The organism is Micromonospora sp. NPDC023644 (assembly GCF_040640115.1).
In the GTDB taxonomy this organism is placed as follows: Bacteria; Actinomycetota; Actinomycetes; order Mycobacteriales; family Micromonosporaceae; genus Micromonospora.
On sequence record NZ_JBFABA010000003.1, the window covers coordinates 1 to 54,774 of the forward strand.

The 54,774-nt window shown below is 73.9% G+C and carries 59 protein-coding genes (1 of these 59 only partly in view); 31 read left to right on the forward strand and 28 right to left on the reverse strand.

Annotated features, from left to right (window positions below; genetic code table 11):
* Nucleotides 1-5 precede the first annotated feature (5 nt).
* Both AB0G08_RS02950 and pheA read left to right on the forward strand, forming a co-directional pair.
* Nucleotides 6-488 (forward strand): hypothetical protein, encoded by a 483-nt coding sequence (locus AB0G08_RS02950; protein WP_358082892.1) that lies wholly within the window; start codon nt 6-8, stop codon nt 486-488.
* A gap of 9 nt (nt 489-497) precedes the next feature.
* On the forward strand, nt 498-1,451 hold the full coding sequence (gene pheA, locus AB0G08_RS02955; protein ID WP_358082253.1) for a prephenate dehydratase: 954 nt from the start codon (nt 498-500) through the stop codon (nt 1,449-1,451).
* Nucleotides 1,452-1,638: 187 nt separating this feature from the next.
* Here the strand turns inward: pheA and AB0G08_RS02960 are convergent, their stop codons facing one another.
* The 3 genes from AB0G08_RS02960 to AB0G08_RS02970 all read right to left on the reverse strand — a co-directional run bounded on the left by AB0G08_RS02960 (nt 1,639) and on the right by AB0G08_RS02970 (nt 3,465).
* On the reverse strand, nt 1,639-2,361 hold the full coding sequence (locus AB0G08_RS02960; RefSeq protein ID WP_089002863.1) for an AIM24 family protein: 723 nt from the start codon (nt 2,359-2,361) through the stop codon (nt 1,639-1,641).
* A gap of 206 nt (nt 2,362-2,567) precedes the next feature.
* Entirely contained in the window at nt 2,568-2,912 is a 345-nt protein-coding gene (locus AB0G08_RS02965) for a metallopeptidase family protein (protein ID WP_192581591.1), read from the reverse strand.
* A 121-nt stretch (nt 2,913-3,033) separates the two neighbouring features.
* The gene (locus tag AB0G08_RS02970) at nt 3,034-3,465 is read right to left on the reverse strand and encodes an OsmC family protein (RefSeq protein WP_357877449.1); all 432 of its coding nucleotides are present in this window, start codon (nt 3,463-3,465) and stop codon (nt 3,034-3,036) included.
* A 112-nt stretch (nt 3,466-3,577) separates the two neighbouring features.
* Here AB0G08_RS02970 and AB0G08_RS02975 point away from each other — a divergent pair, with 112 nt between their 5' ends.
* A complete protein-coding gene (locus AB0G08_RS02975) occupies nt 3,578-4,309 on the forward strand; it encodes a hypothetical protein (RefSeq protein WP_358082256.1) in 732 nt (243 codons plus the stop codon).
* Between the two features lie 99 nt (nt 4,310-4,408).
* Here the strand turns inward: AB0G08_RS02975 and AB0G08_RS02980 are convergent, their stop codons facing one another.
* On the reverse strand, nt 4,409-4,930 hold the full coding sequence (locus AB0G08_RS02980) for a GNAT family N-acetyltransferase (RefSeq protein ID WP_358082259.1): 522 nt from the start codon (nt 4,928-4,930) through the stop codon (nt 4,409-4,411).
* Nucleotides 4,931-5,124: 194 nt separating this feature from the next.
* On the opposite strand from AB0G08_RS02980, the gene AB0G08_RS02985 reads away from it, so the two are divergent.
* Together AB0G08_RS02985 and AB0G08_RS02990 are read left to right on the forward strand one after the other, a co-directional pair.
* Complete coding sequence (locus tag AB0G08_RS02985) at nt 5,125-5,946, forward strand: HAD family hydrolase (RefSeq protein ID WP_358082262.1); 822 nt, start codon at nt 5,125-5,127, stop codon at nt 5,944-5,946.
* Nucleotides 5,946-6,758 (forward strand): HAD family hydrolase, encoded by an 813-nt coding sequence (locus tag AB0G08_RS02990; RefSeq protein ID WP_358082265.1) that lies wholly within the window; start codon nt 5,946-5,948, stop codon nt 6,756-6,758. Before AB0G08_RS02985 ends, AB0G08_RS02990 begins: the two co-directional genes overlap by 1 nt.
* A gap of 33 nt (nt 6,759-6,791) precedes the next feature.
* On the opposite strand, the gene AB0G08_RS02995 is transcribed toward AB0G08_RS02990, so the two are convergent.
* Complete coding sequence (locus tag AB0G08_RS02995) at nt 6,792-7,400, reverse strand: bacterial proteasome activator family protein (RefSeq protein ID WP_357877434.1); 609 nt, start codon at nt 7,398-7,400, stop codon at nt 6,792-6,794.
* A gap of 83 nt (nt 7,401-7,483) precedes the next feature.
* On the opposite strand from AB0G08_RS02995, the gene AB0G08_RS03000 reads away from it, so the two are divergent.
* Together AB0G08_RS03000 and AB0G08_RS03005 are read left to right on the forward strand one after the other, a co-directional pair.
* Nucleotides 7,484-8,281, forward strand: a complete 798-nt coding sequence (locus tag AB0G08_RS03000) for a prolyl oligopeptidase family serine peptidase (RefSeq protein ID WP_358082268.1) — start codon at nt 7,484-7,486, stop codon at nt 8,279-8,281.
* Nucleotides 8,282-8,360: 79 nt separating this feature from the next.
* Nucleotides 8,361-9,557, forward strand: coding sequence for an ABC transporter substrate-binding protein (locus tag AB0G08_RS03005; RefSeq protein WP_358082271.1), 1,197 nt, complete (start codon nt 8,361-8,363; stop codon nt 9,555-9,557).
* 67 nt (nt 9,558-9,624) lie between these two features.
* Here AB0G08_RS03005 and ddaH read toward each other — a convergent pair whose 3' ends face one another.
* Complete coding sequence (ddaH, locus tag AB0G08_RS03010; protein ID WP_358082274.1) at nt 9,625-10,458, reverse strand: dimethylargininase; 834 nt, start codon at nt 10,456-10,458, stop codon at nt 9,625-9,627.
* A gap of 59 nt (nt 10,459-10,517) precedes the next feature.
* Here ddaH and AB0G08_RS03015 point away from each other — a divergent pair, with 59 nt between their 5' ends.
* Nucleotides 10,518-10,976: an Lrp/AsnC family transcriptional regulator gene (locus tag AB0G08_RS03015; protein WP_358082277.1), complete on the forward strand. Its 459-nt coding sequence runs from the start codon at nt 10,518-10,520 to the stop codon at nt 10,974-10,976.
* Nucleotides 10,977-11,061: 85 nt separating this feature from the next.
* Nucleotides 11,062-12,966 (forward strand): beta-propeller domain-containing protein, encoded by a 1,905-nt coding sequence (locus AB0G08_RS03020; RefSeq protein WP_358082280.1) that lies wholly within the window; start codon nt 11,062-11,064, stop codon nt 12,964-12,966.
* 73 nt (nt 12,967-13,039) lie between these two features.
* Here AB0G08_RS03020 and AB0G08_RS03025 read toward each other — a convergent pair whose 3' ends face one another.
* The 3 genes from AB0G08_RS03025 to AB0G08_RS03035 form a co-directional block, all read right to left on the reverse strand.
* Nucleotides 13,040-14,146, reverse strand: a complete 1,107-nt coding sequence (locus AB0G08_RS03025; RefSeq protein WP_358082282.1) for a hypothetical protein — start codon at nt 14,144-14,146, stop codon at nt 13,040-13,042.
* An 80-nt stretch (nt 14,147-14,226) separates the two neighbouring features.
* Entirely contained in the window at nt 14,227-14,493 is a 267-nt protein-coding gene (locus AB0G08_RS03030) for a DUF6457 domain-containing protein (protein ID WP_358082285.1), read from the reverse strand.
* Entirely contained in the window at nt 14,490-15,164 is a 675-nt protein-coding gene (locus tag AB0G08_RS03035; RefSeq protein WP_358082288.1) for an NTP transferase domain-containing protein, read from the reverse strand. Before AB0G08_RS03035 ends, AB0G08_RS03030 begins: the two co-directional genes overlap by 4 nt.
* Before the next feature lie 50 nt (nt 15,165-15,214).
* Here AB0G08_RS03035 and fdhD point away from each other — a divergent pair, with 50 nt between their 5' ends.
* Entirely contained in the window at nt 15,215-16,069 is an 855-nt protein-coding gene (gene fdhD / locus AB0G08_RS03040) for a formate dehydrogenase accessory sulfurtransferase FdhD (RefSeq protein ID WP_358082291.1), read from the forward strand.
* Nucleotides 16,070-16,077: 8 nt separating this feature from the next.
* On the opposite strand, the gene AB0G08_RS03045 is transcribed toward fdhD, so the two are convergent.
* From AB0G08_RS03045 to AB0G08_RS03055, 3 genes are all read right to left on the reverse strand, one after another.
* A complete protein-coding gene (locus AB0G08_RS03045; protein ID WP_358082294.1) occupies nt 16,078-16,773 on the reverse strand; it encodes a GAP family protein in 696 nt (231 codons plus the stop codon).
* A gap of 156 nt (nt 16,774-16,929) precedes the next feature.
* Nucleotides 16,930-17,175 (reverse strand): flavin reductase, encoded by a 246-nt coding sequence (locus AB0G08_RS03050; protein ID WP_358082297.1) that lies wholly within the window; start codon nt 17,173-17,175, stop codon nt 16,930-16,932.
* A complete protein-coding gene (locus tag AB0G08_RS03055; protein ID WP_358082300.1) occupies nt 17,172-17,477 on the reverse strand; it encodes a hypothetical protein in 306 nt (101 codons plus the stop codon). The genes AB0G08_RS03050 and AB0G08_RS03055 overlap by 4 nt, the downstream gene beginning before the upstream one ends.
* Before the next feature lie 210 nt (nt 17,478-17,687).
* Between AB0G08_RS03055 and AB0G08_RS03060 the strand changes: the two genes are divergently transcribed.
* Nucleotides 17,688-18,431: a helix-turn-helix transcriptional regulator gene (locus tag AB0G08_RS03060; protein ID WP_358082302.1), complete on the forward strand. Its 744-nt coding sequence runs from the start codon at nt 17,688-17,690 to the stop codon at nt 18,429-18,431.
* On the forward strand, nt 18,419-18,613 hold the full coding sequence (locus AB0G08_RS03065) for a DUF397 domain-containing protein (RefSeq protein ID WP_358082304.1): 195 nt from the start codon (nt 18,419-18,421) through the stop codon (nt 18,611-18,613). Before AB0G08_RS03060 ends, AB0G08_RS03065 begins: the two co-directional genes overlap by 13 nt.
* Nucleotides 18,614-18,664: 51 nt before the next feature.
* Here the strand turns inward: AB0G08_RS03065 and AB0G08_RS03070 are convergent, their stop codons facing one another.
* Nucleotides 18,665-19,318, reverse strand: coding sequence for a class I SAM-dependent methyltransferase (locus AB0G08_RS03070; RefSeq protein ID WP_358082308.1), 654 nt, complete (start codon nt 19,316-19,318; stop codon nt 18,665-18,667).
* A 72-nt stretch (nt 19,319-19,390) separates the two neighbouring features.
* Nucleotides 19,391-19,897 (reverse strand): VOC family protein, encoded by a 507-nt coding sequence (locus AB0G08_RS03075; RefSeq protein WP_358082311.1) that lies wholly within the window; start codon nt 19,895-19,897, stop codon nt 19,391-19,393.
* Between the two features lie 25 nt (nt 19,898-19,922).
* Here AB0G08_RS03075 and AB0G08_RS03080 point away from each other — a divergent pair, with 25 nt between their 5' ends.
* Nucleotides 19,923-20,765, forward strand: coding sequence for a helix-turn-helix domain-containing protein (locus AB0G08_RS03080; RefSeq protein ID WP_358082314.1), 843 nt, complete (start codon nt 19,923-19,925; stop codon nt 20,763-20,765).
* Nucleotides 20,766-20,875: 110 nt separating this feature from the next.
* Here the strand turns inward: AB0G08_RS03080 and AB0G08_RS03085 are convergent, their stop codons facing one another.
* Nucleotides 20,876-21,241, reverse strand: a complete 366-nt coding sequence (locus tag AB0G08_RS03085; protein ID WP_358082316.1) for a helix-turn-helix domain-containing protein — start codon at nt 21,239-21,241, stop codon at nt 20,876-20,878.
* 74 nt (nt 21,242-21,315) lie between these two features.
* Between AB0G08_RS03085 and AB0G08_RS03090 the strand changes: the two genes are divergently transcribed.
* Entirely contained in the window at nt 21,316-21,996 is a 681-nt protein-coding gene (locus AB0G08_RS03090) for an NAD(P)-binding domain-containing protein (RefSeq protein WP_358082319.1), read from the forward strand.
* Between the two features lie 33 nt (nt 21,997-22,029).
* Here the strand turns inward: AB0G08_RS03090 and AB0G08_RS03095 are convergent, their stop codons facing one another.
* The gene (locus AB0G08_RS03095; RefSeq protein ID WP_358082322.1) at nt 22,030-22,644 is read right to left on the reverse strand and encodes an HD domain-containing protein; all 615 of its coding nucleotides are present in this window, start codon (nt 22,642-22,644) and stop codon (nt 22,030-22,032) included.
* Nucleotides 22,645-22,759: 115 nt separating this feature from the next.
* Entirely contained in the window at nt 22,760-23,800 is a 1,041-nt protein-coding gene (locus tag AB0G08_RS03100; protein ID WP_358082325.1) for a DUF4192 domain-containing protein, read from the reverse strand.
* Nucleotides 23,801-24,098: 298 nt separating this feature from the next.
* Here AB0G08_RS03100 and AB0G08_RS03105 point away from each other — a divergent pair, with 298 nt between their 5' ends.
* The 5 genes from AB0G08_RS03105 to AB0G08_RS03125 all read left to right on the forward strand — a co-directional run bounded on the left by AB0G08_RS03105 (nt 24,099) and on the right by AB0G08_RS03125 (nt 30,917).
* Nucleotides 24,099-25,013, forward strand: a complete 915-nt coding sequence (locus AB0G08_RS03105) for a fructosamine kinase family protein (protein ID WP_358082328.1) — start codon at nt 24,099-24,101, stop codon at nt 25,011-25,013.
* A complete protein-coding gene (gene moaA / locus AB0G08_RS03110; RefSeq protein ID WP_358082331.1) occupies nt 25,010-26,023 on the forward strand; it encodes a GTP 3',8-cyclase MoaA in 1,014 nt (337 codons plus the stop codon). The genes AB0G08_RS03105 and moaA overlap by 4 nt, the downstream gene beginning before the upstream one ends.
* 101 nt (nt 26,024-26,124) lie before the next feature.
* A complete protein-coding gene (locus AB0G08_RS03115; protein ID WP_358082895.1) occupies nt 26,125-26,364 on the forward strand; it encodes a MoaD/ThiS family protein in 240 nt (79 codons plus the stop codon).
* A 13-nt stretch (nt 26,365-26,377) separates the two neighbouring features.
* Entirely contained in the window at nt 26,378-27,622 is a 1,245-nt protein-coding gene (locus AB0G08_RS03120; protein WP_358082334.1) for a metallophosphoesterase, read from the forward strand.
* A gap of 100 nt (nt 27,623-27,722) precedes the next feature.
* Nucleotides 27,723-30,917, forward strand: a complete 3,195-nt coding sequence (locus AB0G08_RS03125) for a UvrD-helicase domain-containing protein (protein WP_358082337.1) — start codon at nt 27,723-27,725, stop codon at nt 30,915-30,917.
* A gap of 20 nt (nt 30,918-30,937) precedes the next feature.
* Here AB0G08_RS03125 and AB0G08_RS03130 read toward each other — a convergent pair whose 3' ends face one another.
* Entirely contained in the window at nt 30,938-31,570 is a 633-nt protein-coding gene (locus AB0G08_RS03130) for a prepilin peptidase (protein WP_358082340.1), read from the reverse strand.
* Between the two features lie 492 nt (nt 31,571-32,062).
* On the opposite strand from AB0G08_RS03130, the gene AB0G08_RS03135 reads away from it, so the two are divergent.
* The 3 genes from AB0G08_RS03135 to AB0G08_RS03145 all read left to right on the forward strand — a co-directional run bounded on the left by AB0G08_RS03135 (nt 32,063) and on the right by AB0G08_RS03145 (nt 34,925).
* Nucleotides 32,063-32,587, forward strand: coding sequence for a hypothetical protein (locus AB0G08_RS03135; protein WP_358082898.1), 525 nt, complete (start codon nt 32,063-32,065; stop codon nt 32,585-32,587).
* 527 nt (nt 32,588-33,114) lie between these two features.
* Nucleotides 33,115-33,543 (forward strand): PT domain-containing protein, encoded by a 429-nt coding sequence (locus AB0G08_RS03140; RefSeq protein WP_358082901.1) that lies wholly within the window; start codon nt 33,115-33,117, stop codon nt 33,541-33,543.
* A gap of 140 nt (nt 33,544-33,683) precedes the next feature.
* Nucleotides 33,684-34,925: an ATP-binding protein gene (locus AB0G08_RS03145; protein ID WP_358082343.1), complete on the forward strand. Its 1,242-nt coding sequence runs from the start codon at nt 33,684-33,686 to the stop codon at nt 34,923-34,925.
* 69 nt (nt 34,926-34,994) lie between these two features.
* Here the strand turns inward: AB0G08_RS03145 and AB0G08_RS03150 are convergent, their stop codons facing one another.
* The gene (locus tag AB0G08_RS03150) at nt 34,995-35,549 is read right to left on the reverse strand and encodes an N-acetyltransferase (protein ID WP_358082346.1); all 555 of its coding nucleotides are present in this window, start codon (nt 35,547-35,549) and stop codon (nt 34,995-34,997) included.
* Between the two features lie 125 nt (nt 35,550-35,674).
* Between AB0G08_RS03150 and AB0G08_RS03155 the strand changes: the two genes are divergently transcribed.
* Together AB0G08_RS03155 and AB0G08_RS03160 are read left to right on the forward strand one after the other, a co-directional pair.
* Nucleotides 35,675-36,220, forward strand: a complete 546-nt coding sequence (locus AB0G08_RS03155; protein ID WP_357878063.1) for a DoxX family protein — start codon at nt 35,675-35,677, stop codon at nt 36,218-36,220.
* 215 nt (nt 36,221-36,435) lie between these two features.
* The gene (locus AB0G08_RS03160; protein ID WP_358082349.1) at nt 36,436-37,878 is read left to right on the forward strand and encodes a glycosyltransferase 87 family protein; all 1,443 of its coding nucleotides are present in this window, start codon (nt 36,436-36,438) and stop codon (nt 37,876-37,878) included.
* Nucleotides 37,879-37,894: 16 nt separating this feature from the next.
* Here the strand turns inward: AB0G08_RS03160 and AB0G08_RS03165 are convergent, their stop codons facing one another.
* Genes AB0G08_RS03165 through moaC form a run of 4 tightly spaced genes read right to left on the reverse strand, consistent with a single transcriptional unit; the run spans nt 37,895 to nt 40,575 of the window.
* Nucleotides 37,895-38,323: a molybdenum cofactor biosynthesis protein MoaE gene (locus AB0G08_RS03165; protein ID WP_358082352.1), complete on the reverse strand. Its 429-nt coding sequence runs from the start codon at nt 38,321-38,323 to the stop codon at nt 37,895-37,897.
* The gene (locus AB0G08_RS03170; protein WP_358082355.1) at nt 38,323-39,579 is read right to left on the reverse strand and encodes a molybdopterin molybdotransferase MoeA; all 1,257 of its coding nucleotides are present in this window, start codon (nt 39,577-39,579) and stop codon (nt 38,323-38,325) included. The genes AB0G08_RS03165 and AB0G08_RS03170 overlap by 1 nt, the downstream gene beginning before the upstream one ends.
* Nucleotides 39,580-39,616: 37 nt before the next feature.
* Complete coding sequence (locus AB0G08_RS03175) at nt 39,617-40,087, reverse strand: MogA/MoaB family molybdenum cofactor biosynthesis protein (RefSeq protein ID WP_334607889.1); 471 nt, start codon at nt 40,085-40,087, stop codon at nt 39,617-39,619.
* A complete protein-coding gene (gene moaC, locus AB0G08_RS03180; RefSeq protein ID WP_358082359.1) occupies nt 40,084-40,575 on the reverse strand; it encodes a cyclic pyranopterin monophosphate synthase MoaC in 492 nt (163 codons plus the stop codon). The genes AB0G08_RS03175 and moaC overlap by 4 nt, the downstream gene beginning before the upstream one ends.
* A gap of 1,034 nt (nt 40,576-41,609) precedes the next feature.
* Between moaC and AB0G08_RS03185 the strand changes: the two genes are divergently transcribed.
* The 5 genes from AB0G08_RS03185 (at nt 41,610) to AB0G08_RS03205 (ending at nt 47,248) form a co-directional block, all read left to right on the forward strand.
* Nucleotides 41,610-44,018: a bifunctional diguanylate cyclase/phosphodiesterase gene (locus AB0G08_RS03185; RefSeq protein ID WP_358082904.1), complete on the forward strand. Its 2,409-nt coding sequence runs from the start codon at nt 41,610-41,612 to the stop codon at nt 44,016-44,018.
* Between the two features lie 35 nt (nt 44,019-44,053).
* Nucleotides 44,054-45,358, forward strand: coding sequence for a glycosyltransferase 87 family protein (locus AB0G08_RS03190; protein WP_358082362.1), 1,305 nt, complete (start codon nt 44,054-44,056; stop codon nt 45,356-45,358).
* 9 nt (nt 45,359-45,367) lie between these two features.
* The gene (locus tag AB0G08_RS03195) at nt 45,368-46,000 is read left to right on the forward strand and encodes a phosphoribosyltransferase family protein (RefSeq protein ID WP_358082365.1); all 633 of its coding nucleotides are present in this window, start codon (nt 45,368-45,370) and stop codon (nt 45,998-46,000) included.
* A gap of 22 nt (nt 46,001-46,022) precedes the next feature.
* Nucleotides 46,023-46,445 carry a zf-TFIIB domain-containing protein gene (locus AB0G08_RS03200; RefSeq protein WP_358082368.1) on the forward strand — a complete coding sequence of 141 codons (423 nt, stop codon included), beginning with the start codon at nt 46,023-46,025 and terminating at the stop codon, nt 46,443-46,445.
* A gap of 116 nt (nt 46,446-46,561) precedes the next feature.
* Entirely contained in the window at nt 46,562-47,248 is a 687-nt protein-coding gene (locus tag AB0G08_RS03205; RefSeq protein WP_358082371.1) for a maleylpyruvate isomerase N-terminal domain-containing protein, read from the forward strand.
* 15 nt (nt 47,249-47,263) lie between these two features.
* Here the strand turns inward: AB0G08_RS03205 and dnaB are convergent, their stop codons facing one another.
* Nucleotides 47,264-50,191, reverse strand: a complete 2,928-nt coding sequence (gene dnaB, locus AB0G08_RS03210) for a replicative DNA helicase (protein WP_358082906.1) — start codon at nt 50,189-50,191, stop codon at nt 47,264-47,266.
* A gap of 378 nt (nt 50,192-50,569) precedes the next feature.
* Between dnaB and AB0G08_RS03215 the strand changes: the two genes are divergently transcribed.
* Nucleotides 50,570-52,063: a hypothetical protein gene (locus AB0G08_RS03215; protein ID WP_358082374.1), complete on the forward strand. Its 1,494-nt coding sequence runs from the start codon at nt 50,570-50,572 to the stop codon at nt 52,061-52,063.
* A gap of 105 nt (nt 52,064-52,168) precedes the next feature.
* Here the strand turns inward: AB0G08_RS03215 and rplI are convergent, their stop codons facing one another.
* From rplI to rpsF, 4 genes are all read right to left on the reverse strand, one after another.
* Nucleotides 52,169-52,615 (reverse strand): 50S ribosomal protein L9, encoded by a 447-nt coding sequence (rplI, locus tag AB0G08_RS03220; protein ID WP_358082377.1) that lies wholly within the window; start codon nt 52,613-52,615, stop codon nt 52,169-52,171.
* Nucleotides 52,616-52,629: 14 nt separating this feature from the next.
* Nucleotides 52,630-52,869: a 30S ribosomal protein S18 gene (gene rpsR / locus AB0G08_RS03225; protein ID WP_007073789.1), complete on the reverse strand. Its 240-nt coding sequence runs from the start codon at nt 52,867-52,869 to the stop codon at nt 52,630-52,632.
* Between the two features lie 41 nt (nt 52,870-52,910).
* Nucleotides 52,911-53,447, reverse strand: coding sequence for a single-stranded DNA-binding protein (locus AB0G08_RS03230; protein WP_172896610.1), 537 nt, complete (start codon nt 53,445-53,447; stop codon nt 52,911-52,913).
* Nucleotides 53,448-53,527: 80 nt separating this feature from the next.
* On the reverse strand, nt 53,528-53,818 hold the full coding sequence (rpsF, locus tag AB0G08_RS03235; RefSeq protein WP_121397433.1) for a 30S ribosomal protein S6: 291 nt from the start codon (nt 53,816-53,818) through the stop codon (nt 53,528-53,530).
* A 636-nt stretch (nt 53,819-54,454) separates the two neighbouring features.
* Between rpsF and AB0G08_RS03240 the strand changes: the two genes are divergently transcribed.
* Nucleotides 54,455-54,774, forward strand: partial view of a deoxyribonuclease IV gene (locus tag AB0G08_RS03240; protein WP_358082380.1) — the 5' end (the start) only. It continues 472 nt past the right edge of the window; the window shows 320 of its 792 coding nt (coding positions 1-320); its start codon is at nt 54,455-54,457; the stop codon falls past the right edge of the window.

The following is a 54,774-nucleotide window of genomic DNA, read 5'->3' on the forward strand; positions in this document are numbered from 1 at the left end:
CCGCGCTGCCCCTGGCCGGCTGCGGCACCCCGCCGGAGCTGCGCCGTCCCGCCCCGACCGCCGCCCCGACCCGCACCGCCGTCCCCGTCACGCCCAGCGCCACGCCGACGCCCCCGCCCGCCACCGGCCTGCCCGGCGGCGGGGCGGTCACCCCCACGGTCGACCCCGGCCTGGTCGCGGTCCCCTGCCCGGACGGCCCCTCCGGGGCACGGATCGTCGACCTGGTGCGGGGCCGGGGTGGCGTACTGCCGAACGGCGTCCGGGTCCGGGTGCGGACCGGGCCGCTCTGCGCCGGTGAGTGGCACTACACCGTGCTCGACGTGACCGGGCACGAGACACTCCAGGTGGTCACGCAGGGGCGGCCGGGCGCCCCGCGGCTGGTCACCGCCGGCACCGACGTCTGCACCGCCGAGGTCCGCGCCGCCGGGCCACCCGGCATCCGGACGCGCGTCTGCGACGCCGGGTCGCTCGGCGTACCGGGTGCGTAGGCTGTCGCCATGCCGGGAACACCGCCGACGCGCTTCGTCTACCTCGGGCCGGAGGGCACCTTCGCCGAACAGGCGTTGAACAGCATCCCCGCCGCCGAGCGGGGCAGCCGCACGCCGGCCCGCAGCGTGCCGGAGGCGCTGGAGAGCGTACGAACCGGGGAGGCGGACGCGGCCCTGGTGCCGCTGGAGAACTCGATCGGCGGCGCGGTCGGGGTGACCCTGGACGAACTCGCCGAGGGCGCCCCCCTCGTGATCACCCGCGAGGTGATCCTGCCGGTCGAGTTCGTGCTCGCCGCGCGGCCCGGCACGACGCTCCCGCACGTGGGCAGCGTCGCCGCCCACCCGCAGGCGTCCACCCAGTGCCGGGGCTGGCTACGCACGCACCTGCCCGACGCGGTCGTGGTCGACGTGCTCTCCAACGGCGCGGCCGCCGCCGGAGCCGCCGCCGGCGAGTACGACGCGGCGATCTGCGCCCCGATCGGCGCCGGCCGGCACCGGCTCGACGTGCTCGCCGACAAGATCGCCGACCACCCGGACGCGGTGACCCGCTTCGCGCTGGTGTCCCGCCCCGGGCCGCCCCCGCCGCCGACCGGCGACGACGTGACGTCCCTGGCGGTCTACATCGCGCACGACCGGGTGGGCGCGCTGCTGTCGGTGCTCATGGAGCTGGCCGTCCGGGGGGTCAACATGACCCGGATCGAGTCCCGCCCGACCGGGGAGGCGCTCGGCCGGTACGTCTTCTTCCTCGACTGCACGGGGCACGTGGCGGACGTGCGGCTCAGCGAGGCCTTGCAGGGGCTGCGCCGGGTCTGCGCCGACGTGCGCTTCCTGGGCTCGTACCCCCGGCACCGGTTCCCCGGGTCGGGCGACCGCCCGATCCCGGCCCCCGCCGGCCTCTCGGACGCCGACTACGCCGACGCCGCCGCCTGGCTGGCCCGCCTCCGCGCCGGCGACCTCAGCTGACGCCCGGCCCCGCACCGCCCCCGAAGCTGACACCGGCCCGCACCGGCACCGCCTGTGCGGCCGACACCGGCCCCGCACCGCCTGTGCGGCCGACGGCGGCCCCGGAACGGCACCGCCCCCGACCGGCACCGGATCCGGCGGGGCCGGTCGGCGCGGGGCGGGGGCGGGGCGGGGTGACGCGGTGCCTCTAGCTGAGCAGGCCGCCGAGGAGGCCGCCCTGCTGCTCCTGGGAGCCGCTGCCCATGATGGGCGGCTCCTCGGAGGGCTGGACGACGACGAAGCCCTGGCCGGCGAAGCTCATCGTGAACGACTCGCCGGTGCGGCGGCCAAGCAGCGTGCCGAGGCCGAGCTGCTCGGCGCGGTGGTAGCCGGTCTGGAGGTTGGCCGACCAGCAGACCGCCGCCTGCGGGTCGACGTAGGTGGGGGCGTCGACGTTGAGCACCACCGGGGTGCCCTTGGTGGTGATGGCGATCCGGCCGTGGCCGCTGAAGACGCAGTTGAACAGGCCGGACGACGACGCCATGCCGGCCCCGCCGACCATCCGGATGTCGTACTGGAGGGTGGAGTCGAAGGCCAGCACGCTGGAGCCGTTGATGGAGAGCGCGTCGCCGGGCTCCAGGTCGATGACGTGCACGTCCTTGGCGAAGTCGGCGAGGAAGACGTCACCCCGGCCGGAGACCTTCATCAGCGGGACGCCCTCGCCGGTCAGCTTCTGCTTGAGGAACTTGCCGAGCCCGCCGGAGCCGAGGGCCTGGAACTGCACCTGCCCCTGGTAGGCGACCATCGACCCGACCCGGGCCATCGCCTCGCCGTTCAGTTCGATCTTCAACATCTTGGAGTTCTGCAGCCGCATGCCGGGCTGCGCGGACTCCTTCTCAAGGTTCTCCGCCGAGAACAGCTCGCTGCGCATGGAAGTGCCTCCTGAGTTCGTGGTGCCTGGACCGACGGTAGGCGACCGTGGCAACCGTCGACCACCGGCCGTCCGGCCCGCGGCGACCACCGGCCGTCGCCGCTCCGGCGCCCGCCGGTCGTCGCCGCTTCGGGGTGCCCACCGGTCGCCGGCCCGCCGCGCCCGCCCGGACCGGCGCCCCGCCCACCCGGCGGTGGCGCCGATCCCTAGCCCCAGCCCAGCTCGTGCAGGCGGGCGTCGTCGATGCCGAAGTGGTGGGCGATCTCGTGCACCACCGTGACCGCGACCTCGTCGACGACGTCCTCGTCGTCGTCGCAGATGCGCAGGATGGGGTTGCGGTAGATCAGGATGCGGTCCGGCAGCACGCCGGCGTAGTCCCAGCCCCGGTCGGTGAGGGCGTGGCCCTCGTAGAGGCCGAGCAGGTCCTCGCCCGGGGGCGGGTCGTCCTCGACCAGGATCACGACGTTGCTCATCAGCGCGAGGAGTTCCTCGGGCACCTCGTCGAGCGCGTCGCCGACCAGCTCCTCGAAGCGCTCGCGACTCATCTCCACCGGCACCCGGCCCATTCTGCCCGACGACACGGCCCGCCCGCGCCGGTCGGAACTGGCGGACCGCCACGGGGAGCGGGCGCGGCTCCCCGTGGCGGTCGACGCCGACGGCGCAACGGTCAGGTCAGGAGGCGAGGCGGGCGGTCAGGCTGATCTGGGCGCCCGGGGCGAGCAGGCGGGAGATCGGGCAGTTCTCCTTGGCGGTCTCCGCGAGCTTGGTGAACTGCGCCTCGTCGATGCCCGGCACCTGGCCGACGGTGTCCAGCTCGATGCGGGTCACCGTCATCCCGGCGTCGGTCTTGTCGAGGTGGACCTTGGCGGTGGTCTCCACGGAGGTGGGCGGCGAGCCCGCCTCGGCGAGCGCCTTGGAGAACGCCATCGAGAAGCAGCCGGCGTGGGCCGCCCCGATCAGCTCCTCGGGGTTGGTGCCCTCACCCTCCTCGAACCGGGACTTGAAGGAGTAGTTCCCCTGCATCCCGCCCTTGCCGGTGCGGATCGTGCCGGACCCCTCGGTGAGGTTGCCCTGCCACTGTGCGGAAGCGGTACGGATAGGCATGCACCCGACGCTAGTCGAACAGGCACCGGCCGGCGACCGTTCACGCTCCGGGTCGCCGGGTGCGTACTGTGTCATGATTCGGGGCAGGCCCGCGAACGCGGAAGGGTGGCCGATGTCCCAGGATTCCCCCATTCCCCGGCAGGAACACCGGTCCGACGGTGCGGCCGTCCTGGAGTGGGGCACGGAGCCGGTTGGGCCGGGCCGGTTCGGCCGTACGTTCTCCGGTCTGGGCCGGGATCGTCGCCTCCCCGTGCTGCTCGCGGCGCTCGGCGCGGTGGCCGCCCTCGCCTCGATGCTCGGCGAGTGGCAGGTGATGACCATCCCCAACGCCGGCCCGCAGGGCAACACGCCGCTACGGGTGCCGGGCGGGGTGTCCGACATCGGCGGGTTCGGGGTGGGCTACCTGGTCGGGCTGTTCGCCCTGGTCTGCGCGGTGGTGCTCGCGCTGCGCGGCTCCCTCGCGGTGCGCCCCAACGCCCGGCTCGCCGGGCTGGCCCTGGCCGTGGCGCTGCTCGGACTGCTGGTCGCGACCGCCACCTCGCTGGACGAGGCCGGCCAGCGGGTCTTCTTCTACTCCACGGACGACGGGTTCCGGGTCGAGTACGGCCGCGGCCTGGTGACGGCGTTCCTGGCCTGCGCCCTCTTCGCGGCGGCGTTGAAGCTGGCCCCGACCGACGCGGTCCCGCCCGCCGAGCAGGCGGACGACGGGGGCGAGGCGGAGCCGGTGGGCCAGCGCCGCCGCAGCCGCAGGGCCCGGGACGTGGCGGACGACGGGCTGCCCGCGCCGGCCGACCTCACCGTCGGGCCGGCCATCCCCTTCGCCCGCCCCGAGCCCCGGGACTGACCCGGTCGGCCACCGCGCCCCGCGCTGGTGGCCGCCGGCCCGCGCGGTGACCCGGCCCGCGCCGCAGCCCGAACGGCCCCGCCGGTCCGCCCGCACCCCTCAGGGGGCCACCCAGCGGACCTCGCCGTCCACCCGCTCGTCGGTGGCCCGCAGGCCGAGCCGCTCGGCCACTTGGGCGGACGCCCGGTGATCCGGATGCACGTGCGCGACCAGCGACCCGACACCGTGCTCCGCCAGCCAGCCGACCAGGCCGACGGCGGCCTCACCCGCGTAGCCGCGGCCCTGGTGCGGCGCCAGGACGACCCAGGCCAGCTCGGCGACCGGCCGGTCGCCGTCGAGCCGCACGGTGGCCTGGACGGTGCCGATCGCGTCGCCGGTGTCCCGGTGCCGGACGACCCAGTTGAGCCAGCCCTCCCGGCCGTCCGGGGACCGCCCGGCCACCTGCCGGCCGTAACGCTCCCGAAGTTGCTCGGTGGTGGCCGGACCGCCCCCGATGTACTCGTACAGGGCCGGGTCGTCCAGGAGGGGGGCGAGTTCCTCGGCGTGGTCGACCCGGAGGGGCTCCAGCAGCAGCCGCTCGGTGTCGATGGTCTCCGCCACCGGCCAGTCCCGCTCTCCCACCCGCCCACCGTACGGCTGGGTGGGCGGTCCCGGGCGGGAACACCGGCGGGCCGTCGACCGTTGGCCCGGCATTCGCCGGAACGCCATGGTCGGGGCCCGTTCCGCGAGGTACGTTTGCTGCCCGCCGTCACTCAGGGTCGAGGCACCGAGGACCGAGACGGCTGGCAGCGACGGCGGCGGGCGAAGGAGGAACGATGACCCGCCCGGGCCTGCCCAAGCTGATCGCCACGGATCTCGACGGGACGCTCGTCCGTAGCGACGAGACCGTCTCCGCGTACACCCATGCGGTGCTCGACCGGGTGCGGGCCGCCGGGATCCCGGTGGTCGGCGCGACCGGTCGCGGGCCCCGGCTCGCCGAACTGACCCGCAACGACATCCGCGCCGCGGACTTCCTGGTGATGGCCGGCGGCGGCCGGGTGGTCGACCAGAGCGACCCGTCCGGGCCGGTGGTGCTGCGCGACGAGCGCCTTCCCGCCGAGGTGCTGGCCACGCTGCTGGCCGACCTGGAGGCGGCCGTCGGGCCGCTGACCGTGATGGTCGAGGCGTCGGACGAGCACGACGCCCCGCTCTGGGGCGACTACCACCCGAGCTGGCCCTACCAGGACGCGTTCGAGACGCGCAGCCGCACCGAGTGCCTCTCCTGCGACGTGATCAAGGCGTTCGTCCGGACCGCCGACCACCACGTCGACGAACTGCTCGCGGTCGCCCGGCAGATCGTCCCGCCGGAGGTCGCCACGCTCACCCAGGCCGGGCTGGGCTTCGTCGAGATCTGCCCGCCCGGGGTGGACAAGTCCACCGGGCTGACCGTGGTGGCGCAGCGCCTCGGCGTCGACCCGGCCGAGGTGCTGGTCTTCGGCGACATGCCCAACGACCTGCCGATGTTCGAGTGGGCCGGCTGGGCGCGGGTCGCGGTCTCCAACGCCCACCCGACGGTCCGCGCCCTCGCGGACGAGGTGACCCTGCGCAACGACGACGACGGGGTGGCGGTGTACCTCGATCGGCTACTGTCCCGCTGATGGGAGGGGCACCACGGCTGATCGCCACCGACATCGACGGCACCCTGCTCCGGGACGACCGCACGCTCAGCCCGCACACCGCCGAGGTGCTGGCCCGGCTCTCCGCGCGGGACACGCCGGTCGTGCTGGTCACCGGCCGTCCGATCCGCTGGCTGAAGATGGTGTACGAGCAGCTCGCCGAGCCGCTGCCGGCCATCTGCGCCAACGGCGCGGTGGTCTACGACCCGGTCACCGACGAGGTGCTGCGGGCCGACCCGCTCGCCCCGCAACTGCTCGCCGAGGTGGCCCGGCGACTGCGCGCCGAGGTGCCCGAGGTCAGCTTCGCGGTGGAGATCGTCGACAGCCGGCAGATGCGGCACGAGGCGCACTACCCGCTGCGCTGGGACGCCGACCACGACGCGATCCGGGCGGTCGAGACCGCCGAGGAGCTGCTGGCGGCGCCGGCGGTGAAGCTGCTGGCCCGGTCCGCCGAGCATGATCCCGACGCGTTCGTCGCGCTGGTGGCGGCGGCCCTGGAGGGGCTGGCGGAGGCGACGCACTCGTCGTACTCGGGGCTGGTGGAGATCTCCGCCGCCGGCGTGACCAAGGCGGCCGGGCTGGCGTGGTACTGCGCGCGGCTGGGCATCGACGCCCGGGACGTGCTCGCCTTCGGCGACATGCCCAACGACGTGCCGATGCTGACCTGGGCCGGCCGGGGGGTGGCGGTGGCGAACGCGCACCCCGCCGTCCTGGAGATCGCCGACGAGGTCACGGCGGCGAACTCGGCGGACGGCGTGGCGGCGTACCTGGAGAAGGTCTTCGGGGTGGGGTGAGCGGCCGGCCGGCGGCCCCGGCCGGCCGCGCGGTCAGAGGTACTGGCCGGTGCTGTGCCCCTCGCCGCCCTGCGGCGGCTGGCCCATCCCCGGCATGCCCGGCAGCATGCCGCCGCCCGGGCCGCTCGGCAGCGCCTGCCGGCCGGAGCGCATCTGCTCCAGCTGCACGCGGGCGGCCATCTGCTGCGCGACCAGGGCCGCCTGGATGCCGTGGAACAGGCCCTCCAGCCAGCCGACGAGCTGGGCGTGCGCGATGCGCAGCTCGCCCTCGCTGGGCGCCTTCTCCTCGGTGAAGGGCAGCGAGATGCGCTCCAGTTCCTCGCGCAGCTCGGGGGCGAGCCCCTCCTTCAGCTCGACGATCGACCGCTCGTGGATCTCCCGCATCCGGTGCCGGCTGGCGTCGTCGAGCGGGGCGGCCTTGACCTCCTCCAGCAGCTGCTTGATCATGCTGCCGATCCGCATCACCTTGGCCGGCTGCTCGACCAGTCGGGTCGGGTCCTCGCCGTGTGCCTCGTCGGTCTGCACGGTGCCGACAGGCCGCCCGTCCGGGCCGACCACCACCACCGTTCCGGAATGACCGGTGCCATCCTGGCCCGGCTCGTCGTTCTGTCCAGCGGAGTGCGCTTCGGTCATGGGAACCATCTTTACCCAGCCGCGAGCGCCCATGCGCCCGGGGACCGATCCCCGGCCTCGGTTCCGCGCGTGATCCGCGCTACGGTCGCGCCATGCCCGCCGACCCCCGCGACGTGCTCAGCCGGCCCACTCCGCCCCCCGACGTCACCGTCTCCTACGGCGACCACCCGGACCAGGTCGCCGACCTGCGCGTCCCCGCCGGCCCGGGCCCGGCCCGGCCGCTGGTCGTGGTGGTGCACGGCGGCTTCTGGCGGGCCGAGTACGACCGCCGGCACACCGACCCGCTGGCCGTCGGGCTGGCCGCGCTGGGCCATCCGGTGGCCCAGGTGGAGTACCGCCGGACGGGGCAGCCGGGTGGCGGCTGGCCGGGGACGCTGACCGACGTGCTGACCGGCGTGACGGAGCTGCCCCGACTCGCGGCCGAGGCGCTGCCCGGGCGGGTCGCCGCCGGGCCGCCGCTCCTGGTGGGCCACTCCGCGGGGGGACACCTGGCGTTGTACGCGGCGACGACCGCCCCGGCCGTCGTCGGCGGCGTGCTGGCGCTGGCCCCGGTGTCAAACCTGGCGGAGGCGTACCGGCTGGATCTGGACGCGGGGGCGGTGGCCGCGCTGCTCGGCGGCGGCCCGGCGGACGTCCCCGAGCGGTACGCCACCGTCGATCCACGATCATCGGTGCCAGCACCGACACGGACAGTAGTCGTGCACGGTGCCCTGGATCAGCAGGTGCCGATCGGGATGAGCCGGGAGTACGTCGCCGCCGGCCGGGCGGCGGGCGGCGACGTGCGCCTCGTTGAGCTGCCGGAATGCGAGCATTTCGGGCTCATCGATCCGGAGTCCGCGGCCTGGCCGCAGATCACGGCTGCTTTCCGATCTCTCCAGGAAGATCGCTAAGCATTGACGCAGCGTCGCTGAGCCGGTAGAACGCCGAGGGGGCGTGATCCGCCCTGCAACGCTCCCCGGAAGGAACTCGGTGTCGCAGATGAACCGCAGGCGGGCCCTCCAACTGCTGGGCGCTCTCGGTACGGCCGGACTGGTCGCCGGGTGCGGCACCGACGACGCGGACGGCGGAGCGGCCGGCAGGGGCAACCCGATCAAGATCGGCCTCGTGGCGCCGACCAGCGGCGGTCTCAAGGCGATCGGCGACGAGATCACCAACGGTTTCCAGCTCTTCCTCGACCTCAACGACAAGCTGCTGGGCGGGCACCCGACCACCCTGCTCACCGCCGACGAGGGCGAGAGCGTCAAGACCGGCAAGGCCGCCGTCGAGGGGCTGCTGAAGCAGGGCGTGCTCGCCCTCACCGGCGTGGTCGACGCGAACGTCATGTCCGGCATCCGCAACACCGTCGAGGAGGCCCGGGTGCCCCTCATCGGCTCCAACGCCTCGCCGTCCAGCCTCCAGAGCGTCGTCTACATCTGGCGGACGTCGTACGTGCTGGACGAGGCGGGCCGGGCGCTGGGCCGTTACCTGCGGGAGCAGCTGGAACCGTCGGCCCGGCTGGCGATCATCGCGCCGGACAGCGTCGGCAGCCAGGACGTGGTGCGGGGCTTCCGGCAGGAGTTCGGCGAGTCCGACCCCCGGATCAAGGACGCGCTGGTCTCGACGGGCGTCTTCACCAACCCGTCGAAGTCCGCGTACCGGGCCGACATCCGCACGGCGCTGAGCCGGAACCCGACGGCGGTGTTCTGCTACTTCGCCGGGCCGGCGGCGGTCGAGTTCATCAAGCAGCTGCGCATCGAGGGGTTCACCGGCAAGGTCTACGCCCCCGGCTTCCTGACCGAGGGCGCCGTGCTGAGCAACGTGAAGGCCGAGGACGCGCTGGGCATCCAGACGGCGCTCAACTACTCGTCCGACCTGAACAACACGGCCAACCGCCGGTTCGCCTCGGCGTACCGCAAGAAGCACGGCACCTCGCCCACCACCTACGCGATGGCCTCGTACGACGCCGCGCAGGTGCTCGACCAGGCGATCCGGATCGCCGGCGGGTCGCCCAACCCGCAGCAGGTCAACCTGGCCCTCGGCAAGATCGGCCAGATCGACAGCCCGCGCGGGGTGTGGCAGTTCAACCAGCCGCGCACGCCGCAGCAGAAGTGGTACCTGCGCGAGGTCCAGCTCGACGGCCAGGTGCTGTCGAACGTGCTGGTCACCGAGCTGGCCACCCTCGGCTGACCCGCGCCCCGCGTCCCGCGCCGGCGGATGGGCCGGCGGGGAGGCGGGGCGGGGGCGGGAGCGAGGATCAGTGGCGGAGTTCGGCGATGCAGCACTTCACGCTGCCGCCGCCCTTCTTCAGCTCGGCCAGCTCGACCGGGACCGGGTGGTAGCCGGCCGCCTTCAGCTTCCCGGCCAGCCGGGTCGCCTCGCTGTTCAGCACCACGTTGAACCCGTCGCTGACCAGGTTGAGGCCGAAGGCCAGGGCGTCCTCGGCGTCGGCGACCACCGCGTCGGGGAAGAGCTGGGTGAGCACGCGCTGGCTGGCCGCGGAGAAGGCGCCCGGGTAGTAGACGACGTTCTCGTCGTCGATGGAGGCGAGCGCGACGTCCAGGTGGTAGAAGCGCGGGTCGACCAGGCGCAGCGACACCACGGGCCGGGCGAGCGCCTCCTGCGCCTCGGCGTGCGCCGGCAGTTCGGTGCGGAACCCGTGCCCGGCGAGGATCAGCCCGCCGTGCGCCTCCGGCAGGTACGCGAAGTCGCCCTCGCCCTCGTTGGTCTCGATCGGCGCGATGAACCGCCAGCCCTGCGACTCGTAGAACGCCCGGTGCGCGGCGGCCTCGGCGGCCCGCTGCTCGTGCTTGAACTGCGCGCCGTAGACCGTGCCGTCGACCACGAACGCCCCGTTGGCCGCGTAGACCATGTCGGGCAGGCCCGGCTCGGGGGTCAGCAGGTGCACCTCGTGGCCGAGACCGACCAGGGTCTCCCGCATCCGGTCCCACTGCTTGACCGCAAGCTGCGAGTCGACCGGAGTGGTCACGTCCATCCACGGGTTGATCGCGTACTCGACCGCGAAGTGCTCGGGCGAGCACATGAGATATGTCCGCTTTCGCGGGACTCGCTGCTGGTTCACGGTGACCAAGGGTAGGTACCCTCGAACTTTGGTAACAGCCGCAACCGTTGCTTCTCAGAGGCGGAACATTGCAGATAGATGCCGTAGACCAGCGGATCATTGCGTTGCTCGTCGCGGACGCCCGCGCCTCGTACGCCGACATCGGTCAGCGGGTGTCGCTCTCCGCTCCGGCGGTCAAACGACGGGTGGACCGGCTGCGGGCGGCCGGCGTGATCCGGGGATTCACCGCCGTCGTCGACCCCGCCGCCGTCGGCTGGACCACCGAGGCGTTCGTCGAGCTGTTCTGCGCCGGGCGGACCACCCCGGCGCAGATCGGGGTGGCCACCCGCCGGCACCCCGAGGTGGTCGGCGCGTACACCGTCTCGGGCGAGGCCGACGCGCTCGTACACCTGCGGGCCGCCGACATCGGGCACCTGGAGGCGGCGCTGGAGCGGCTGCGGGCCGAGCCCTTCGTGACCTCCACCCGGAGCACCATCGTGCTCTCCCGGCTCGTCGAGTCCCCCGGCGTCGGCCCCTCCCCCCGCTGAGCCTCGTCGGCCTCGCGACCCGCGGCCGGCGGAAACCGGGCGTGCGGGCCGGAACCAGGCGTCGGCCGGGCGCGTCGAACCGGCCATGACACGGGGAGCCCACATCTTCGCGGTCGGCACGCTGGCCGCGCTCACGCTGCTCGGCGGGAGCGCCCTCCCGCCGGTGCCAGCCGACCCGCCGGTTCCGGGCCCGCCGACCGCCGCGCCTCGGCTGGTCTCCTACGAATCCTGCGCCGACGCGCTGGCCGGGCTGCGCGCCACCGCCGGCGCGGCCGTCGGCCCGTGGGGATTCGGCGGCGGCCAGCGCATGGCCTTCGATCTCGGCGCCGTGCCCAAGGCCGCGTCCGGCGCGCGGACGCTCTCCGCCCAGGCCGCCACGGAGCACTCCACGACCAACGTCCACGAGCCGGGCGCGGACGAACCGGACCTGGTCAAGACCGACGGGCGACGGATCGTGACCGTCACCGGCGGCACGCTGCGGGTGGTGGACCCGGCCGCCCGGCGGGAGACCGGCCGCCTCGACCTCACCGGTGCAATGCCAGAGCTGCGGTGGGGGCGGCAGACGACCCTGCTGCTGCACGGCGACCGGGCGCTGGTGCTGGCCCAGGTGGGCGCGGGCCGGATGCCTGCGACCCGCGCGATGCCGCTCAGCGACGTACGGCGCAGCGACGTACCGTTCGGCGACGTACCGCGCCTGATCCTGGTCGACCTCGCGGGCGCGCCGCGGGTGCTCGGGACGTACCGGATGGACGGGAGCCTGGTCGACGCCCGGCAGACCGGATCGACCGCGCGGGTGGTCGTCCGCACCCAGCCCCGGCTGATCTTCCCACGCGAAAAGCGGAGCACCGACGCGAGGCGGACCGCTGTCAACCGGGCGGTGATCGCCAGGGCCGGGGTGGAGGCGTGGCTGCCGGCGTACGAGTGGACGGCCGGGGCGGAACGGCACGTCGGCCGGGTCGGCTGCGACCGGGTGAGCCGGCCGCCCGTCTGGTCCGGCACGTCGATGCTGACCGTGCTGAGCTTCGACCTGGCTGGCGACCGGCTCGGTGCCGGCGACCCGGTCAGCGTCGCCGCCGACGCCAGCACCGTCTACGGCACCGGGACCAGCCTCTACCTCGCCGGGCAGCGGCCGGCGTCGGCCCGACCGGGCGCACCACGCGTGGCCTGGCGGGCGGGTGAACAGGTCACCGAGATCCACCAGTTCGACACCCGCTCACCCGGACGGCCGCGCTACGTGGCCGCCGGCACGGTGCCCGGGACGCTCGTCAACCAGTACGCCCTCTCGGAGTGGCAGGGGCACCTGCGGGTCGCCACCACCACCGGCGACACCTGGAGCACCCGCCAGAAGTCGCAGTCCGCCGTGTACGTGCTGCGCCCCGACGGGGAAAGGCTGGTCCGGACGGGCGCGGTCACCGGCCTCGGGCCCGGCGAGCGGATCTACTCCGTACGCTTCCTCGGCGGCTCCGCGTACGTGGTCACGTTCCGGCGGACCGACCCGCTCTACGCGGTCGACCTGACGGATCCGGCCGCGCCCCGGGTCACCGGCGAACTGAAGATCACCGGCTACTCGGCGTACCTGCACCCGCTGCCGGAGGGCCGGCTGCTCGGGGTGGGCCAGGAGGCCGACCGGCGGGGACGGGTGCAGGGGCTCCAGGTCTCCCTGTTCGACGTCCGCGACCCGGCCCGCCCGGCCCGGCTCGACCAGTGGCACGTGCCGAGGGCGTACTCGGCGCTGGAGCACGACACGCACGCCTTCCTGCACCACCCCGGTACGGGGCTGGTCGCCCTGCCGGTCGGCGACGACGTACGGCTGCTGCGGGTGTCCGGGACCGACATCGCCGAGGTCGGCACGGTGTCCCACGCCGACCGGGCGGGCCGGGTCCTCCGGTCGTTGCTGGTCGGGGACGTGCTCTGGACCGTCTCCGCCGCTGGCCTGCGGGCCACCGACCCGGCCACCGCGCGAAGCCTCGACTGGCTCCCCGTGACCTGATCCTCCCTCCCCGGCGGGTGGGGCCCGGTTTCTCGGGGTTTCCGGGCTCCACCCGCCACCAACGCGGGGGAATTCAGAGGTACATGCCGGTGCGGTGTTCGCCCTGGTCCCGCTTGACCGGCTTGTCCCCCTCGCCGAAGAACCGCTTCCCGCCGAACTCGCCGTGCAGGCGGTCGTCCAGCTCGTCGGCGAGCCCGGTCATCACCTGGACCGCGAGCATGAGGTGGGTGGCCTGGAAGTTGCGGCCGAAGACGGGGATGGACGCCCACACGGTGTCGTCGGCGCAGTAGAGCCGGCCGATCGGCATCCGGTTGGTCAGCTCGGAGAGCTTGACGTAGAGCCGCTCGGTCGGCTCGACCTCGGTCAGCACCGGGGAGAAGACGTCCACCAGCGGCGGGTTGTCGCGGACCCGGACGAAGACCATCGCCGAGCCGGCGCGGATGTTGATGTCGCCGTCGGAGTCGACCTGCAACCGGTCCGAGTCCGACTTGAGCATGGTCGAGACGACGGTGCGGACCTTCTCGGCGAGCGCGGCCACGTCCTGCTCGGGCGCCTGGGCGGCGGCGGCCGCCGCGAGCGCCTCGTCCAGGTCGGCTTCCACGTCGCGGTCGGGGCCGAACTCGCTGCGCGCGGTGCCCAGCGGCTCCACCGGCAGCGGCTCGCCCTCGGCGTCGTGGATGAGGTAGACGAGGAAGGCGGGGTGCGGTGCGCCGTAGACGTCGCGCAGCGTCCGGGTGAGCAGGGCCGCCAGTCGGGTCGCCTCGGCGGTGCCGCTGTCCAGCCCGAAGTGCTCGCCGGAGCCCTCCACCACGCCGGGCGGCGACCAGCCGAGCGCGATCATGTCCGCCACGGCGGCCCGGTCCAGCCGGTAGCCCTCCGGCAGCGTGGCGTTGCCGACCGCGCGGGCGGCCAGCCGGCCCTCCTCGCCGACGTCGATGCTGACCGAGTAGACCGCGTCGCCGGTGCCGGAGGCGGTCGGGTCGAGGGTCAGCTCGACGTGCGTGCCCGTGGGCAGCGCCGCCAACCGCTCGGCCAGCGCCCGCGCGAACTCGTGCCAGGCCTGGGTGACCTTGGCCCGCAGGTCGGCCGTGCTGGGCTCGTCGAGCAGGATCGGCTCGTGGTGCGCCGGCAGGGTGCCGGGCGAGTCACCGCCCGGCGCCGAGGGGTGGTCTGCCGTCATGATCGCCTCCGTCCGTCACGGTCACCCTACCCACGGAACCGGGGGGACGAATCAGCCCGACCGCGATCGGACAGCGGAGGTCAGGCGGGTGCCCCGCCCGGGCGTTCGGCGCCCAGCTCGACCGGCCAGGAGGCGGCCAGCGCGCTGAGCCGGGCCGCGGCGCCGGCCGGGTCCGCGCCGCGACCGACCGCCAACCCGAGGAGGTACGCGGTGACGGGCGCGCCCGGCCGCAGCACCTGGTGCGCCACGTCCTTGGCCAGGTCGAGCACGGCCGGCACCGGCACCTGGGCGGGATCCAGGTCGAGCTCGGCACAGGCCGCCGTCACCCAGTCGTCCATGACCGTCATCGCGTCCACTCCTCCGCCCGGCGTACGTCCTCGTCAGTGTCGCAGTCGAACCAGGGCGGCGGGCCGGTGCCCGACCACGCCACCTCGCGCACCCGCAACCCGGCGAGCAACGCCCTGATCGGCGCCCCCGCCAGCGACGCGGCGGACCCGGTGGCGCGCTCGACGGACCCCCCTTGATGCCCCGTGGCGCGCTCGGCGGCACCGCCGGAGTGCCCGGTGGTGCGCTCGGCGGCGAGACGGTCCAGGGCGGCGCGCAGCGGGGCCACCCGCCACACGCCGCAGAGGGTCTGCCGCCGCCCGTCGCCGTCGACGTAGCAGGCGCCGTCGTGACCGGCGTCGAGCTGGTCGAGCAGCCCGCCGACCGCCGCGCGGGTGAGCAGGGGCAGGTCGGCGGCGAGCAGGGCGACCACCGGCGTACCGGGGTCGAGCAGGGCCAGCCCGGCCGCTGCGGCGGCGACAGGGCCACCGCCCACCGGTTCCTCCCGGGTCACCCGCACCCCGGCGGGCACCGGCCCGGGCGGGCCGACCAGGATGCGCGGCGCGGCGTCGGCGACCGCGGTGAGCACCCGGTCCCGCATGGGCCGGCCGCCGACCGTCCGGGCGGGCTTGTCGACGCCCCCCATCCGGCGCGCCGCGCCCCCCGCCAGCACCACCGCCGCGTACGCGTCCACCCGGCCACCGTAGCCGCGCGGCGGACCGGGCGGGGGTGCAGGATGACGGGATGGGACGGGCGACTGACCGGCGCGGCGTGCTCCGCATCGACCTCGACGCGGCGGCCTCGGGCCGCACCTCGGTACGCCGGCAGGACAGCCTGGCCGTGGAGGAGCCGCTGGAGATCCGGGTCGGTGCGGCCGGCCCCGGCCGCCGGCGGCCGCTCGCGGTGACCATGCGTACGCCCGGCGACGATCTCGACCTGGCGATCGGCTTCCTGCTGACCGAGGGGCTGATCCGCTCCGCCGACGACGTGCGCACCGCACAGCTCTGTGCCGGCGCGGAGACTCCCAACACGTACAACGTGGTGGACGTGGTGCTGTCGCCCGGCGTGCCCGAACCGGCCGTCGATCCGGCCCGGAACTTCTACACCACCAGCTCCTGCGGGGTGTGCGGCAAGGCGAGCATCGACGCCGTGCGTACCCGATCGGTCTTCGCGGTGGGCGACGATCCGGTGACCGTGCCGGCGGCGGTCCTGGCCGCGCTGCCGGAGCGGCTGCGCGCGGCGCAGCGCGGCTTCGACCGCACGGGCGGCCTGCACGCGGCGGGCCTGTTCACCGCCGACGGCGACCTGGTGGTGCTGCGCGAGGACGTCGGCCGGCACAACGCCGTCGACAAGGTGGTCGGCTGGGCGGTCCGCGAGCGGCGGCTGCCGCTGGCCGGGCACGTCCTGCTGGTTTCCGGGCGGGCGAGCTTCGAGCTGACCCAGAAGGCGTGGATGGCGGGGGTGCCGCTGCTCGCGGCGGTCTCCGCGCCGAGCACCCTGGCGACGGAGCTGGCCGAGGAGGCCGGGCTGACGTTGGTCGGCTTCCTGCGCGGCAACGCGATGAACGTCTACGCCTGCCCCGAACGGGTCACCACCTGATCCGCCCGCTAGTCGAACAGCCCCAGCCGGAACGCGGCGTCGCGGGCGAGCAGGAAGCCGGCGATGCCGAGGATCCAGCCGAGCATGCTGCCGGAGGTCCGCATGATCCAGGCGTTGAGCCGGGCCAGCACCGGCTCGACCAGCCTCGGCCAGGCCACCCGGGCCGCCAACAGCAGCACCGCCGGCAGGACCATGACCAGGCAGTAGCCGCCCAGCAGCGCCACCACCTCCGCCGCGCCGAGCCCGGAGGTGGTCAGCAAGCCGACCGCGCCGAGGTACGGCAGCATCGTCGCCACCTCCGCGAGCGCGGCGAGCAGCGCCAGCCCGACCAGCCACCGTGCCGAGGAGTCGCCGGCGGTGGCCCGGTCCCGCCAGCGCAGCACGCCCCCGGCCTTCCGGGGTCGTTTGCCGTCGTAGCGGAAGCTGAGCACGAACAGCCCGACCCCGAGGACGAGCTGCGCCCAGAGCACCGGCCGGTTGTCCATGGCCCCGCCGAGCACGTCGGCCAGCCGGCTGCCGCCGAGGGCGAGCAGCAGCCCGACGGCGAAGTAGAAGACGGCGATCGTGCCGAGGTAGCCGAGGATCCGGCGGGCGTTGACCGGCCCGGGGGCGAGCAGCAGCCAGACGGGGATGAAGAGCGTGCCGATGCTCGTGCTGTCGACCAGGGCCAGGCCGGCGAGCGACAGCAGCAGTCCGACGCTCATGCGGTGCGTGCGATGGATGGGGGCACGGAACCATTCTGTACCGGCGGCGATCCTGTCGACTCGCCCCACGGAACGAGCATCCACTACGTCCTCCGGCGGAGACCGCCGTGCCGCACCCACGCCCGCCGTGCCCCATCGGTGCCCCGCCGACGACGGTCAGCGCGGGCGGGCCCAGCCGGTAAAACGGTCGGTCAGGTCGGCCGGCGCCGTGGCCTGCTCCAGCGCGGCGAGCTGCTCGCCCGCCTCGACCTGGAGGGCCGCCAGGTGGATCAGCAGGGCCGCCCGGTCCGTCCGGTACTCGGCGAGCAGCCGCAGCTTCGCCGCCGAACACGGCCAGGCGATCCCGCAGGCCGCGCAGCGCCAGGTGGGCCGGGTGGGCAGGTGGGCGCGGCGTCGGGTCATGCCGTGACCCGCAGGCGGGAGGTCGGCCGGCGGCGGGCCGGCGCCCCGACGGCCGGAGCCGTGGTACGCCAGCGCACCCCCTCGCACCACACGTAGAGCGAGCGCCGGTCCACGGCGTCGCCGCGCGCGCCCAGCTCGTAGACGTCGATCCAGCACCAACCGTGGTACGTGTGCCAGTCGGTCAGGACGCGGATCACGCGCACGAAGATCGGGCGGACGAACTGGGGGCTCGCGGCCCTGGTCAGGTACAGGACGTCGCCCGACTTGATCTGCCGCTTCGGTGGCGGCTGGCGGTCCGGCAAGGTCTTCCCCCCTCGTCCGTCGATGTTGGAGGAGGGGGCCGCCACGGATGCTCGCCCGGCGGCGACCCCCTCGCGGCACGACCGGCGGGCCTCGGGATGCCTCCACCGGCTCGTGCCGTCTACAAAGCACCCTGCCGAGGGTTGCGGGTCGATCACACCGCGTAGCAGTCTGTACTGCGGGCATTCGGGACGTTCGCGTGAGGGGTGGGGATGAACCGGGCGGTACAGGTAGCGATGGCGAAGGCCGGTGAGACTGCGGAGAGCCTGGCAGCTCAAGTCGGCGTCGATCCGAAGACGGCGGCGAGGTGGGTAAGCCAGGGACGAATTCCGCAGACCCGTCACCGTGCCCGGGTCGCCGAAATTCTGAACAAGGACATAGAAGAGCTGTGGCCGGACGCGTTGAAGCGCCGCGAGCCAGCCTGGTTCAGACCGTGGACCGAGATTGAGCGCGAGGCATCAGGGCTGCGATGGTTCGAGTCAGCCGTCCTCCCGGGCCTCCTACAAACCGAGGACTACGCCAGGGCCGTCCTCACCAGCGGACCGCTGATGGCTGACGCGGAAGCCCATGTCGACGCACGGCTACGTCGGCAGGCCGCCGTGCTCGACCGACCACGTCCTCCTCTTCTGGTCTTCGTGATCGATGAGGCTGCGCTTCGGCGGGGCGAGCCTGCGGTCATGCAATCACAGCTTGATCACCTGATCGAGCTTGCTCGGCGTCCGAACGTCATGATCCACGTACTTCCCCTCCGCGCCGGGCTGCATCCCGGCCAGGCCGGACCGTTCATCATCGCCAGCACACCCGATGGCGAGGTCGGCTACCTCGATGACCAAGCCGCCGGCCGCCTCACGAATGACGTTGCTCCGCTCTGGGCGGTCTGGGATACCGTGAGGTCGGTCGCGCTGCCGCGAGACCAGACCATCGACCTGTTGAGAGCGCGATCATGGATGACCTAACCAGCGCGCAGTGGCGCAAGAGCACCCGCAGCAGCTCGAACGGCGGCGCCTGCGTCGAGGTCGCCGACAACCTCCCCGGCGTCGTCGCCGTCCGCGACTCGAAGGACCCGGCCGGCCCGGCGCTCACCTTCTCGCCCGTGGCGTGGCGCGCGTTCGTCGCCGAGTTGACCGAGCGCGTTTGACCCTCCGGGGCGCGCTCTCCGATGCTGCCCGCCTCCTGACCGGCTCCGGGACTACTCGTCCAGGGGATGCCGACGGGCGAAGAGGATGCCGCCGAGCCTGCTCTCGGGCGAGGTGACCACCGTCTCGGCCTCCACCGCGAACCCGGCCGCACGCAGCCAGGCCGCCATCTGTGCCGGCCGGCGGCGGTGGACGTGGACCTTCATGGGATGGCCGCCGTAGCCCTCCGTCTTCAACCGTGACCCGTCGCCGACGTGGAAGCCGAGCAGCAGCGGGCCCCCTGGGCGCAGTACCCGTCGGAAGTGCGCGAAGACCCGGCCGATCTCGTCGTCCGGGATGTGGATGAGCGAGTACCAGGCGATCACGCCCGCGACCGAGGCGTCGGCGAGCGCGAGGTCGGTCATCGAGCCCACCTCGAAGCGCAGGTGGGGATGGTCTCGCCGAGCCACCTCGATCATCCCCGGGGAAAGGTCGATGCCGAAGGTGTCGAGGCCGTGCCGGTGCAGGTGGGCGGTGACGCGTCCGGGCCCGCACCCGATGTCGGCGACCGGGCCTCCGCCGGCGGTCAGCACCAGTTCGGCGAACAACGCCAGGGCCGCCCGCTCGTGGGGCGCGTCAACCAGGAGGTCGCGCACCAGCTCCGCGTAGCTGGCGGCAACGGTGTCGTAGGAGTCCCTGGTGTCCGCCAACCAGCCTGCACCGTTCACGTCCGACACGTTAGGTCTTCCAGGCGACGCTCGGCTTCCCCGGGGGACCGTTGCTTGGCCCGGTACGGCGGGTCAGCTCGCCTGGTTCTGCTGCTCAGCCCATTCGGCGACCCGTCGCGCGCTCTCCTCCTCGGAGAGATCCTCCACCCGGGTCATGACCGACCACCGTACGCCGAAGGGGTCCCTGATGCTGGCGAACCGGTCGCCGGACACGAACGTGGACGGCGCCTCGCGGACGACGGCGCCGGCCGCCTGGGCCCGGGCGACGACCGCGTCCACGTCCGGGCAGTAGAGGCCCATCGAGTAGCAGTCCTGGTCCCCTTCGGGTGCCGCGACGAGGCCGTAGTCGGGCATCGGCTCGCCGAGTTGCAGCAGCCCGTGGCCGAAGTCGAGGACGGCGTGGGCCACGACTCCGCCCATTTCGGTCACGTCGACCACCCGGGCACCGAAGATGTCCCGATAGAAATCGATGGCGCCGCGCGCGTCGGGGATCGCGAGGAAGGGGGTCAGGCTGGTGGCGCCGTGCGGCGTACCGTTCGTGGTGTGCTCACCGTCGACGGCTCGGCTCGTTGCAGTCATGTGACCGATCGTAGGAACGGCGGGCGTGGACCGGCTTGAAGATTCGCGCCAGGCGCCCCAGCCGGGCGCGGCGAGCCCACGGGGTGTCCTCTACCCGGCGCGGCTGCCCACGTTCGACCGGCTCCCGCCACCGGATGCGGTGCGCCAGTGGGTGCGGTGGTTCTGGATCCCGGAGTGGCAGATCCAGCCGGGGCGGTCCTCCCGGCAGCATCTGATCGCCTTCCCCGCCTGCAATCCCGTCGTCGAACCGGGTGCGGTCGGCATCTCCGGGCCGACGACCGGCGGTTCGTACCGTGATCTCACCGGGACCGGCTGGGCCGTCGGTGCCCTGCTGCGGCCGGCAGCCGTACGCCACCTCGTCGCGGACCCGGCGGCCCTGCGGGACCGCTACCAACCCGTGGACCTACCCGTCCTGCACGAGGGGGTGCGCCACGCCATGACCCGCCCGGGCGACCGGCAGACCCGGCACCGCCGGGCCGTCGAGGCATTCGCGGGATGGTTCAGCGACACGATCCCGCCGCCGAACGACGAGGCGCTGCTGGCCAACACGATGGCCGAGGTCATCGACACCGATCCGGCGATCCGGACGGTCGAGGACGCGGCCGTACGCGTGCGCCTGTCCACCCGCTCGTTGCAGCGGCTCGCGGGACGGTACGTCGGGCTGCCGCCGTCGACGATGATCCGTCGGCGTCGGCTACAGGAGGCGGCCGAGCGCCTGCGTACCGACCCGGACACGACCCTGGCCACGGTCGCCGCCGACCTCGGCTACAGCGACCACGCCCACCTCGCCAACGAGTTCCGGTCGGTCCTCGGCCTCTCCCTGAGCAGCTACCGGCAGCGGGTCACGCGCGCTGACGGCACGTCATAGGTTCCTCCGCTCGTCCAACTGTCCTCGCCCCCATTGCAGGTTGGGGCCGAATTTCGCCATGAAGCGACGAAGTGCCGGCCGGCGCAGTTGTGGCCGCTGGGCGTCGCGGGTCAAGGCGTCGTCGACGACTCGACGAGTTCCGCCTGGTTCGCCGCGGCCCACTGGGCCAGTTGCGCGAGTGGGCCGTCGGCGAACGACTCGCCCAGGGGCGACAGCTGATACACGGCGCCGCGACCTTCCGGCGCTCGCCCGTCGTCGCCCTGTCGGACGACCAGTCCCCGCGCTCGGAGGCGCTGTAGCGCCTGCGTCAGCACCTTGTCGCTGACGCCTGCGATCCGTCGCAACAGGTCGTTGCGTCTCGTCGGTCCGGCGCGCAGCGCCGACAGCACCACCGGATCCCACGTGTGGTTGATGAGTTCGACTGCCGCGCGGACGTGACAGTCCGACACGAATGTCTGGCAGGTGCCGTCGATCATCCCTCCAGTGTCCGCAAAGTCTCCTACCAGGCAGTAGGAACCGGCCTCCTAGCGTTTCTCGGGTCTTCCCACAGATGAAGGAGATCGCGGTGAACGTAGGAATCCTGGGAACGGGCACCCTCGCCACGACGCTTGGCCGGGCCTGGGCGGGAACCGGCCATGCGGTCGTGGTGACGGGGCGCAATCCGGAGAACGCCAACCGGGCCGCCAGCCAGATCGGCGGCGGAGCCCAGGCTGTCGCACCCGCCGACTTCGCAGCACGCGTCGAGGTGGTCGTGGTCGCGGTCGCCTGGGAGGGCCTGGAGGAGGCAATCTCTCTCGTCGGTGGTGCCGATGGCTCCTTGAGCGGCACGACGGTGATCGACTGCACCAACGCCGTCGACTACGCCACCGGTCGGCTGAAGCCGACGTCGGGCTCGGCGGCGGAGCTTGTCGCTCGCGTGGCGCGGGGCGCTCACGTGGTGAAGGCACTCCACCTGTTCGCCGGAGCGTCCTGGCCCTACGCGGGACCGCGCGACTCGGCCCCGGTCGTGGCGATCTGCGGCGACCAGCCCGAGGCGCTCGCACGCGTCGGCACGCTGATCGAGGATCTCGGCGCGCGGGCTGCGGTGGTCGGTGGGCTGGCCAGTGCCCGCCAGTTGGAGGAGGTTGCGGGGTTCGTCATGCGTGTCGTGGGGGCAGGGTGGAACCCCAGGCTCGCCGTTCCGGACGTGGACCCGGCGTTGCTGAACGCGGGATCGGCCACGGCCAACTGACCGACCGGGCCACTCCTACAGAAGCAGCCGGCCTCAGACCAGCGGCTGCCGGTAGCGGCGGGACAGCGGTAACAGGTCCGGTTCGCCGAACTTCTCCACCAGCGCCGCGAACCGGGCCACCTTGTCCTCGCCGAACCGCCGCACGCCGGCGGCGTAGGACGCCGTGGTCACGAACGTGGGCGGTGTCGTCTTGCTGTGGAACTTGTCCGCGTACATGACGAGCTGCTCCTCCACGGTGTCGGCCGTGTAGTCGTCCACCGGTAGTGGCAGGCGCTGCCGCAGCACGTCCTCACGGGTGAGCCCGACCCCGGTGTGGTGGGAGCAGAATCTGCCGACCAGGTCAGGGAATCCGAGATCGCGTAGCAGCGCGTGGCCGAGCATCCCGTGGCGGATGTAGTTCTCCTGATCGAGTCGCCCCGTCGCGTCGTAGAGGCGGTAGACGCCGATGTCGTGCAGGAGGCATCCCGCACGCACCAGGGCGACGTCCAAGGCCGCGCGGTGCCTGTCGAGCAGCTGCTCCGCCACGGCACAGACGATCTGGCAGTGGGTGTAGACGAGCAGGAAGGCTTCCTCCGTCGGCGCGTACCGTTCGTGCAGCGCCCGGATCTGCTCGTCGGTCGGGACGGCTGTCGTCTGGTCGATCGTCACGTGCCTACACCTGCTTCGAGGCCTCTCCAACGGATCTGGGACGTGCGACCACCCCACCAGATCCGGCCGACACCCGCCACCCGGGGACGCCCCGCACCGGCCCGGCGCTGACGGATCATCGGGGGCCGCTCCGCCTGCGCCTGCGGCGCAGCACGCCGGGCGCTCCCACCGCCGGCCAGCCGTCCAGTCGGGACGGTGGCACGCCCCGGCGCAGCAGGTCGTCGAGGAGCAGCGCCATCGAGTGACCGGGGTGCTCGGCCAGGGCCCGTTCCAGGGCCACCGCCGCCAGCGCCCCCTGCCCCGCCCGCCACGCCGCGAACGCCAGCAGCGCGGCCGGCGCGGCGATCAGCTCCGGCTCGGCCCGGCGCAGCACGTCGGTCCAGAGCGCGATGTCCGCGTCCCGCCCGTCGGTGCGCTCCCAGGCGTGGTCCCGCACGGGCACGCGGGTCAGCAGCACGCTCAGCCAGGCCACCTCGTCGTCGGTGAGCCGCTGCCCCCGCCGGTGCCGGCGTAGCGCGGTGCGTACGGCCGCCGCCCCCGCCGAGCGGACCGCCCGCCCGCCGAGCGGGTCGCTCGCGGGTGCCCGGTCGAGCAGGGCCGCCAGGCGTCGCTCGGCGCGGGCGGTGGCCCGGCGTACGGCTGAACGGGCTGGCCCGGTCACCGGGGCGACCTGCGCGACGAGGGCGGCCCGGTCGGGCAGGGCGACCTGGCCGGCGAAGACGGCCGCCGCGCTGACCTCGCTGGCAGCGACGTCGTAGGGGGTGCCGTCGGGTGGGCAGCAGGTTGGCTCGGTGCAGAGGTACGACCAGTAGCGGCCGTCGGTGACGCGCAGGGCGTCGAGCACGGACAGCCCGGCGGCGGTCAGCGCGGCGCGCACGGCGTCGACCGCCGGAGTGACCAGCGGCGCCGGGCCGTAGCCCAGGACCGTGGCGGTCTCGGCGTGCTGCTGGGCGACGACCCCGGCGAGGTGGCCGGCGGGGTCGCGCGGGTCGGCGAGGTCGGGCAGGTCGGCGCGGGCGGCGAAGGTGATCCGGCGGCCCCGCATCGCCACGACGACGACGCTGTCGGCCGGGTGGAAGCCGAGCAGGTAGGGCACGGCGGCGATGAGGTCGGCGGGGGAACGGACGGCGAGCCGGGGGCGGTCGGTCGGGGTCATGGCTGGCAGCCTGCGGCCCGGGCGGGCGGCCGGCGGGGCCCTGTGGACGACACGCCGCCCATCCACAGACACGGAGAGTATTTACGCAGCTCAAGCCAATCCCCGACCGCTGACGCCACCCCTCCAACGGGCACCGCCCGAACCACCTCCGGCGATCTTGGCGCGAAAGGGCCCCCGAGGGGCCGAAGCCTGCCAAGATTCACCACCGCCCGTCCCCGGCAGGCCGGACGGCCGGCGGGATCGGACGACAGGCCGTTTCCGGCGGGACGGGACGCCGTCAGAGGGCTACCTTGCCGTCATGGATCTGGCGTACCTGCGGGCGCACCCGGAGCACCTGCCGACCTTCCTGACCCACCAGCGGATCCGGGAGACACCGGTCGCCGGCGGCGACATCTGCGCCGCGTCGAGGCTGACGCTGGACGACGGGCACTCCGTCTTCGCCAAGACCTGGCCGGAGACCGCCGGCAGGCCCGTGCCGGAGGGCTTCTTCGTCGCCGAGGCGGCCGGCCTGCGCTGGCTGCGCGAGGCCGGGACGGTCGCCGTACCGGAGGTGGTCGCGGCGCTGCCCGGGCTGCTCGCGCTGGAGTGGGTCGACCCCGGCGAGCCGACGCCCGGGGCAGCCGAGCGGTTCGGCCGGGAACTGGCCGGGCTGCACCGCGCCGGGGCGTCGGCCTTCGGCGCCGGGTGGCACGGCTTCATCGGGGCGCTGCCGGCGGACAACACCCCCGACGACGGCCCCTGGTCGGGCTGGTTCGCCCGGGCCCGGCTCGCACCGTACCTGCGTATGTCGGTCGACGGCGGCGCGCTCACCGGCGCCGAGGCCGGCCTGGTCGAGCAGGTCGTCGAGCGGATCGGCGAGTTCGGCGGGGACGAGCCGCCGGCGCGGATCCACGGGGACCTCTGGCCGGGCAACGCGCTCTGGGGCGCGGACGAGCGGGTCTGGCTGGTCGACCCGGCGGCGCACGGCGGGCACCGCGAGACCGACCTGGCGCAGCTGGCGCTCTTCGGCGGCGCGCCGCACCTGGACCGGATCCTCGCCGCGTACGCGGAGGAGTGGCCGCTGGCCGACGGGTGGCGGGAGCGGGTGCCGCTGCACCAGCTCCATTTGATGCTGGTGCACGCCGCCCTGTTCGGCGGCGCGTACCGCGATGCGGTCGCCCGCACCGCCCGGTCGGCCCTGGCCGGGCTCGGGCGCGCTACGGTCGACAGGTGACCGCCGCCCCGCCGACCGACGGCGTCCTCGCCGACCGGTACGGCCGCGTCGCCCGGGACCTGCGGGTCTCCCTGACCGACAAGTGCAATCTGCGCTGCACCTACTGCATGCCGGCCGAGGGGTTGGCCTGGCTGCCCGGCCCGCAACTGCTCGGCGACGACGAGATCGTCCGGCTGGTCGGGGTGGCGGTACGCCTGCTCGGCGTGACCGAGGTGCGGTTCACCGGCGGTGAGCCGCTGATCCGGCCCGGCCTGGTCGACATCGTGACCGCCGTGGCGGCGCTGGAGCCGCGCCCCCGGATCTCGCTGACCACCAACGGCATCGGGCTGGACCGGCTCGCCCCCGCGCTGCGCGCCGCCGGGCTGGACCGGGTGAACGTGTCGCTGGACACGCTGGATCCGCAGCGGTTCGCCCGGCTGACCCGGCGTCCACGCCTGGCCGACGTGCTGGCCGGGCTGGCCGGGGCCGCCGCCGCCGGGCTCACCCCCGTCAAGATCAACTCGGTGCTGATGCGCGGCGTCAACGACGACGAGGCGCCACAGTTGCTCCGCTTCGCCATCGCCCACGGCTACGAGCTGCGCTTCATCGAGCAGATGCCGCTCGACGCCCAGCACGGCTGGGACCGGGACACGATGGTCACCGCCGAAGGGATCCTGGCCTCCCTGCGCGGGGAGTTCGACCTGACCCCCGATCCGGCGGAGCGCGGCGCGGCGCCGGCCGAGACCTGGCTGGTCGACGGCGGCCCCGCCCGGGTCGGCGTGATCGCCAGCGTCACCCGGCCGTTCTGCGGCGACTGCGACCGCACCCGACTCACCGCCGACGGGCAGGTGCGCGCCTGCCTCTTCGCCACCGAGGAGTCCGACCTGCGCGGCGCCCTGCGGGCCGGGGCGAACGACGACGAACTGGCCCGGCGCTGGCGGGTCGCGACGTGGGGCAAGCGGGCCGGGCACGGCATCGACGACCCGACCTTCCTCCAGCCCGCCCGGCCGATGTCCGCGATCGGAGGCTGACCGTGACGGAACCGACGCGCCCGGATCGCACCGGGCCGCCGGCCCAGGCCCGGCCGGCGCCCGCCGCGCCGCCGGTCGGGGCGGCCGACGCCGGGGCGCCGCTGACCGTGCGCTACTTCGCCGGGGCGCGGGCCGCCGCCGGCCGGACCGAGGAGACCGCATCCGCCGGGCGGTCCCTGGACGAACTCCTCGTGGAGCTGACCGACCGGCACGGTGAGCCGCTGGCCGCCGTCCTGAAGGTGGCGAGTTTCCTGGTCGACGGCGTGACCTGTCATGATCGGCGGGCACCGCTTCCGGCCGGGGCCACGATCGACGTCCTGCCGCCCTTCGCGGGCGGCTGAGGGAGGCGCACACATGCTGGCGGCACTGGCGTTCGTCGCCACCATGGCACTGATCACCGGCCTGATCCACCTCTACCTGTGGAAGCGCCTGGTGCGGGACACCACCGCCCCGGGGCGCTGGCGGCGGGTCGGCGGGATCACCGCCCTGGTGCTCGCGCTGCTCGTACCGGCGACGATGGCCGGCACCCAGGCGGGCCTCTACTGGCTCGCGTGGCCGGGCTACCTCTGGCTCGCCGTCATGTTCTACCTGCTGGTCCTGCTCGTGGCGCTGGAAGTGCCGATGGCGGTGACCAAGCTCGTGCTGCGTCGCCGGGTCGCCGCCGCGGAGCCCACCGCCGCCGCGCCCGAGCCCGCCATGGTGGGCGCGGCGGGCCCGGCCGACCCGCCGGCCGCCGACGCCGTCGCACAGCCCGACCACGACCCGGCCCGCCGGCTGCTGCTCGCCCGTGGGGCGGCGATCTTCGCCGGGCTCACCGCCACCGGCCTCACCGGGTACGGCATCCGCACCGCCCTCGGCCCGCCGCAGCTCGACCGGGTGCAGATCCCGCTGGCCAAGCTCCCCCGGAGCATGGACGGCCTGCGGATCGCCACGGTCTCCGACATCCACCTCGGTCCGCTGCGCGGGCGGGCGCACACCGAGCGGATCGTCGCCGCCATCAACCGCCTGGACGCCGACATCGTCGCCGTCGTCGGCGACCTGGTCGACGGCTCGGTCGCCGAGCTGGGCGAGGCGGCCGAGCCGCTGCGCGGCCTGCGCTCCCGGCACGGCAGCTACTTCGTCACCGGCAACCACGAGTACTACTCCGGGGTCGAGGAGTGGGTCCAGGAGCTGGACCGCCTCGGCCTGCGGGTCATGCAGAACGAGCGGACGGAAATCCAGGCCCGGGGCGGCGTGCTCGACCTGGCCGGGGTGAACGACGTCACCGCCGCCGGCACCGGGCTGGCCGCCCCGGCGGACTACGCGGCGGCGCTCGGGGGCCGCGACCCGAACCGCCCGGTGGTGCTGCTCGCCCACCAGCCGGTCGCCGCGGTGGAGGCGGCTAAGTTCGGCGTCGACCTCCAGCTCTCCGGGCACACCCACGGCGGCCAGATGGTCCCGTTCAACCTGCTGGTCAAGCTCCAGCAGCCGGTGGTCTCCGGCCTCGGCGAGGTCGACGGCACCCAGGTCTACGTCACCAACGGCGCCGGCTTCTGGGGCCCGCCGGTCCGCGTCGGCGCCGAGCCGCAGATCACCCTGGTGGAGCTGCGCTCCCGCTGACCCATAGCGCGGGGCGACGGCGTTGTCCAGCACCGGATGCTCAGGTCACGGGTGTGCGTGGCGACGGGTGGGTAATGGCGCGGGCGTGACAGGATGCGGCGTGCCTCCGTTCAGTCCCGCACCCCCCGGCGGCCCTTCGCCGTTCGTCGCGGATCTGCACATCCACTCGAAGTACTCGCGCGCGTGCAGCCGCGACCTCACCCTGCCCAACCTCGGCTGGTGGGCGCGGCGCAAGGGCATCGGGGTGCTCGGCACCGGCGACTTCACCCACCCCGCCTGGTACGACCACCTCCGCGAGACGCTGCACCCGGCCGAGCCCGGCCTGCACCGGCTCAGCCCGGAGGCGGAGCGGGACATCGCCCGCCGGCTGCCGCCCCGGCTGGCGAGCGAGGCGGAGGCGGACCCGGTCCGGTTCATGCTCAGCGTGGAGATCTCCACGATCTACAAGCGGGACGACCGCACCCGCAAGGTGCACCACCTGATCTACCTGCCCGACCTGGACGCGGTGGCCCGGTTCAACACCGCGCTCGGGCGGATCGGCAACCTCGGCTCGGACGGCCGGCCCATCCTCGGCCTGGACTCCCGGGACCTGCTGGAGATCACCCTGGAGGCCAGCGCCGACGGCTACCTCGTGCCGGCGCACATCTGGACCCCGTGGTTCTCCGCGCTGGGCTCGAAGTCGGGCTTCGACGCGATCGCCGACTGCTACGCCGACCTCGCCGAGCACATCTTCGCCGTCGAGACCGGCCTCTCCTCCGACCCCGAGATGAACTGGCGCGTCGGCAGCCTGGACCGCTACCGGCTGGTGTCCAACTCGGACGCGCACTCGCCGCCGGCGCTGGCCCGGGAGGCCACCGTCTTCGCCACCGCCCGGGACTACTTCGGCATCCGGGACGCCCTGCGCACCGGCGACGGGCTCGCCGGGACCATCGAGTTCTTCCCGGAGGAGGGCAAGTACCACGCGGACGGGCACCGGCTCTGCGGGGTCAACTGGTCGCCCGAGAAGACCCGGGCCGCCGGTGGCCGCTGCCCCGAGTGCGGCAAGCCCCTGACCGTCGGCGTGCTCAGCCGGGTCGAAGAGCTGGCCGACCGGCCGTCGGGGCACCGCCCCGCGCACGCCCGCGACGTCACCCACCTGGTGCCGCTGGCCGAGGTGCTCGGCGAGATCAACAAGGTGGGCGCCCGGTCCAAGAGGGTCGAGGGGAAGCTCCACGAGCTGATCGCCGCCCTCGGCCCGGAGCTGGAGATCCTCACCACCACGCCGCTCGACGAGATCGGCCGGGCCGGCGGGGAACTGCTCGCCGAGGGCATCGGCCGGCTGCGCCGGGGCGACGTGCGCCGGGTCCCCGGCTACGACGGCGAGTACGGCGTCATCACCCTCTTCGACCCGGCCGAGCTGGGCGGCGCCGCCGGTGGGGCCCAGGAGACCCTCTTCGACGTACCCGTGCCGGCGCAGCGCACCCCCGCGGAGCCGGCGCCGAAGCCCCGGGCCAAGCGCCCGGCGGCGGCCAAGGCCGAGCCGAAGCGCAAGGCCGCGCCGCCCGCGCCGCCGCCCCCGATCGCGCCGACGCCCTCGCCGCACGAACCGTTCGAGCCGATGCTCGCCGGGATGGAGGAGGTCGGCACCGGCCTGCTGGACCGCCTGGACGCCATGCAGCGGGTGGCCGCCTCCGCGCCGGGCGGTCCGCTGCTCATCGTGGCCGGGCCGGGCACCGGCAAGACCCGGACGCTGACCCACCGGATCGCCTACCTCTGCGCGGAGCTGAACGTCTTCCCGGAGCAGTGCCTCGCGATCACGTTCACCCGGCGGGCGGCCGAGGAGCTGCGGCACCGCCTCGACGGCCTGCTCGGGCCGGTCGCCGAGGACGTCACGGTCGGCACCTTCCACTCGCTGGGGCTGACCATCCTCCGGGAGAACGCCGACGCCGTCGGCCTGCCGGCGGACTTCCGGATCGCCGACGACGCCCAGCGGGCGGAGGCCCGCGCCGAGGCCGGCGACGACGAGGCCGGCTACGCGGCGCTGCTGCGCAAGCATGACCTGGTGGACCTGGACGAGCTGCTGACCCTGCCGGTCGCGCTGCTGAAGGCCGACCGGAAGCTGGTGCAGCGGTACCGGGAGCGCTGGCGGTGGATCTTCGTCGACGAGTACCAGGACGTCGACGAGGTGCAGTACGAGCTGCTGCGCCTGCTCAGCCCCGCCGACGGCAACCTCTGCGCGATCGGCGACCCGGACCAGGCCATCTACTCCTTCCGGGGCGCCGACGTGGGCTACTTCCTGCGCTTCTCGCAGGACTTCACCGACGCCCGGCTGGTCCGGCTGAACCGCAACTACCGCTCCTCGGCGCCCATCCTGGCCGCCGCCGTGCAGGCCATCGCGCCGTCGTCGCTGGTGCGCGGGCGCCGGCTCGACCCGGCCCGGCTCGACCTGGAGGCCCCGCTGGTGGGGCGCTACCCGGCGGCCTCCGTCGCCGACGAGGCCGAGTTCGTCGTACGCACCGTCGACGAGCTCGTCGGCGGTCTCTCCCACCGGTCGCTCGACTCGGGGCGGATCGACGGCCGGTCGACCTCGCTCTCCTTCTCCGACATCGCGGTGCTCTACCGCACCGACGCGCAGGCCGCGCCGATCGTGGACGCGCTGGCCCGGGCGAACATCCCGGTGCAGAAGCGCTCGCACGACCGGCTGCGGGACCGGCCCGGCGTGGCCGCCATCGCCCGCGAGCTGCGCCACGCCGACGGGCTCGACGGCTCGCTGGCCGCCCGGGTGCGGCTGGCCGGACAGGTGCTGGCGGAGCGCTTCGCCGTGCCGACGCTGGACGGTGCCGGCGCGGTCCGCCCGGAGGACGTCCGCTCGGCCGTCGACCTGCTCACCCCGCTCGCCCGCCGCTGCGGCGACGACCTGCCGCTGTTCCTGTCCCAGCTCGCCACCGGGGCGGAGGTCGACGCGCTCGACCCACGCGCCGAGGCGGTCACCCTGCTCACCCTGCACGCCGCCAAGGGGCTGGAGTTCCCGGTGGTCTTCCTGGTCGGCGCCGAGGACGGGCTGCTCCCGCTGCGCTGGCCCGGCAGCACGCCCGACGAGGACGCGATCGCCGAGGAGCGGCGGCTCTTCTTCGTCGGGCTGACCCGGGCCCAGGACCGGCTGTACGTCACCCACGCCGCCCGCCGCAGCCGGCACGGCACGGAACGCGAGTGCGCCCCGTCGCCGTTCCTCGACGCCATCGACCCGGGCCTCTTCGAGCGCTTCGGCGAGGCCGAGCCCCGCCGCCCCCGCGAACGCCAGCTCCGTCTCATCTGACCGACCCCGTCGGCGCGTGGTCAGGGGGTCAGGGCGGCCAGCCAGGCGCCGGTGAGGAGGGCCGGGCCCAACGGGAGCGGGGTGTCGCGGCGCACCCTGCCGGCGACCAGCAGGACGAGCACCAGCACGCCGTGGAGCACGTGCGGCAGGAGCAGCCCCAGCGCCAGGGACGAGCCGCCGAGCCAGCCGAGCGGCAGGCCCAGGACGGCGGCGAGCTTCACGTCGCCGAAGCCCAGCCGGGAGCCGGGCAGCAACGCCAGCAACACGTGGCAGGCGAAGCAGAGCGCGGCCCCGGCCACCGCGCCGAGCAGGCGCCCGGGGGTCCCGGACGTCAGCGCCGCGCCGGTCAGGCCGACGGCGGCGACCAGCGCGGCGGCGCCGACCAGCGGGTCGGGCAGCCGCAGGCAGGCCAGGTCGACCAGGGCGAGCACCAGCCCGACGGCGGCCAGCAGGAGGAGAACCGGCAGGACGGCGTCGGCCCCCCGGGCCGCCGCGAGCCCGGCGAAGACGACCGCACCCGCCGCGACCGGGGCGCTCGGCGGGTGCGGCGCGACCGGGGCGGCCGGGGTGGTGAAGTGGCGGGCGGCCCGCGGGGCGACGAGGCCGGTCAGGGCGCCGAGCAGCGCCACGCCTGCCAGCAGCCCGGTCGACACCGGGCGGACGCTACCGGCGCGACGGCTCCGGCGCGGTCCCCCGGGCGGGACGTCGCGGTCTCTCGGTGCTCACCACGAGGGCCACCCCGGCCACGATGACCGCGCCGCCGAGCAGCACCTGTGCGGTGATCGACTCGGCGGCGAACAAAAGCGCCGAGCGCCAACGCCACCACCGGATTGCAGCCGTACGGCCCGTGCCGGTCCGGGTACCCGCGTCGGCGGGCGGTGGTGCACTCGGTGGAGGTGGGCTCGTCGGTGGACACGCTACGGTGGCGTGGGCGTCGGCGTCCCTCGTTGGTGGCCGGCCTCTCACCACTCGCGCGGGAGGCGTGCATGGCGAACTACGGAGCACCGGGTCGAGGGGACCCGGACCCGTGGCAGGGGCGGCGCCCCGAGGAGTCGTACGGTCCGTCGGCCGGGCGGGGCGGCTGGGAGGACCCGTACGGCTCGACCCCACCGGAGTACGGCGCGCAGCCGTACGCTTTCCGGGACATCGGCACCCCCGTCTCCTCCCCGTACGCGGGAGGTCCCGCCCCGCCACCGCGGCGGCGTCGGCGCGGGCGGGCGGCCTTGCTGGTCGCGGTGCTGGCCACGGTGGCGTTGCTCGTCCTGGCCGGCGGGGCCGCGGTGCTCCACCTGATCGACCAGGACGACGAGACGCCCGTCGCCACGCCGAGCGAGCCCGCGCCCGCGGCGAGGACCGACCCGCCGGCCACCCCCGCGAGCGCGACTGTCGCCGCGCCGACCACCCCCGCCCCCGAGTCCTCGGCCGACCCGCGCTTCGTCAAGGCCGGCCAGTGCGTCCGCAACGACGGTCCGGCCGGCGGCAAACCCAAGCTGCTGATCAGCGACTGCGCCCCGCAGACGTACGAGGTGCTGCGCCGGATCGACGGGCCGACCAGCGGCGAGAAGGACGCCGCGGCGAAGTGCGCCAAGGTTGACGGCTACACCAACTGGTACTTCTTCGACAGCGAGCTGGACACCCTCGACTTCGTGCTCTGCCTGAAGCAGCGCTGAGCCACCGCACCCCTGAGGAAGAGATGACGACCTACGGATCACCCGCACAGCCGGACGACCCCTACCAGCGCCCGCCCGGCACCCCGGGCGGCCCGCCTCCCATCGACCCGACACTGCCGGAGTGGGGGCAGCCGCCGGCCGCCGCGCAGTGGGGCCAGCCGCAGCCCGGGGGTGAACCGCAGTGGGGCCAGCAGCCGTACGGGGGTGAACCGCCGGCCACCCCGCAGTGGGGTCAGCCGGACCCGGCGTGGAACCAGCCCGCGCAGCCGCCGACCCCGGACCCCGGCTACCCCCCGCCGCCGTCCTCCGGGGCTGGCTATCCGCCGCCGTCCTCCGGGGCCGGGTACCCGCCCCCGCCCGGGGTCCAGCCGCCGGCGGACCAGGGGGGCTACCCGCCGGCCGGGCCGTATCCACCGGCCGGTCCGGCGCCCGCGCCCGGCAACCAGTGGGGCGCCCCGGCACCGGTGCCCGGCGGGTACGCGATGCCGCCGGCCGCTCCGCCAGCGAAGAGCGGTGGCAAGGTCGCGCTGATCATCGGCCTGGTCGTGGTGCTCCTGCTCTGCCCGTGCCTCGGTCTCGCCGGCTGGGCGTTCTCGCAGGCCGGCGAGGACGAGGATCCGATCGCGACTCCGACGATGAGCGCTCCCGCCGACCCGACGGGCCAGCCGACGAACGAGCCGACGGACGAGCCCAGCGCGGCGCCGACCACCGCCAAGCCGAGCCCCAGCCGGAAGGTGTTCGCGAAGGGCGACTGCGTGGTCAACGACGGGACGGCCACGGACGCCGAACTGCGAAAGGTGCCCTGCGGCCCCAACACGTACGAGGTGCTGCTGCGGATCCCGGGCACGACGGACGGTGACCGGTGCAAGACCCGGGCCCCGGAGGCGACCGCCAACTACGTGCACGACAACTCGCTGGACTTCCTCGACTACGTGCTCTGCCTGAAGAAGCGCTGATTACCAAAACTAGGGCTGTCTAGCGTGGACGCTAGACAGCCCTAGTTTCGTGTCGAGACGATCCCGATGACCCGACACGCCGGTTGCCCCATCTACGGATGTCTAGTCCCCCAGCTAGACGGCCCGATACTGTGCGATGCGTGGATCCGGTCCGCAACCCGTACGCCCCGGGCGCCGGCCAGCGTCCCCCCGAGCTCGCCGGGCGGGGGCGCGAGCTGGACGTCTTCGACGTCGTGCTGGAGCGCATCGCGCGGGGCCGGCCGGAACGAAGCCTGATGCTCACCGGCCTGCGCGGGGTCGGCAAGACGGTGCTGCTCAACACCCTCCGCTCCCAGGCGATCAACCACCTCTGGGGCAGCGGCAAGATCGAGGCACGGCCGGACCAGTCGCTGCGCCGCCCGATCGCCGCCGCGCTGCACATGGCCGTCCGCGAGCTGGCGCCCCGGCACCGCGCCCCCGACCGGATCGACGCCTTCCTCGGCGTGCTCAAGGCGTTCGCCCAGCGGACCGCGCCGACCGGTCGCGGCACCACCGCCCCGAAGCTGCGCGACCGGTGGCAGCCCGGCATCGACGTGCCCGCCGCCAGCGGCCGCGCCGACTCCGGCGACATCGAGATCGACCTGGTCGAGCTGCTCACCGACGCCGCGGCGGTGGCCGCCGACGTCGGCACCGGCATCGCGGTCTTCATCGACGAGATGCAGGACCTCGGCCCGGAGGACGTCTCCGCGCTCTGCGCCGCCTGCCACGAGCTGTCCCAGCTCGGCGCGCCGCTGATCGTGGTCGGCGCCGGGCTGCCGCACCTGCCGGCCGTGCTCAGCGCCGCCAAGTCGTACTCCGAGCGGCTCTTCCGCTACCAGCGCATCGACCGGCTCGACCGGATCGCCGCCGACCAGGCGCTCTGCGCGCCGGCCGAGCGCGAGGAGGTGGAGTACGAGCAGAAGGCCCTCGACCTGCTCTACGAGAAGTCCGGCGGCTACCCGTACTTCGTCCAGGCGTACGGGAAGGCGACCTGGGACCATGCGCCCCGCTCGCCGATCACCGCCGCCGACGTGCGGGTCGCCGCGCCCGAGGCCGAGGCGGAGCTGGCCGTGGGCTTCTTCGGCTCCCGCTTCGAACGGGCCACCCCGGCCGAACGCGAGTACATGCGGGCCATGGCGACGCTGTCCCTGGTGGAGGGCGAGGTCGACGGCGGGGGCCGCGACGACATGGACGCCGCCGTGCCGACGGCGGAGATCGCCCGGGCCCTGGGCCGCAAGCCGGCCAGCCTCTCCCCGGCCCGGGACGCGCTGATCAAGAAGGGCCTGATCTACTCCGGCGAGCGCGGCACGGTCGCCTTCACCGTCCCCCACTTCGGCCGCTACCTGCGTACCCAGCCGGCCTGACCGGTCGGGGCGACCGGCGCGGCGTGCCGCCACGCCCGGCCCGGCGCGGCCGTCAGACCTTCGCGGGCGTCAGACCTTGGACCAGGGCGGCGGGAACAGCACCTCGCCGCGCGGCGGCGGCCCCTCGCCGCTCGTGGCCGGCGGCAGCACCAGCGCCTGCCAGGGGTCGCCGAGGCCCGACCAGGGGCTGGTCAGGCCCATCCGGTCGGCCCGGCCGAAGCCGAACCGGTGGTAGTAGGCGGGGTCGCCGAGCACCACCACCAGCCGCTCACCCAGCTCGGTGGCCGCCTCGAGGGCCGCCTGCACCACCGCCGTGCCGAGCCCGAGCCGCCGCCGGTGCGGCGCGACCGCCACCGGGCCGAGCGCCAGCGCCGGCGCGGTGTGGTCGTCGGACTTCACCCGGACCCGGGTGAGCAGGGCGTAGCCGACGACCTCGCCGCCGTACTCGGCGACCATCGCCAGCTCCGGCACCCAGGCGTCGGTGTCGCGCAACTCCTCGACCAGCCGCACCTCGGGCGGCGTGGACACCTCGGGGCGGGCGAACGCGGCGGCCAGCACCCGCCGGACCGCGCCGGTGTCGGCCGGGTCCTCGGGTCGCAACCGCAGCGTCGTCACGCGGGGCACGTTACCCCTCACAGCCGGTCCATCAGCGACGGTCGCTCGAATCGGCGTGGCGCGACGTCCACGCCGGCCGATCCGGATCGGCGGTTGCGGGGGTAGTCGGGCCGGCGACGGGGTATGACTGACCCATGAAACCCGTACGCTCCCTCGCCCGCGCCATGTTGAGCGGCATCTTCGTGGTCAGCGGGTTCCACAACCTCCGGAACCCCGGGCGGCTGGTCGCGGCCGCGAAGCCCGTGACGGACCGGGTGACCCCGCTGCTGGAAAGGGCCGATCCGCGCATCCCCACGGACACCGAGACGCTGATCCGGGTCAACGCGGCGGTGCAGGTCGGTGCCGGGCTGATGCTCGCCAGGGGCCGCTTCGCCCGGCCGGCGGCGCTGGTCCTCGCCGGCACGCTGGTCCCGGTGACCCTCGCCGGGCATCCCTTCTGGAACAACGACGACCCGGCGGCACGGAACAACAACCAGATCCACTTCCTGAAGAACCTCGGCCTCCTGGGCGGGCTACTGCTCGCCGCCGCGGACACCGGCGGCGAGCCCGGGCTGCGGTGGCGGGCCGGTCACCGGATCGGCCACTCCCGACGTTCCGTACAGCGAGCCGTCCGTACCGCCCGCAGGGAGGCCCGGATCGCCGTACGATCAGCAGCGACGGCCCGACGACTGCCTGGCTGACCTGCGTCGACACCTCCTCCCGGCCGGCCCCTCACCTGCCAACACCGCGAATCACCTGAACCACCCGACAGGCGTTAACGCGGTGGAAATGTCAAAAACATGTGTGGGATCGGACACGGTCGCATAACGCGGGAGGCATTAACGTGAGGCGCCGTTCTAGGCTCCGTGCAGGACCTGGACGGGTAGGACGACCTTGGTACGGGGGTGGCCACGCCATGCCGGCGACCGTCGGAAGACGGGTGGACCGCCTCGCCCCAGTCCGTCGCGTAACGCGTGGGATCGATCGTAGGACAGTCGTACGGACCGGCATCGTGGTCGCCGTCGCCTATGCCGCATGGCTCGCCATCGGTGCTTTCGGGCGGCCGTACAACTTCTTCGACATGAAGATCTACCACGGCGCGGTGGTGTGGTGGGCGAGCGGTCACGAGCTCTACGAGTTCATCGCACCCGGCACCACCCTGGGTTTCACCTACCCGCCGTTCGGCGGTCTGGTGATGCTGCCGATGGCGCACCTGCCGGTCGGGATGGCCGGAATGGTCAACGCGCTCGCCAGCATCGCCGCCCTGGCCATCGTGCTGGCCGGGCTGCTCCGCCCGATCGTCGACCGGCTCGGCTGGCCCCTCTGGTTCACCGTGGGGATCGCGACGCCGCTGGCGGTCGCCGTCGAGCCGGCCCGGGAGACCCTCGGCTACGGCCAGGTCAACCTGCTCCTCTTCGCACTGATCATGGCCGACCTGATCGGCCTGCGCTGGCGGTCCCGCCGGGGCACCCACCTCGCCCCGACCGACGGCCCGCTGCTGCGCTTCGTCTACAGCGGCGCCTGGGCCGGCGTGGGCATCGGGCTGGCCACCGCGGTCAAGCTGACCCCCGCGCTCTTCATCGCCTACCTGATGATCACCCGGCAGTGGCGCGCCGCGGCCACCGCGATCGGCACGGTCATCGCCGTGACCGTCGGTTCCTTCGCGATCGTCGGCACGGAGTCCCGGGCCTACTTCGGGGGCGTGCTCTGGCAGACCGAGCGCGTCGGGGCCGCCGACATGACGCCCAACCAGTCGCTGGCGGGGCTGCTGGCCCGGCTGTACGACTCGATCGAGACGCCCGGCCTGCTCTGGCTGTCGTTCTCGGTGCTGATGCTGGCGGTCGGCCTCTCCCGGGCCGTCAACGCCCGCGCCGACGGCGACGAGCTGACCGCGTTCACGCTGGTCGGCCTCACCGCCAACGTGATCAGCCCGATCTCCTGGACGCACCACCTGGTCTGGGTGATCCCGGCGATCATCGTGCTGGCCGACGCCGCCGTACGCCGGCGGGACGCCAGTCGCGGGCTGTCCCAGCGGACCGGCCAGGGCGCGTACGGCGGGCCGCCGGGGGTGACGGGGCTGCGCTCGCCGATCTGGTACCCGACGCTGACCGGGCTCCGGCACGGCGCCGCCGCGATCGGGCTCTACCTGCTCTTCCTGATCTCCCCGATCTGGCCGTACGAGCACCAGCTCCCCGAGGTGTCGCACTACCAGGACGGCCTCTTCGGCGCCCTGATGGAGAACTCGCTGGCGTTGGCCCTGATCCTGCTGGTCGCCGCGCTGCCGTGGCGCCCGGGCGCCGAGCCGGCCTTCTACGCCGACCGGTTCGGCCGCCAGGCCACGCCGAGCCTGCGCCGCTGACGGGGTAGGCCGCCCCTCAGGGGCAGTTCACCCACTCCTCGGTGCCGTCGGCGAAGACCTGCCGCTTCCAGATCGGCAGCCGCGCCTTGACCTCGTCGACCAGCCGGGCGCAGGCCGCGAACGCGGCGGCCCGGTGGGCGGTGCTGACGGCCGCCACCAGGGCCGAGTCGCCGATGGCGAGCGGGCCGACCCGGTGCGACACCGCGACCGCGTAGACGTCCGGGTCGGCGGCGATCTCGGCCGCGACCTCGCGCAGGATCCGCTCGGCGCTCGGGTGGCCCTCGTACTCCAGGCTGGTCACCGCGCGGCCGTGGTCGTGGTCGCGGACCACCCCCTGGAACGAGACCACCGCGCCGGCCCGGCGGTCCGCGACCGCCGCCTCGTGCGCGGCGAGGTCGAGCGGCCGGTCGGTGACCTCGCCGAACGTCGTGGCCGGCGCGGTCATCACGCACGCTCCCCGGGCAGCAGCGGCAGCGGCACCACCGGCACCCGGTCCCCCGGCTCGCCGGAGGTGCCGGGGCGGATGACGGCGAACCCGTCGGCGCCGGCCAGCCCGCGCAGCATCGCCGAGCCGACGTGCCGGACCGGGTGCGCGGTGCCGGCGGTCCGGTCCAACCGGACCAGCGCCAGGTGGGTGTACGCGCCCCGGCCGCGCACCGGCTCGGCGAGAGTGGCGTGCGGCAGCACCGGCATCTGGCGGCCCGCCAGGCCGGCCAGCAGCGGGGCGACCAGCGAGACCAGGGCGACGATGGCGGACTGCGGGTTGCCGGGCAGCCCGGCGACGAACCGGACCCGGCCGTCGGCGTCGGCCAGCCGGGCCAGCAGCATCGGGAACCCGGGCCGCACCGCCACCGTGTTGACCACGTAGTCGGCGCCGAGCGCCTCCAGCGCGGGATGCAGGTGGTCGACCGGCCCGTGCATCGTGCCGCCGGTCGTGCACACGAGGTCGGCGGTGGTCAGCGCGGCGCGCAGCGCCGCCACGTGCGCGGGGAGCGTGTCCGCCACCGGTCCCACCACGTCCGAGGGGCGGACCAGGCAGCCGTACCGGCGCAGCCAGGCCGGCACCGCCGGCCCGAGCGCGTCCCGCACCCGGCCGGCGCCGGGCGGGCCGGCGGTCAACAGCTCGTCGCCGAAGACCAGCAGCGCGGCGCGGGGCTGCCGCCGCACCAGCAGGCTGTCGTGCCCGCAGGAGGCGGCCAGGCCGATCAGCGCCGGGTCCACCGGGGCGCCGGCGGGGACCAGTTCCTCCCCGGCGTACGCCTCCTCGCCCGGCTCGCGCCACTCCGGCGCCGGCCGCGGCGTGCCGTCGACCAACCCTTCCGGCGTACGACGGGACTCCTCCACCCGCAGCACGGCCGTGGTGCCCTCCGGCACCATCGCGCCGGTCGCGATCTCGACGGTCGTCCCGTCGTCGGTCAGCGGGGCCGGGGTGCCGCCCGCCAGCACCCGCCCGACCGGCCGCCACGGCCCGGCGCCGCGCACCGCCCAGCCGTCGACGCTGGAGGTGGGGAAGGCGGGCAGGTCCGTACGGGTGGTCAGCGGCTCGGCGAGGGTGTGACCGTCGATCTCGGCGAGCGGCCGGCTGACGGCCGGGAGCGCGGCGGCCAGGCCGACGGCGTACACCCGGGACCGGGCCTCCTCCCAGCCGGCCGGCGGGGGCGCGGTGACCGGCTCGGCGGCCGGTGCGGTTTCCGTGCTCACCGGCCGAGCCTAACGGTGGACCACCCCGGTCGCGCGGTCAGTGGTCGCCGCCGCGGAGCTGGTCGACGGCGTGGGTGAGGATCGGCCCGAGCACGGCGAGGCCGTCCCTCGCCCCGCCGGTCGATCCGGGCAGGTTGACCACCAGCATCCGGCCGACGACGCCGGCGAGCCCCCGGGAGAGCGCGGCGGCGGGGACCTTGTCGCGGCTGTGCGCCCGGATCGCCTCGGCGATGCCGGGGATCTCGTGGTCGAGCAGCGCCCGGGTCACCTCGGGGGTGCGGTCGGAGGGGTTGATCCCCGTGCCGCCGCTGGTCAGCACGACGTCGATCCCGTCTGCCAGGGCGGCCCGCAGCGCCTCGCCCACGGGCTCGCCGTCGGGCACCACCACCGGCCCGTCCACCTCGCAGCCCAGGTCGCGCAGGCCGGCCACGAGCAGGGGACCGCTGGTGTCCGCGTACACCCCCGCCGCCGCCCGGTTGGACGCCACCACCACCCGCGCCCGGATCACGGCCGCTCCTCCGGGCGGACCCACAGGCCGGTCTTGCCGCCCTCCTTGCGCAGCACCCGGACCGCGTCGACGCTGGCCGCGGGGTCGACCGCCTTGACCATGTCGACCAGCGCCAGCCCGGCGACGGCCACCGCCGTCAGCGCCTCCATCTCCACGCCGGTGCGGTCCGCCGTCCGCGCGGTGGCGGTGATCTCGACGGTGTCGTCGGTGAGCGTCAGGTCGACCGTGACGCCGTGCAGGGCGATGGGGTGGCAGAGCGGGATCAGGTCGGGGGTTCGTTTCGCGCCCATGATGCCGGCGAGGCGGCCCACCGCCAGCGCGTCGCCCTTGGGCAGCCCGTCGCGGCGCAGCAGCTCGACGACCTCGGGCGTGGTGCGGAGCCGGCCGGCGGCGACGGCCAGGCGGCCGGTGACCGCCTTCGCGGAGACGTCGACCATGCGGGCCGCGCCCGCCGCGTCGACGTGGGTGAGCTGCGCGGGATCGGTCACGGTCGCGAGCCTATCTTCCGGTACGAGAGGGCGGGACCACCGGCGCGGACACGCGACGCCGGGCGCCGGGCGTCGCGAGACCGCCCGCGGCCCGCCTCGACGTACTGAGGTCCCTCCGATCAGGGAAGGGTCCGACTCGGTCGAGTGGCAGCACGCTGTCGGGAATTGACCGGGAGAGGGAACGCGTTCCCGGCACGTTGTCCGACGACCGTTTCCACCCCGCTTCCTTGCACCAGCCCGATAGCCATCCTTCGCAGTGTCGCGGTGGAGCCGGGGATGCCGCCAGGAACGGATGTGGTGTCATTGCCTCTCCGGCGCGAGAGGAAACGATCACCACCATCGGGAGAATTGCCCGGGGCTGCCCGCCAGTCAGGATCGGACGGCAACGGGCAACGTACGGAGTGCAACTTGCCTCGGTCACTGCCGGGCGCGGCAAGGGCGAGCCCGCGCCCCGTTGTCGCTGACAGAACTGCGGGTCGGACAGAGCGTACCGGCACGGAAGCGGCCTTCCCGACTACCCAGCGTGCCCGGGACGCGCCCCACGGACCCGATGCCGGAGCTGCCGACCGCTGCAAACTGCACCGCTGTGTCCGATGCCGTCCGCCCCTCCACCAGTTCATTATCTAGCGTTAACCGGAGGTGGATAGAAACTCAGCGGTGAGTTCCCGGACAGAAGCAGAAAGTTACGCCACGAGGCACGGTTCTCATCCATTGCCCATAGTCACATTTATCCCTCCATAATTGGCCGAACCGCACTTAGGCTGTCGACGTCGCGGACCACAGCCGCGCAAGGCAGGGGCCATGTCGAATGGGGGAGGGATGGCAATGTCGGCACACGAGTGGCAGTGACGATTGTGGTCGACGAGTGACCGTAGGTAGCCTTGGCTCGCGCCCATCAGAGGCGGGTGACAGTCGGGGATGCGGTGACACGACCGAGCGCGGGCAAGACGGAGGCCGAGCGGCGCCTGGCGCTGCACGTCGGCCTCGTCTGCATTGCGGCGATCGCGGCGACGTTCGTTTCCGTACGCGGACTGGTGCTACTGGGTCTGTCCGGCCAGGATCTCGCGGTTTCACTCGCCCTGGTCCTCATGGCTGCTCTCGGCGTGACGATCAAGTGGCGGATCCGGATCCGGGCAACCGTCCACGCCATCTCCTGGAGCGAAACGGCGATCATCCTGAGCCTGGCGGTGGCGCCGACGCCCCTGGTCATCCTGACCACCGGGGTCGGGGTGGCAATCGCCCTGCTGATCATCCGTCTGCCGCCGCTGAAGGCCGCCTTCGGAATTGCCAAGAGCATGCTGCTGGCGGCGGGTGCGGGGGCGACCCTGCACGCCCTCGGATGGTCACCGACGCTCGCCGACCTTTGGCCGGCCCTCGGCCCGATCGGGATCGCCTACGCCGTCACGGTGGTCCTCGACGAACTGCTGACCCTCCCGGTCATCGCACTCGCCACCGGCACCCGGCTCGGGCAACTCTTCCGGGAGGACCTCGGGCTGCGCGTGACGAGCGCGCTGGCGCGCTTCGTCCTCATCGTCACCACGCTGTTCATCCTCCATGCGGATCCCCGGCTCCTGCTGGCGGTGCCGCCCCTCGTACTCAGCCTCCACCTGCTCTACTCCAACCGGGTCAAGGCCCGCACCGAGCAGCAGGCGTGGCAGCGGCTGGCCCGCACCACCGACGCGCTCAACGTGGTCGACCTCGACAAGGTCCTCACCACCGCGGTCACCCAGGCCGCCGAGCTCTTCTCCGCCGACGAGGTGGAGATCGAGCTGCGCGACGGCGGCCGGACCGTCCGCGGTGGCGCGGTCGCCATCACGTACGACGGGCCGGCCGGCGAGCCGACCTCGGTGGACGGCACCGTCGTCCCCGCCGCGCTGGAGGGGCACGACCGGACGGTCGACGTGGGCGTGCTGCGGCTGCGGTTCCGCGGGCCCGTGCAGCTCTCCGAGCGGGAGCAGTACACGCTGCGCACCTTCGCCTCGGCCCTGTGCACGGCCGTGCGCAACGCCCAGGCGTACGCCGAGCTGGCCCGCGTCGCCGACGAGCACGCGTACGCCGCCACCCACGACGCGCTGACCGGGCTGGCCAACCGCCGCCAGCTGCTCGACCGGGGCAGCGAACACCTCGACACCCGGCACGCCGACGGAGTGACCGCGCTGGTGCTGATCGACCTCAACCACTTCAAGGAGGTCAACGACACCCTCGGGCACGCCGCCGGGGACCAGGTCCTGGTGCAGGTCGCCGGGCGGCTGCGCGACGCCGCCCAGGACGGCGACCTGGTGGCCCGGCTCGGCGGCGACGAGTTCGCCGTACTCCTGCGGGGTCTCCCGGCCCCGGCGGTGGCCGCGCACCGCGCGGAGACCCTGCTCGCCGCGCTGCACGAGCCCTTCGACCTGGACGGCATGCGGATCAGCGTCGAGGCCAGCGGCGGAATCGCCGCCGCACCCGCCACCGGGGGCATGCCGGAGCTGCTGCGCCGCGCGGACGTGGCGATGTACCAGGCGAAACGGGCCGGCCAGCGGACCTCGACGTACGCCCCGACCCGGGACACCGCCGACCTCGGCCGGCTCACCCTCGGCGGCGAGCTGCCGCGCGCGGTCGCCGACCACGAGTTCACCGTCAACTTCCAGCCCATCGTCGACCTCGGCACCGGCCGGGTCACCGGCGCGGAGGCCCTCGCCCGCTGGCACCACCCCACCCACGGGATGATCGACCCGCTGCGCTTCCTGGAGGCGGTGGAACGCTCGGGCCTGCTCCCCGCCTTCGCCGAGGCGATCCTCGACCAGGCGCTGATCGCGGCGGGCAGCTGGCGGGACGCCGGATTCGACGTGCCGGTGGCCGTCAACGTGTCGCCGCGCAGCCTGCTCGACGCCCGCTTCCCGGGCTCCGTGCTGGCCCGGCTGCGGGCCCACGACCTGCCCCCCGACCGGCTGGTGCTGGAGCTGACCGAGACGCTCACGCTCAGCCAACTCGACGTGGTCGACCGGGTGCTCAGCCGGCTGCGGGACGAGGGGGTCCGGCTGGCGCTCGACGACTTCGGCACCGGCTACTCCTCCCTGTCGCTGCTCTCCCGCATCCCCGTGCACGAGCTGAAGATCGACCGCAGCTTCGTGACCGCCATGGAGAGCTCCGCCGAGGCCGCCGCCGTCATCCGCTCCACCCTCGACCTCGGCCGCAGCCTCGGCCTCGACGTGGTGGCCGAGGGCGTGGAGAGCGAGCCGCAGCGCCGGGCCCTGTGGGAGCTGGGCTGCACGGCGGGCCAGGGGCACCTCTTCGCCCGCCCGGTGCCCGCCGGCACGCTCCTCGCGGCGTTCCGGCGCGGCTCCGGGGGCAGCCCCGGCACGCTCGCGCCTCCGCTGCACGACGCGGGAGCCGTGATCCGGCTCGCCCCGGGCCGCCGGCAGGGCGGGCGCGGCCGCACCGACCGCCACCTGCCCGCCTGACGCGACGACGCGCACCTGCTGCCAGACTGGCCCGCGTGACCGCCGCCCCGACCGCCCGCCGCCGTGGCTGGCAGCCCCTCGACTCCGCCGCCGGCGGCCTCGCCCTCGACCTCGGCCTGTACGCCGCGTCGGCAACGTTCGCCGCGATCACCGCCGCCACGTCCACCCTGCTCCCGCACCGGGCCTGGGGCGCCGTCGCCGCCGTCGGCTACCTCCTCGCCGCCCTCGCGGCGACCGGCCAGCTCCTGCTGCGCCGGCGCGACCCCGGATCGCCGCTGGCCGGGCTGCCGGCCCGCTGGGCGGTCACCGGGTTCGCCTGGTTCACCACCGCCCTGCTCCCGCTGGCCTGGCAGAGCATCCAACGGACCGGCGGGCGCACCGACCGGGCGCAGGAGGAGGTGCTGGTCGTCGAGGAGTCCGGCCGGCGGCTGGTCGACACCGGCACGCCCTACCTCGGGCACGACGCGATCGCCGCCCTGCCACCCGGCGAACAGCTGCTCGGCTACACCCCGTACCAGCCCGGCATGGCGCTGTTCGGGCTGCCCCGGGCGGCCGTCGACGCCTGGTGGACCGACGCCCGCGTCTGGTTCGCCGTCGGCACCGCGCTGGCGCTCGCCCTGGCGGTCCGCGCCCTCACCCGGGGCGTCCACCGGCCCCCGACCGACCCCACCGGAGCCGCCGTCCTCCGGGGCGTACAGGCCGCCACCGTCCTGCCGGTCTGCGCGCTCACCCTGGCCACCGGCGGCGACGACCTGCCCGTACTCGCGCTCTGCCTGCTCGCCCTCGCCCTCGCCGCCACCGGCCGGCCGGGCCGGGCCGGCCTCGCGGTCGGCCTGGCCGGGGCGCTGAAGCTCTTCGCCTGGCCGGTCGCCCTCGTGCTGATCATCTGGGGCCTGACCCGGCGCGCCGGCCTGCGGGTCGCCGCGGGCGCGGTCGGCCTGCCCGCCGCCGCGCTGCTGCCGGCCCTGCTCGTCGACCGCGACGCGCTGGTCGAGAACGTGCTCCGCTTCCCGCTCGGGCACGGCCTGGTGACCAGCCCCGCGCAGTCCCCGTTCCCCGGCCACCTGATCGCCACCGCGCTGCCCGCCGGCCGCGCCGTCGCCGCCGCCCTGCTGCTCGCCGCCGGGCTGGCCATCGCCGTCCGGCTCGCCCGCCGCCCGCCGCGCACCGCCGTCACCGCCGCCCTGATCTGCGGGTACGGCCTGCTCGCCGCGATCCTGCTGATGCCCTCGACCCGCTTCGGCTACCTGCTCTACCCGCTCGCCCTCCTGGCATGGGCCCCCGCCCTGCACCCCCCGGTTTCCGCGAACTGGCGGGCGGAGGCCGGCGACACGGCGTAGACCTGAGGCATGACCACCTACCGTGACCGCGAAGAGGCGGGCCGGGCGCTCGCCGACCGGCTCACCGCCCTCATCGGTGAACCGGACGTCATCGTGCTCGGGCTGGTACGCGGCGGCGTGCCCGTGGCCCGGGTGGTCGCCGAGCGTCTCGGCGCACCCCTGGACGTGCTCGTCGTGCGCAAACTCGGCATGCCGTTGGCGCCCGAGGTGGCCTTCGGCGCGCTCGGTCCCGGCGGCGTGCAGGTGCTCAACGACGCGGTGGCCGGCCGGCTCGGCGCGGACGACGTCGCCGAGGTGCGCCGCCGCGAACAGGCCGAGCTGGAACGGCGGGAGCAGCTCTACCGCGCCGGCCGGCCGCCGCTCGACCTGACCGGGCGCACCGCCGTGATCGTCGACGACGGCCTGGCCACCGGGGCCACCGCCCGCGCCGCCGTCCAGGTCGCCCGACACCTCGGCGCCCGCCGGGTCGCGGTCGCCGTCCCGGTCGGCTCGCAGGAGGCCTACGAGATGCTGGCCGCCGAGGCCGACCAGGTCGTCTGCGCCCAGCACCCGCCGGAGTTCATGGCGGTCAGCGCCTACTACGAGGACTTCCACGAGGTCGCCGACGCCGAAGTCACGGAAGCGCTGACAGCGACCGCGTGACCCGACCGGGTACGGTCGGAGAATGAGCCTGACCTGTCCCAAGTGTCACGGAGAAATGCGCCAGTACGAGCGCAGCGGCGTCGTCATCGACCAGTGCGGCGAGTGCCGGGGAATCTTCCTCGACCGCGGCGAGCTGGAGAAGCTGTTCGAGGCGGAGGCCAACTGGAACCGCCAGCAGGGTGGGACGGCCCCGGGGCAGCCCGCCCAGCAGCAGGGCGGCTACGCCGGCCAGCCGAGCCACCAGCAGGGCGGCTACCCGCCCCCGCCGCCCCCGCCGCCCGCCCCGGCCCCGCACCAGCCGGGCTACGGCGCCGTCCCGCCGCCCCCGCCGGTGCACGGCTACCCGCCGGCCCCCGCCTACGGCCACGGCCAGCAGCACCACGGCTACCACGGGCACTACAAGCGCAAGAAGCACAAGAGCTTCCTGGACGAGATGTTCGGCTGAGCCACTCCGTCGACCGGGCCGGCGCCTCGACCGGCCCGGTCACCCGTGGTTCGGCGCCCTCCCGTCACCGCCCGATCGCCGTGCCGGCGGGCGGCGCCCGTGCGACGCTGCACCCCATGACGCCGCACACGCTGCATTACCCGCTGGCGCAGGCGTACGACGGGATCACCCGGGTCGTCGTCGACCTCGACGACGCCGACCTGCAACGACCCACCCGGTGCCGGGGCTGGCTCGTCGCGGACCTGCTCTTCCACGTGCTCTGCGACGCCCAGCGGGCGCTGGTCGCGCTGGCCAGCCCCGCCGAGGGTCCGCCCGACGTGGACGACGTGAGCTACTGGCGCGCGTTCCCGCCCAGCGAGGACGAGGACGGGGACGGCGCCCGGCACGCCTGGTGGGCCCGCCGCTCCGCCGCCGCCTTCGACCGCCCCAGCGGAATCGTCCGGCTCTGGGCCGACACCGCCCCCGCCGCCGTACGCGCCGCGAGCGCGGCCGATCCCGACGGCCACGTCACCACCCAGGGGCACGTGCTGCGGGTGCCGGACCTGCTCGCCACCCTGACCACCGAGGCCGTCGTGCACCACCTGGACCTGGTCCTCGACCTGCCCGACGCGCCGCTGCCCGGGGCCCTCGCGTCGCGCGTCGCCGTGGCCACGATGGACGGCCTGCTCAGCGACGACGCCGTCCGACCGGCCGCGTGGAGCGACGCGGATTACCTGCTCAAGGCGACCGGACGCGTGCCGCTCACCGACCGCGACCAGCTCGAACTCGGCGAGGTCGCCGGCTGGTTCCCCCTCCTGGGCTGACCCGCGCAACCGTCCTCAGACGATGGCCATGTCGACGAAGCGCGACAGGTGGAGCTGCGCGGCCACCGTCACCGTGTCGGTCGGACCATTTCTGTGCTTGGCAACAATGAAATCCGCCTCCCCGGCCCGCGGCGACTCCTTGTCGTAGTAGTCGTCGCGGTGCAGCAGGATGACGACGTCGGCATCCTGCTCAATTGAGCCAGATTCACGCAGATCGGACAGCTGCGGTCGCTTGTCGGTGCGCTGCTCCGGGCCACGGTTCAGCTGGCTCACCGCGATCACCGGGCACTCGACCTCCTTGGCGAGCAGCTTCAGGCCACGGGAGAGGTCCGCGACCTCCTGCTGCCGGCTCTCGGTGCGCTTCGGGGAGGTCATCAGCTGGAGATAGTCGACCACGATCAGCTTGAGGTCGTGCCGCTGCTTGAGGCGGCGCGCCTTGGCCCGGATCTCCATCAGGTTCATGCTCGGCGTGTCGTCGACGAAGAGCGGCGCCTCGCTGATTTCCCCCATGCAGCGGGCGAGCTTGGTCCAGTCGTCGTCGGAGAGCTGGCCGCTGCGCAGGACGTGCAGCGGCACCCGCGCCTCGGCCGAGAGCAGCCGCATGACGATCTCGACCTTGCTCATTTCCAGGGAGAAGATGGCCGACGCCTGGTTGGCCCTGATCGCGGCGTTGCGTGCGAAGTCCATGCTCGCGGTGCTGTTGTGCGTCGGGATCATCGCCCGACCCGCGAGGTAGAGGTGCTCGGAATTGTCCACCGTGACGCATCGGACCGGCACGCTCGGAACCGGTCGGACGTCGACGATGAAACGGCTGTCCGTCCGGGAGTTGCTCTCGCTACGGCGCCGCAGCCGGTGCGCCTCCCGCTTGCGCGGCAGGCGGAAGACCTCGTCCCTCGTCGTGAAGTTCAGGTTGAAGGCGATCGAGCTTTCCGGGGTGCGCCCCTTGACGGTCTTCCGACTGACCGAGCAGCGGTACCCGAGGCTGACGACCAACTCGTGCACGTCCTCGGCGAGGCGGGGCGACGTCGTGGTGAACTGCACGTTCCCGCTGACGGTCACGGTGCCGGCGGTGTCGAGCAGCCCGGCCAGCAGCGCTCGCCGCTGCGCCTCCGAGGCCCGCAGGTACGCGGCGGGGATGTGCTTGTCGCCCAACACCCCGGCCGCCCGCAGGTAGCCGCGGAAGGAGCCGTAACGCTTGTGGCAGTCACGGCACCTGCGACTCGCGTTCCAGGCGCCGGCGCCCAGCCTCCCGCAGTGAGCGCAGCCTTCGCGCCGTGCCGCGGGGACGAGCCCCTTCGACCGCCCTCCGCACGACTGACCACAGGTGTGGACCGCCGGGCCGCGAGGCGTGAAGACCGCGTGGCAGACGACGCATTCACGGTCCGGGATCGCGGGCAGCCGCGGCGGACGAATGGTGTAGACCATCGGCCCCGAAGGTCGCACCTCGAAGCCGTCGGATTCGATCCCGGCCAGGATCTCCGGGTCGACGGTGGTGACCCTTCCTTCCGCCGTGTGGCCGTCGCCGAGCCAGACCCCGAGCGTGTACGGCGCGAGCGGGAGATCCCGTTCCGGGAGGCGGAGTGCGGCAGCGTTCTCGACCGCATGATTCAGCCGCCGGTCGGCCGTGTTCGTACGCAGGGTCGCCCGGATCTGCTCTGTCGTCACCACGTCCGGCAACTCCGCCGCCGTCAGGCTGCCCGACCACTGCTCGACACGAGCCAACAATCGGCGGTAGAGGCGGCGGGCCGGATAGGCCCTGGCCGGGCGCACACGCGGGCGCCTGCGCATGACGACGGGCGAGTCGTCGGCGATGTCGTGCGCCACCCGGTGGGCGGTGTGCGTGAACTCCGGACCGAGCACGGCGGCCAATTCCGCGATCGTGACGTCGTCGCCGGGGGACGCGCCTGCGGCTGCCTGCCGCAGGCGCTCGATGGCCTCGGGAGACCAGTGGTTGCGCCGACGGGCAGGGGCGGCGCGGCGACCTGCACGCGTAGTGGTCTTCCACAGGTGTTCACCGTCGGCGACGATCACCGATCCGTCGGAGAATTCGACCTCGTAGCACGGCCGGTCGTGCCGCACCTCGAACGCGGCGGTGACTTTCGTGGGCAGACCGTCAGCGCCCAGCAACTCGTCGCCGACCTTGACCTGTCCCATCGTGGTCCAGCCCGACGGCGTGGGAAGCGGAGTGTCCAGCGCGAGCGCCTTCCCCAACCCGGGACGTCCGGCGACGATCACGAGCTGCCCCGCGTGCAGGCCGTTGAGCAGTCGGTCCAGGTCGGTGAAGCCGGTCGGGACGCCGGTCATCACGCCGCCCTGGGCGCCCACCGCCTCGATCTCGTCCAGCGTCGGCTGGAGCATGTCGGCGAGCACGGCGAAGTCCTCGCTGACGCGGCGCTCCGTGACGTCGTAGACCGCCTGCTGGGCGAGGTCGACGATGTCGTCGACGTCGCGGCTGCCGCCCTGACCCGTGCCGTAGCCCAGTTGCACGATCTTGGTGCCAGCCTCGACCAGGCGGCGCAGGACCGCCCGCTCGCTGACGATGCGCGCGTAGTACGCCGCGTTCGCGGCGGTCGGCACGCTGGCGATCAGCGTGTGCAGGTAGGGAGCGCCGCCGATCCGGACGAGGTCGCCGGAGTCGGCCAGGGCCGCCGCCACCGTGATGGAGTCGGCCGGCTCGCCCCGGCCGTAGATCTCCAGGATGGTGTCGAAGATGGTGGCGTGCACCGGCCGGTAGAAGTCGTTGGTCTTGAGGATCTCGACGACGTCGGCGATGGCGTCCTTGGACAGCAGCATGCCGCCGAGGACGCACTGCTCGGCGGCGACGTCCTGGGGCGGGGTCTTGTCGAACTGGCCGTCGCGCTGCGGCGGCGGGGACGCCTGCCCCCCGCCCGACCGCGAGTCCGCCCGCATGTCGTCGGTGACCGACACGGGTCCCCCCTCCACTGCGTCGGATCCGGATTCAGCCCGGTCGCCGGGGTACGACAACCTCGACCTGCCGGTCGATCGGGGGTCATCGCGCGGCCGGTCGGGGGCCAACCATACGGAACCCGAGGTCAGCCCCTCAACCACGTCGGTGGACGAGCCTCGGGACAACCTGTGGACGCCGGTGGACAAGCATGTGCGCAGGGTGTGCACAGCCTGTGGACAACGGCTGGGGAATTCTCCACCGCAAGGCTCTGAACTGGGGAAACGTAATCCCCAGCCTGTGGATGGCAAGTTTTCGGTCGAACTGCGTGGTCGAACGTCCCTTACTATCTCCAGCGAACGGCTACACCTGGACAGCGGATTGCGCCATCGGTCGAGAAGGGTCACGCTCCCGCCGTGAGTAACCGGGACTGGGGACGCGGAGAGGATGGTCCGCGCGAGCGACGGCCGGTCGCCCCCTGGGACGATCCCGCCGACCCGGCACCGACCGAGCCCTACGAGCGCGCCACCGCTCGGCACCGCACGCCGAGTCGCCGCCGGGCCGTCGAGCGCGGCGAGCGGGAGCCGGTCGACAGCTATTTGCCACGTTGGGCGGTGGAGTCGGGAGTCCGGCGCGCGGACGGCGGCGGCCGGCACGCCGCGCCCGACGACGAGGTGCAGATCGAGGCCGACTGGCCGCAGTCCGACGGTGGCTGGCGGGCCACCGAGAGCACGAGCAGTTGGCGCCGGGTCAGCGAGACGAGTTGGCCCGAGGCCCCGGCGATCGGCGCGGCCCCGGAGTCGGAGCACACCGGGGAGTGGACGTTCGAGCACCCACAGGAGCTTGGATACTCCGGGCGGCGGCGGGCCGAGGACGACCCGGTCTCCCTCGCGGTGCCGCCGAGCCGGCCGAGGCGCCTGCCGGCCGACCGCCCGCAGGCTGTCTGGTCCGGCCTGGAGCAGGCGGACGCGTCCGGACCCGTACCGGAGCGGGAGCCCGGGCGCCGGGGCCGGCGGGCGGCGGAGGACCGGCCGGCCGTCGATCCCTGGGACCGGGGGTCGCACCCCTCCGGGTCCGGTGGGCCGCCGTCCCGTCTTCCCTCGGTGGACGCGTGGGACGCGTCGGGTGTGCACGCGTGGCGTCCGGCCGGCGAGGTCGACCGCTGGGACCACGCCGGCACCGGCCGGTGGGACCGGACCGACGGCATTGGGCAGTGGCAGCAGCCCGACGAGACCGGGCAGTGGGAGCGGTGTTCCGACGGCGGTGGGTGGGACCGGACCGCGCCGGGTTCCGGCGGGGGTGCCGTCCAGGAGTGGCCCTGGCCGGGGCGCGACGACCGGCACGAGGGTTTCTGGTCGGGCACGCGGCCGGCGGGCGACGATCCCCGGTGGATGGATCCGCCGGTGTCGGCGCCCCGGTCACCGGCGCTGCCCTACTCCGCGCCGCGTCGGCGGCGGGCGGAGCCGGTCGGTGCGGCGACGTCGGCCGTACGCCGTCGGGCCGGGGCCGCCGGGGCGGGGGCCCGGGGCCGTCGCATCGAGGACGACCTGCTCGATCCCGATCCGGGCGGGCCGTGGCGGTCGCTGCTCTACACGGTCGCCTGCTATCTGGTGCCGGCGGTGCTGATCTTCGTCTGGTTGCTGACCCTGGACGGGCAGGTGCCTCCGGGGTGCGTCACGGACATCAGCGGAGGGGGTTGCGACTCGCCGCGGTCGCGGGCGCTGGGCTCGCTGGCGTCGGGCCTGCCGCGCTTCGGGTTGGCGTTGGCCAGCAGCCTGGTGGTGGCGTTGCTGCTGCGCCGGGTCGGGACGGCGTGGCGCTCGGCCAGCGTCGCGCTGGCGGCGGCCGTGGTCGGCGGCGGCGTCTCGACGGTCATGATCAGCGCGGTGACCGGCCAGCCGATCGGCTGACGCGCCGCCTCGGCCCGTGCGGCCGGGGGCGTGCGACGCCGACCGTACGGCGAACAGGGCCCGCACCGGTCGGTGCGGGCCCTGTCGTGGTGCCGGGGTGAGGTGTCAGCCCTGGACGACGGTGAGGTCGAACTTGGCGGTCACCTCGGGGTGCAGTTTGATCCGCACCGGGTAGGAGCCGGTCGACTTGATGGGACCGGACAGCTCCAGCCGACGACGGTCGAGGACCGGACCACCGGCGGCCTTGACGGCGTCGACGATCTCGGCCGGGGTGACCGAGCCGAAGAGCCGACCACCGTCGCCGGCGCGGGCCTTCAGGTTGACCTTGAGGCCCTCGAGCTGGCCCTTGACCTCGTTGGCGTGGCCGAGGTCGCGGATCTCGCGGGCCGAGCGGGCCCGCTTGATGACCGTGACCTGCTTCTCCGCACCCTTGGTCCAGGCGATCGCGAAGCCCTGCGGCAGCAGGTAGTTACGGCCGTAGCCGTTCTTGACCTCGACGATGTCGCCCGGGGCACCGAGGCCGGACACCTCCTGAGTCAGGATGATCTTCATATCGGTGCCTCCTCTCAGCGGGCCGTGGCCGTGTACGGCAGGAGCGCCATCTCACGGGCGTTCTTGACCGCACGGGCGATCTGCCGCTGCTGCTGCGAGGTCACGCCGGTCACCCGCCGAGCGCGGATCTTGCCGCGGTCGGAGATGAACTTGCGCAGCAGCGCGGTGTCCTTGTAATCGATGTAGGTGATCCCGTCCTTGTCGAGCGGGTTCACCTTCTTCTTCGGTTTGCGAAGTGCAGCGGCCTTGGCCATTGCTCGTGCTCCTGGTTTGCGATCGCGGGCGCTCGGCGCCATTAGAACGGGGGCTCCTCGTCGAAGTTGCCGCCACCCGAACCACCGCGCGAGGGTGCTGGCGCAGCCGAGGCCCAGGGGTCGTCGAAGTTGCCTCCGCCGCCGCCCTGGCCGCCGCCACCACCACCGCCGAAGCCGCCGCCACCGCCGCCGGAGCGGGACATCTTCTGCACCTTCGCCGTGGCGTAGCGCAGCGACGGGCCGATCTCGTCGACCTCGAGCTCGATGACGGTGCGCTTCTCGCCCTCGCGCGTCTCGTACGACCGCTGACGCAGCCGACCCGAGACGATCACGCGGGCGCCCCGCTGGAGCGACTCGGCGACGTGCTCCGCCGCCTGCCGCCACACGGTGCACGCCAGGAAGAGCGGCTCGCCGTCCTTCCACTCGCCGGAGGCCTTGTCCATGAACCGGGGCGTCGAAGCGACCCGGAACTTGGCGACCGCCGCACCGGAGGGGGTGAACCGCAACTCGGGGTCATCGGTCAGGTTGCCGATGACCGTGATGGTGGTGTCTCCTGCCATGACCATCTCCTCGCGCACTCATCAGTACTGCCGTACAGGCTCTCAGAGCCCTCCGACAGTGCCGATGAGGCTGATCCGGGTGAACCGGGTTGAATGCTTTAGCGCATCTCCGGCCGGATGACCTTGGTGCGCAGCACGGACTCGTTGAGCCGCAGCTGACGGTCCAGCTCGGCCACCGCTGCGGGCGTCGCCTGCAGGTCGATGACGGCGTAGATGCCTTCGGCCTTCTTGTTGATCTCGTACGCGAGGCGCCGGCGGCCCCACACGTCGGTCTTCTCCACCGAGCCACCCGCGGTCCGGATCACGTTCAGGTACGTGTCGAGCGACGGGGCGACGGTGCGCTCCTCGAGGCTGGGGTCGAGGATCACCATTACTTCGTAATGACGCAAGACGTGCTCACCTCCTGTGGGCTAAGCGGCCACGGTCCTTCCGTGGCAGGAGGTCGTGCGTCGTGGCCCACGCCGGTTCCGGGGGAACCCGGCCGGACGCGGACAACCGGACCAGGATACCCGGTCCGGACGATCATGCCCGGGGTGGTCGGGGGCCCTGTCGAGAGGGCAAGGAGACGGGGGCTCGCGTCGACGTCGGTGTCGATGCGAGCCCCCGTACACGAGGCCGCGGGGCGTCCCGTCCGCATTCCTTGGGTGGGACCTGGGGAGGAACGACCACACCGATGAGGTTGGACCGGGGACGCCCCGCGGAGCTTTATCGTGTTGTTACCTGACGTTACAACGGCTCTTGCCCCTTGTCGGGGGAAATGGCGGAATTCTCCGACAAATTTCCCGTTGAGCCCGGTTCCGTCAGGGCGGGCCCCCGCCGCGCCGGGCCGCGCGACGGGGGTGCCCCCGCTCTCGGGCGGTTCGACGCGCCTCCGGCCGGCCGGCCTGCGGCGTTCCGGGCGGCTGCGGCAACCGTGGATCCCACTCGCATCAACGACCGCCGACGCCGGGAGGTGACGCGTGGGGCCGGCGCGTCCGCCACCGCCGTCATCCCCGCTGTCGGCGACGCGACGTAGGCTCCCGTGCATGCGTATCGGAGCCCACGTCGATTCGACCGACCCGATGGCGGAGGCGACCGCCCGAGGGGCCGAGGCCGTGCAGTTCTTCCTCTCCGACCCGCAGGGGTGGAAGGCGCCGAAGCCACGGGAGGACGCGGACCGGCTACGGGCCGCGGACGTCGACCTCTACGTGCACGCGCCGTACGTCATCAACGTCGCGACCCTGAACAACCGGATCCGGATCCCCAGCCGCAAGCTGCTGCTCGGGCACGCCCAGGCGGCCGCCGCCATCGGCGCGAAGGGGCTGATCGTGCACGGCGGGCACGTCAACGCCGGCGACGACCTGGC

What these genes read in the sequence shown, in the direction of transcription:
- AB0G08_RS03085 (WP_358082316.1), bottom strand. Translation starts at nt 21,241, where the DNA reads ATGATCGACGGCACCTGCCAGACATTCGTGTCGGACTGTCACGTCCGC.
- pheA (WP_358082253.1), top strand. Translation starts at nt 498, where the DNA reads ATGCCGGGAACACCGCCGACGCGCTTCGTCTACCTCGGGCCGGAGGGC.
- rpsR (WP_007073789.1), bottom strand. Translation starts at nt 52,869, where the DNA reads ATGGCCAAGGCCGCTGCACTTCGCAAACCGAAGAAGAAGGTGAACCCG.
- AB0G08_RS02995 (WP_357877434.1), bottom strand. Translation starts at nt 7,400, where the DNA reads ATGGTTCCCATGACCGAAGCGCACTCCGCTGGACAGAACGACGAGCCG.
- rplI (WP_358082377.1), bottom strand. Translation starts at nt 52,615, where the DNA reads ATGAAGATCATCCTGACTCAGGAGGTGTCCGGCCTCGGTGCCCCGGGC.
- AB0G08_RS03120 (WP_358082334.1), top strand. Translation starts at nt 26,378, where the DNA reads ATGCTGGCGGCACTGGCGTTCGTCGCCACCATGGCACTGATCACCGGC.
- fdhD (WP_358082291.1), top strand. Translation starts at nt 15,215, where the DNA reads ATGGGACGGGCGACTGACCGGCGCGGCGTGCTCCGCATCGACCTCGAC.
- AB0G08_RS03105 (WP_358082328.1), top strand. Translation starts at nt 24,099, where the DNA reads ATGGATCTGGCGTACCTGCGGGCGCACCCGGAGCACCTGCCGACCTTC.
- AB0G08_RS03195 (WP_358082365.1), top strand. Translation starts at nt 45,368, where the DNA reads ATGACCACCTACCGTGACCGCGAAGAGGCGGGCCGGGCGCTCGCCGAC.
- AB0G08_RS03020 (WP_358082280.1), top strand. Translation starts at nt 11,062, where the DNA reads ATGACACGGGGAGCCCACATCTTCGCGGTCGGCACGCTGGCCGCGCTC.
- AB0G08_RS03160 (WP_358082349.1), top strand. Translation starts at nt 36,436, where the DNA reads ATGCCGGCGACCGTCGGAAGACGGGTGGACCGCCTCGCCCCAGTCCGT.
- AB0G08_RS03075 (WP_358082311.1), bottom strand. Translation starts at nt 19,897, where the DNA reads ATGACTGCAACGAGCCGAGCCGTCGACGGTGAGCACACCACGAACGGT.
- AB0G08_RS03165 (WP_358082352.1), bottom strand. Translation starts at nt 38,323, where the DNA reads ATGACCGCGCCGGCCACGACGTTCGGCGAGGTCACCGACCGGCCGCTC.
- AB0G08_RS03200 (WP_358082368.1), top strand. Translation starts at nt 46,023, where the DNA reads ATGAGCCTGACCTGTCCCAAGTGTCACGGAGAAATGCGCCAGTACGAG.
- AB0G08_RS03100 (WP_358082325.1), bottom strand. Translation starts at nt 23,800, where the DNA reads ATGACCCCGACCGACCGCCCCCGGCTCGCCGTCCGTTCCCCCGCCGAC.
- AB0G08_RS03000 (WP_358082268.1), top strand. Translation starts at nt 7,484, where the DNA reads ATGCCCGCCGACCCCCGCGACGTGCTCAGCCGGCCCACTCCGCCCCCC.
- AB0G08_RS03050 (WP_358082297.1), bottom strand. Translation starts at nt 17,175, where the DNA reads ATGACCCGACGCCGCGCCCACCTGCCCACCCGGCCCACCTGGCGCTGC.
- AB0G08_RS03060 (WP_358082302.1), top strand. Translation starts at nt 17,688, where the DNA reads ATGAACCGGGCGGTACAGGTAGCGATGGCGAAGGCCGGTGAGACTGCG.
- AB0G08_RS02975 (WP_358082256.1), top strand. Translation starts at nt 3,578, where the DNA reads ATGTCCCAGGATTCCCCCATTCCCCGGCAGGAACACCGGTCCGACGGT.
- AB0G08_RS03205 (WP_358082371.1), top strand. Translation starts at nt 46,562, where the DNA reads ATGACGCCGCACACGCTGCATTACCCGCTGGCGCAGGCGTACGACGGG.
- AB0G08_RS02970 (WP_357877449.1), bottom strand. Translation starts at nt 3,465, where the DNA reads ATGCCTATCCGTACCGCTTCCGCACAGTGGCAGGGCAACCTCACCGAG.
- AB0G08_RS02985 (WP_358082262.1), top strand. Translation starts at nt 5,125, where the DNA reads ATGACCCGCCCGGGCCTGCCCAAGCTGATCGCCACGGATCTCGACGGG.
- AB0G08_RS03030 (WP_358082285.1), bottom strand. Translation starts at nt 14,493, where the DNA reads ATGACGGTCATGGACGACTGGGTGACGGCGGCCTGTGCCGAGCTCGAC.
- AB0G08_RS02960 (WP_089002863.1), bottom strand. Translation starts at nt 2,361, where the DNA reads ATGCGCAGCGAGCTGTTCTCGGCGGAGAACCTTGAGAAGGAGTCCGCG.
- AB0G08_RS03025 (WP_358082282.1), bottom strand. Translation starts at nt 14,146, where the DNA reads ATGACGGCAGACCACCCCTCGGCGCCGGGCGGTGACTCGCCCGGCACC.
- AB0G08_RS03090 (WP_358082319.1), top strand. Translation starts at nt 21,316, where the DNA reads ATGAAGGAGATCGCGGTGAACGTAGGAATCCTGGGAACGGGCACCCTC.
- AB0G08_RS03045 (WP_358082294.1), bottom strand. Translation starts at nt 16,773, where the DNA reads ATGAGCGTCGGACTGCTGCTGTCGCTCGCCGGCCTGGCCCTGGTCGAC.
- AB0G08_RS03065 (WP_358082304.1), top strand. Translation starts at nt 18,419, where the DNA reads ATGGATGACCTAACCAGCGCGCAGTGGCGCAAGAGCACCCGCAGCAGC.
- AB0G08_RS03155 (WP_357878063.1), top strand. Translation starts at nt 35,675, where the DNA reads ATGAAACCCGTACGCTCCCTCGCCCGCGCCATGTTGAGCGGCATCTTC.
- AB0G08_RS02990 (WP_358082265.1), top strand. Translation starts at nt 5,946, where the DNA reads ATGGGAGGGGCACCACGGCTGATCGCCACCGACATCGACGGCACCCTG.